Raw genomic sequence first — 56,136 nt, 5'->3', positions numbered from 1 at the left:
GGGGCGGCTTTTGGCAGTGGCAGCGCCGGCAGTCTGTTCGGTGCCTCCGGCAGCGCCAACTTCCTCTCGCGCAGCACGGCAGCGCTGGCCACGGTGTTCTTCATTGCCACCCTGGCGTTGGCCTATCTGGGCAACAGCCGTCCCGCTGGTGCGGGTAGCGTGCTCGAAGGCCCTGGTGCCAGCATTCCGGCGGTGACGGCCCCTGCTTCGGAGGCTGCGGTGCCTGTGGCGCCTGTCGAGGCCGCATCGGGTGCAGCGCAGATTCCCTCGAAATAAAAAATGCCACAATCTGGGGCGCGAGAGGCTCTCCAGGGTTTTTACCGGGTAGAATCCTGGATTGTCTGGAAAGCGAAAGCCTGAAAAGGCGCCTCATGCCATCCAGATGCATAAATCAGCCGTCGTGGTGAAATTGGTAGACACGCTATCTTGAGGGGGTAGTGGCGAAAGCTGTGCGAGTTCGAGTCTCGCCGACGGCACCAATACAAAAAACCTCTGCCCAGCCGGCCAGGCAGTGGTCGCTAGCGGGGCAGGGGAGCGATGAGCATTACCCCAGATGAACCTCGATCAGTACCTCCCCGTTCTCTTGTTCATCCTGGTCGGCGCTGCGGTTGGCGTCGTTCCGCTGGTTCTGGGGTATGTGCTTGGCCCCAATCGGCCTGATCCCGAAAAAAATTCCCCGTACGAATGCGGCTTCGAGGCTTTCGAAGATGCGCGCATGAAGTTCGATGTGCGCTACTACTTGGTGGCCATCCTCTTCATTCTGTTTGATCTGGAAATCGCCTTCCTCTTTCCTTGGGCTGTGGCCCTGCAGGATGTGGGTTTGGCGGGTTTTGCTGCCGTTGCCATCTTCCTCGCCATTCTTGTCGTGGGCTTTGCCTACGAGTGGAAAAAAGGCGCGCTGGACTGGGAATAAACGGCTCCAACAAGGACTGACACGATGATTGAAGGCGTGATGAAGGAAGGCTTCGTCACCACCAGCTACGACGCGGTGGTGAACTGGGCCAAGACCGGCTCCATCTGGCCCATGACCTTTGGTCTGGCATGCTGTGCTGTCGAGATGATGCATGCGGCCTCGGCGCGCTATGACTTGGCGCGTTTCGGTGCCGAGGTGTTCCGTGCCAGTCCGCGCCAGTCCGATCTGATGATCGTGGCTGGTACGCTGTGCAACAAGATGGCGCCTGCCTTGCGCAAGGTGTACGACCAGATGTCCGAGCCGCGCTGGGTTCTGTCCATGGGGTCGTGTGCCAATGGCGGCGGCTACTACCACTACAGCTATTCCGTTGTGCGCGGCTGTGACCGCGTGGTGCCGGTGGATGTCTACGTGCCCGGCTGCCCGCCCACGGCGGAGGCCCTGATTTACGGCATTCTGCAGTTGCAGCAGAAGATTCGTCGTACCAACACCATTGCGCGCGTCTGAGGGTCCCATGACTGCTGTTGCCATTCGCCCTGAAGAAATCCGCGACGCCGTGGCTGCTGCCCTCGGTGATAAGGTGCGCGCCCTGACGATCGCCCTCGATGAGGTCACTCTGGTCGTTTCGGCCGCCGACTATCTCCAGGCTATGCACCAGTTGCGCGATGCCCCTGGCTGCCGTTTCGAGCAACTGGTCGATTTGTGTGGTGTGGATTACTCGGCTTACCGTGACATCGGCACCGATGGCCCGCGTTTCGCTGTGGTTTCCCATCTGCTCTCGGTCAGTTTGAACCAGCGCCTGCGCGTCAAGGTGTTCTGTGCTGACGATGATCTGCCGGTGATCGATTCGGTCACTTCCGTGTGGAGCGGTGCCAATTGGTTCGAGCGTGAGGCATTCGACCTGTTCGGCATTGTTTTTGAAGGACATGACGATCTGCGCCGCATCCTGACCGACTACGGCTTCATCGGCCACCCGTTCCGCAAGGATTTCCCCGTGTCGGGCCATGTGGAAATGCGCTACGACGCCGAGCGTCGCCGCGTGGTGTACGAGCCCGTGAGCATTGAGCCGCGCGAAATCACCCCTCGCATCATCCGCGAAGACAACTACGGAGGCCTGCACTGAGGCGCCGCAAGGCTGCCTTCGTGAACCACCATGGCTGAAATCAAGAACTACACCCTGAACTTTGGTCCCCAGCACCCGGCGGCGCACGGCGTGTTGCGCCTTGTGCTGGAGCTGGACGGTGAGGTCGTGCAGCGCGCCGACCCCCACGTCGGCCTGTTGCACCGTGCCACTGAAAAGCTGGCCGAGAGCAAGACCTTCATTCAATCGCTGCCCTACATGGATCGTCTCGACTACGTGTCGATGATGTGCAATGAGCAGGCCTATTGCCTGGCCATTGAGAAGCTGTTGGGTATTGAGGTGCCACTGCGCGCGCAGTACATCCGTACCATGTTCGGGGAAATCACCCGCCTGCTCAACCACCTGATGTGGTTGGGATCGAATGGCATGGACTTGGGTGCCTCGACGGTGCTCATGTTCACGTTCCGCGAGCGCGAGTCGCTGTTCGATATGTACGAGGCGGCGTCGGGTGCCCGCATGCATGCGGCTTATTTCCGTCCTGGCGGTGTGTACCGTGATCTGCCGGACAGCATGGCGCAATTCAAGGCGAGCAAGATCCGCAATGCTAAGGCGATGGAGGAATTGAACCGCAATCGCCAGGGTTCTCTGCTCGACTACATCGAGGACTTCTGCGCGCGCTTCCCGCGTTTCGTGGATGAATACGAAACGCTGCTGACTGATAACCGTATTTGGAAACAGCGCACCGTGGGGATTGGTGTTGTTTCACCCGAGCGTGCACTGAACCTGGGCATGAGCGGCGTGATGCTGCGTGGCTCGGGGGTTGCCTGGGATCTGCGCAAGAAACAGCCTTACGATGCCTACGATCGCGTCGATTTCGACATTCCTGTGGGCAAGAACGGCGACTGCTACGACCGTTATCTGGTGCGTGTGGCAGAGATGCGGCAGTCCAATCGCATCATCAAGCAGTGCGTCGATTGGCTGCGCGCCAATCCCGGTCCCGTCATCACCGACAACCACAAGGTTGCGCCGCCGCCGCGTGAGCGCATGAAGGCCGGCATGGAGGATTTGATCCACCATTTCAAGCTGTTCTCCGAGGGCTTCCGTGTGCCGGAGGGCGAGGCTTATGCGGCCGTGGAACATCCCAAGGGGGAGTTCGGTATCTATATCGTCAGCGATGGCGCCAACAAGCCTTACCGTCTGAAGATTCGTGCGCCCGGGTTTGCCCACCTGTCTGCCTACAACGAGCTGACACGCGGCCACATGATCGCCGATGCAGTGGCCATCATCGGCACCATGGATATCGTGTTCGGAGAGATTGACCGATGATTACCGAAGCGACCAAACAGCGTTTCGCCCGTGAAGTGGCAAAGTACCCACCGGAGCAGAAACAATCTGCCGTGATGGCCTGCTTGTCCATCGTGCAGCAGGAGCAGGGCTGGGTGAGCCAGGAGAGCGAGGCGGTGATCGCCGAGGTTCTGGGTATGCCGCAGATCGCGGTGCATGAGGTCACCACCTTCTACAACATGTACAACCAGCAGCCGGTGGGCAAATTCAAGCTCAACGTCTGCACCAACCTGCCATGCCAGTTGCGCGGTGGCTATGAGGCCTTGCACCACCTGGAGGCTAAGTTGGGCATCCAGATGGGCGAGACCACACCCGATGGTCTGTTCACGCTGCAGCAATGCGAGTGCCTTGGCGCCTGCGCTGATGCGCCGGTGATGCTGGTGAATGACCGCAATATGTGCAGTTTTATGGACGGAGAGAAGCTTGACCAGCTTGTCGACGGCCTGAAGGCTGCGGAGGGCAAGGCATGACCACGGCTGCACAAATCCTGTCGCAATTCCAGGCTACGGGCGTACAGACCTGTTTCCACGACCGCCATATCAACGCGCAGATCTATGCCGATCTGAATGGCAGTAACTGGGGTATCAAGGACTACGAGGCGCGCGGTGGGTATGCAGCCCTGCGCAAGATCCTCGGTGCCGACGGCGGCGAGGGCATGACACAGGACCAGGTGATCGCCACGGTGAAGGAATCCGGTCTGCGTGGGCGCGGCGGTGCTGGTTTTCCGACGGGTTTGAAGTGGAGCTTCATGCCACGCCAGTTCCCAGGGCAGAAGCATCTGGTATGCAACTCCGACGAAGGCGAGCCGGGCACCTGCAAGGACCGCGATATCCTGATGTACAACCCCCACATCGTGATTGAGGGGATGATCATCGGCGCCTATGCCATGGGCATTTCGCTGGGTTACAACTATATCCACGGCGAGATTTTCCAGGTCTACGAACGTTTCGAGGCTGCACTTGAAGAAGCCCGTGCTGCGGGCTACTTGGGTGACAAGATTCTGGGTAGCGACTTCAGCTTCCAACTCCACGCGCACCATGGCTTCGGTGCCTACATTTGTGGGGAAGAAACGGCTTTGCTCGAATCCCTTGAAGGCAAAAAGGGCCAGCCGCGCTTCAAGCCTCCATTCCCGGCCAGCTTTGGCCTGTATGGGAAGCCCACGACGATCAATAACACCGAAACCTTTGCGGCTGTGCCGTGGATCATCCGCAACGGCGGTCAGGCTTATCTTGAATGTGGCAAGCCGAACAACGGTGGCACCAAGATCTTTTCGGTATCGGGTGATGTGGAGCGTCCAGGCAACTACGAAATCCCGCTTGGCACGCCTTTCGCCAAACTGCTTGAGCTCGCAGGTGGCGTGCGTAAGGGCCGCCAGCTCAAAGCGGTGATTCCCGGCGGGTCGTCTTCCCCCGTGCTGCCCGCGCACATCATGATGGATTGCACGATGGATTACGACTCCATCTCGAAGGCAGGGTCCATGCTCGGTTCGGGTGCTGTCATCGTGATGGACGATTCGCGCGATATGGTCGAGTCCCTGCTGCGCCTTTCCTATTTTTACCAGCATGAATCCTGTGGTCAGTGCACGCCCTGCCGCGAGGGAACGGGCTGGCTGTGGCGCGTGGTACAGCGTATTCAGCATGGACAGGGTCGTCCAGAAGACATCGAGCTGCTCGACTCCGTGGCTTTCAACATCATGGGGCGCACCATTTGTGCGTTGGGCGATGCCGCTGCTATGCCCGTGCGCGCCATGATCAAGCACTTCCGCCACGAGTTTGAGGCCAAGATTCAGGCGGCTACAAAAGCCTCCGCTGCCTGATTGCGAGAAAGCATATGGTTGAAATTGAACTGGACGGTCAGAAGGTGGAGGTTGGCGAAGGCAGCATGGTGATCCATGCGGCGGAAAAAGCCAACGTCTACATTCCCCATTTCTGTTACCACAAGAAGCTGTCGATTGCTGCCAGCTGCCGCATGTGCCTTGTTGACGTCGAGAAGGCGCCCAAGCCCATGCCGGCCTGTGCCACACCGGTGACGCAAGGCATGATCGTGCGCACCAAGACCGACAAGGCCATCAAGGCGCAGCAGTCGGTGATGGAGTTTTTGCTCATCAACCACCCGCTGGACTGCCCGATCTGCGACCAAGGCGGTGAGTGCCAGTTGCAGGATCTCGCGGTGGGTTACGGTGCATCGTCTTCCCGCTATGGTGAAGAAAAGCGCGTGGTTCCGGCCAAGGACATCGGCCCATTGATTTCCACCGAAGAGATGACGCGTTGCATCCATTGCACGCGCTGTGTGCGCTTCGGCCAAGAGATCGGTGGCGTCATGGAGCTGGGTATGGTCAATCGGGGCGAGCACTCCGAGATTACCCCGGTCAAGGGCGATACGGTCGATTCCGAGCTCTCGGGCAACATGATCGACGTGTGCCCTGTGGGCGCGTTGACGAGCAAGCCCTTCCGCTACAGTGCACGCACCTGGGAACTTTCGCGTCGCAAGTCGGTGTCTCCCCACGATTCGACGGGAGCCAACCTCATCGTTCAGGTGAAGAACCACAAAGTCATGCGCGTCGTTCCACTCGAGAACGAAGCCGTGAACGAGTGCTGGATCGCAGACCGTGATCGCTTCTCCTACGAGGCGCTGAATGGTGAAGAACGTCTGACCCGCCCCATGCTGAAGCAGGGTGGGCAGTGGCAGGAAGTTGACTGGCAGACGGCCCTGGAATACGTCGCCAACGGCTTGAAGTGCGTGCGTGACAAGCATGGCGCAGGCGCTATCGGTGCGCTGGTGAGCCCACACAGCACGCTGGAAGAGCTGTACCTGGCCAGCGCACTGGTGCGCGGTGTCGGTAGCGACAACATCGATTACCGCCTGCGCAATGCCGAGTTTCCGGCGTTTGAGGGCGTGCGCTGGCTTGGTTTGCCCATCGCAGCCTTGTCTGAGCTCCAATCGGTTCTGGTGTTGGGTTCGAACCTGCGCAAGGACCACCCGTTGTTTGCGCAGCGCGTCCGCCAGTCCGCCCGCAAGGGTGCGAAGGTGTTCGCGATCAATGCCCAGGCCTACGATTGGGCCATGCCGGCAGTGCATTCGGTAGTGGCACCCGCCGATTGGACCCAGGCGTTGGCTGACGTTGCCGCTGCTGTTGCGCAGGAGAAAGGTGTTGCAGCACCGGCCCAGGGACAACCCAATGGCGAAGCTATGGCGATCGCACGGGCGTTGCTTGCTGGGGAACGCAAGGCGGTTCTGCTGGGTAACGCTGCCGCCCACCACGCGCAGGCGTCCAGTCTGTTGGCCTTGGTTCAGTGGATCGGCCAGCAAACGGGGGCCGCATTCGGGTATCTGACAGAAGCCGCCAACACGGTTGGTGCACAGCTGGCTGGAGCGCAGCCGCGCCATGCTGGCCTCAACGCGCAGCAGATGCTTGCCGGAGGGCTGAAGGCCGCGCTGCTGTTGAATACAGAGCCGGAATTTGATTCCGCCGCTGGTGCACGCACAGCACAGGGGCTGGCAGAAGTGGACATGGTGGTCACGCTCAGTCCGTTCAAGACCAATATGGCATTCAGCGATGTGCTGCTGCCGATCGCACCTTTCACCGAAACGTCCGGTAGCTTCGTGAATGCCCAGGGTCTCATTCAGAGCTTCCACGCCGTGGTGCGGCCTCTGGGCGAAACCCGCCCTGCATGGAAGGTGCTGCGCGTGTTGGCCGATCTGATGGGTGTTCCCGGCGTGGCATTCGAGTCTTCGCAGGAAGTTTTGGCACAGGTTTCAGGCGGTTTGGGCAGCCTGTCGGCTGACCAACTAAGCAATGCCACCCAGGCGCCTATCGTCGTTGCCCGTGGCCCTGCCGAGGCACCCGTGGCTGCGAGCATTTATCAACTGGACAGCTTGGTGCGCCGTGCGCCCGCGCTGCAACTGACCGCTGACGCCCGCGAGGCACGTGAAGGGGCCGCTGCATGATCGACGCGCTGTACAACGGAGGCCTGAACCTCATTGCCCAGCCTTGGTGGATGGGCGTGGCTTGGCCCGTGCTGTGGATTTTGATCAAGATCGTTTGCATCCTCGCGCCACTCATGGGGGCCGTGGCTTATCTGACCCTTTGGGAGCGCAAGCTGCTCGGTTTCATGCAGGTGCGTGTGGGTCCGAACCGTGTCGGTCCAATGGGCTTGCTGCAACCGATTGCTGATGGCTTGAAACTCCTGACCAAGGAAATCATTGAGCCGACCGCTGCCAGCAAGGGTTTGTTTTTCCTGGGCCCTGTGATGGCCATCATGCCGGCGCTGGCTGCCTGGGTGGCTATTCCGTTCGGTCCAGATGTCGCGCTGGCAAATGTCAATGCTGGACTGTTGCTCATCATCGCCATCACTTCCATTGAAGTCTATGGCGTGATTATTGCCGGCTGGGCGTCTAACTCGAAGTACGCTTTCTTGGGCGCGCTGCGCGCGTCCGCGCAAATGGTGAGTTATGAAATCGCCATGGGCTTCTGTTTCCTGGTGGTCATCATGGTCTCAGGCAGCATGAACCTGACGGAGATTGTGCTGGCTCAAGCCAAGGGCTCAGCGTTCAACGGCATGTTCGCCGGAACGTTCGTCGCATGGAACTGGTTGCCACTGCTGCCGATTTTTGTGGTTTACCTGATTTCGAGCGTCGCGGAGACCAACCGCCACCCGTTTGACGTGGTCGAGGGTGAGGCCGAGATTGTGGCTGGCCACATGGTTGAGTATTCGGGGATGGGCTTCGCCATTTTCTTCTTGGCCGAGTACGCGGCGATGTGGCTCGTTTCCATCCTGGCCGTGTTGATGTTCCTGGGGGGGTGGTTGCCGCCGTTTGAGGCCTTGTCCTTCATCCCCGGCTGGATTTGGCTGGCGGCAAAGACTTTCCTCGTGGTTTCCATGTTTATCTGGATCCGTGCGACCTTCCCTCGCTACCGCTATGACCAGATCATGCGTCTGGGCTGGAAGATCTTCATCCCAGTCACGCTGGTGTGGCTGCTCATCGTGGGTGCTTGGCTGCACTCGCCGTGGAACATCTGGAAATAAGCGGGGAAGAAGAATGTCTGCTGCTGTTGCAACGTCCTTCTCGATCAAGGACTTCTTTAAGAGCTTCATGCTCTGGGAGCTCGCCAAGGGCATGGCCCTGACGGGACGCTACACCTTCGCGCGCAAGGTCACCGTGTATTACCCCGAGGAGAAGACGCCGCTGTCGCCGCGTTTTCGGGGGCTGCACGCGTTGCGTCGCTACGATAACGGCGAGGAGCGCTGCATTGCTTGCAAGCTCTGCGAAGCCGTGTGCCCGGCGATGGCCATCACCATCGAATCCGACGTTCGCGCCGATGGGTCGCGCCGTACCACGCGCTATGACATCGACCTGACGAAGTGCATTTTCTGCGGCTTCTGTGAAGAAAGTTGTCCCGTGGACTCGATCGTGGAAACGCAAATCTTCGAGTACCACGGCGAGAAGCGCGGTGATCTGTACTTCACCAAGGACATGCTCCTGGCTGTTGGTGACCGCTACGAACCTCAAATCGCTGCGGCCAAGGCTGCGGATGCCAAGTACCGCTGAGGCTGTGCCTGAACCACTGCGAGAAATTCATGGACGCCAAAACTGGTTTTTTCTATCTCTTCTCGGTCGTGCTGCTGTTCGCAGCCTTCCGTGTCATCACTGCGCGCAACCCGGTGCATGCGGTGCTCAACCTTATCCTGGCCTTTTCGCAAGCGGCCGGCATCTGGCTGTTGCTCAAGGCTGAGTTCCTGGGCATCACGCTGGTGCTGGTTTATTTGGGAGCGGTGATGGTGCTGTTCCTGTTCGTGGTGATGATGCTGGACATCCGCATCGATACCGTGCGCCAGGGCTTTTGGAAGCATTTCCCTCTGGCCGCTTTGATCGGCGCCATCATTGCCTTCGAAATGGCGTTGGTGCTGATGGGCGGCTTCCGCGGTATTGATGAACCCAAGGCCATGACTGCGGTGGTCGATGCAGCAGGTCAGGTTGTTCCCTATTCGAACACCAAGGTGTTGGGCAAGCTCCTCTACACGCAGTACCTGTACCCGGTCGAAATCGCGGCCGTGATTCTGCTGGTGGCCATGGTTGCAGCCATCGCACTCACGCTGCGCAAGCGCAAGGACACCAAGACTGTCGAAGCCACCATGCAGTTGCGCGCACGCGCTCAGGATCGCGTCGAACTGGTCAAGATGGCAGCCACCCGCAAGGCTGAGCCTCTGATGGCCGCCGAAGCAGAGGAGAAGAAAGCATGACGTTGACCCTGGGCCACTACCTGACGTTGGGTGCGATGCTGTTCGCCATCGCCGTCGTCGGTATCTTTCTTAACCGCAAGAACCTGATCGTCCTGCTCATGGCCATCGAGCTGATGCTGCTGGCCGTCAACATGAACTTCGTTGCCTTCTCCAGCTACCTCGGAGACATGCACGGCCAAGTGTTCGTGTTCTTCATCCTCACTGTGGCGGCTGCTGAGTCTGCCATCGGCCTGGCCATCCTGGTGCTGTTGTTCCGCAATAAGACCAGCATCAACGCCGAAGACCTCAACACCCTCAAGGGTTGAGCCCCGGTTCATCGCAAGGTTCTGAAGAAATGAGTCAAACCCTTTCTGCTTCGACACTGCTTGCGGTGCCCTTGGCACCGTTGGCAGGCTCTGCCTTGGCCGGTCTCTTCGGCACCGCATTTGGCGGCAACTGGATTGGCCGCCGCTTGGCGCACACACTCACCATTCTCGGGGTGTTCGTGGCATTCGTCCTGTCAGCGCTGACCTTGTACAGCGTGGCGGTGCATGGTGCGCGCTTCAACGAGACTATCTACACCTGGATGGTGGTTGGCGGCCTGAAGATGGAAGTCGGCTTCCTGGTGGACAGCCTGACGGCCATGATGATGGTCGTGGTGACCTTTGTGTCGTTGATGGTGCACATCTACACCATTGGCTATATGGAAGAGGATGACGGCTACAACCGCTTCTTCTCTTACATCTCGTTGTTCACGTTCTCCATGCTCATGCTGGTCATGAGCAATAACCTGCTGCAACTGTTTTTCGGTTGGGAGGCTGTGGGCTTGGTGTCGTACTTGCTCATCGGCTTCTGGTTCAACAAGCCGACAGCTATTTTTGCCAACATGAAGGCCTTCTTGGTCAACCGCGTCGGTGACTTTGGTTTCATCCTCGGCATTGGCTTGATCGCGGCTTACGCAGGTACGCTGAATTACGGCGAAATTTTCGCCAAGTCGGCTGAGCTGGGCGGTTTGGGCTTCCCCGGCACCGACTGGATGTTGATCACCGTAATCTGCATCTGTCTGTTCATCGGTGCCATGGGCAAGTCGGCACAGTTTCCGCTGCACGTGTGGCTGCCTGATTCGATGGAGGGTCCCACTCCCATCTCCGCGTTGATTCACGCCGCCACCATGGTGACGGCAGGCATCTTCATGGTCTCGCGCATGTCGCCGCTGTTCGAGTTGTCGGACACCGCGCTGAACTTCATTCTCGTGATTGGTGCCATTACAGCGCTGTTCATGGGCTTCCTGGGCATCATCCAAAACGACATCAAGCGCGTGGTGGCGTATTCCACGCTGTCGCAGCTCGGCTATATGACCGTGGCGTTGGGCGCTTCAGCCTACTCCGTTGCCGTATTCCACCTGATGACGCACGCCTTCTTCAAGGCGCTGCTGTTCCTCGGTGCGGGCTCGGTCATCATGGGCATGCACCATAACCAGGACATCCGTTGGATGGGGGGCGTACGCAAATACATGCCTATCACCTGGATCACATCGCTGCTCGGCTCTCTGGCGTTGATTGGTACACCCCTGTTCTCCGGTTTCTATTCCAAGGACAGCATCATCGAAGCCGTCCATGAGAGCCATCTCCCCGCTGCAGGCTTCGCGCACTTTGCTGTACTGGCTGGCGTATTTATCACGGCGTTCTATTCGTTCCGCATGTATTTCCTGGTCTTCCATGGCAAGGAACGCTACGACCAGAACCCTGACGCACACCACCACGCGCATGACGATCACCACCACGGTCATGGTCACGATGACAAGCCGCACGAGTCCCCCTGGGTGGTGACGGTTCCTCTGGTGCTGTTGGCCATTCCCTCGGTGGTTGTCGGCTTCCTGTTTATCCAGCCGATGCTGTTTGGGGACTTCTTCAAGGATGTGATTTTTGTCGATGCCGCCAAGCACCACGCGATGGCGGAGCTAGCCCAGGCCTTCCATGGTCCGGTGGCCATGGCACTGCACGGTTTGCAGACTGCACCTTTCTGGCTGGCCTTGGCTGGCGTGGTAGCGGCTTACTACATGTACATGGTGAATCCGGCACTTCCGGCAGCGATCAAGCGCGCGGCCCAGCCGATCTATACATTGCTGGAAAACAAGTACTACCTCGACTGGATCAACGAGAACATCATCGCCCGCAGTGCCCGTGCTTTGGGTGTGGGTCTGTGGAAGGGGGGCGACCAAGCCATCATTGACGGTGCCGTGGTGAATGGCTCATGGAAGCTGGTCGGATGGTTTGCCGGCATCGTCCGCTGGGTGCAGTCGGGCTATATCTTCCATTACGCGCTGGTCATGATTCTGGGTGTGTTCGGGCTCATGACGTACTTCGTGTGGCTCAACAAGTAGGAGCACTATAAAAATGGGTTTGTTGAGTCTTGCCATTTGGACGCCGATCGCTTTCGGCACCTTGCTTCTGTTGCTCGGGCGTGAGCAGCAGGCAGGCGCTGTGCGCTGGTTGGCGCTAATCGGAGCACTGGCCGGCCTGGCGGTCACAGTTCCTTTGTATGAAGGCTTCCAGCTCGGCACCGCTGCGATGCAGTTCGTTGAGAAGGCGCCCTGGATTGGCCGCTTCAATGTCAACTACCACCTCGGTGTGGACGGCCTGTCCTTTTGGTTCGTGCCGCTGACGGCATTCATCACGGTGATCGTGGTCATCGCCTCGTGGCAGTCGATCACGGAGCGGGTGAACCAGTACATGGGGGCCTTCCTGATTCTGTCCGGCCTGATGATCGGCGTATTCAGTGCGCTGGATGGCCTGCTGTTCTATGTATTCTTTGAGGCCACGCTGATTCCGATGTACCTGATCATCGGTATCTGGGGCGGTCCCAACAAAATCTACGCCGCGTTCAAGTTCTTCCTCTATACGCTGCTGGGCTCGCTGCTGACACTGGTCGCCATCATCTACCTGTACAACCAGGCGGGTGGCAGCTTTGACATCCTTACCTGGCACCAACTGCCGCTGTCGCGTACCGCACAGACCCTGGTGTTCTTCGCATTCTTCGCCGCCTTCGCCGTGAAGGTGCCCATGTGGCCCGTCCATACCTGGTTGCCAGACGTGCACGTTGAGGCGCCCACCGGCGGCTCGGCCGTGCTGGCCGCCATCATGCTGAAGCTGGGTGCCTACGGCTTCCTGCGTTTCTCGATGCCCATCGCGCCGGATGCCGCACGGGAATGGGCATGGCTCATCATCGCCCTGTCGCTGATCGCCGTGATCTACGTCGGCTTGGTGGCCATGGTGCAGAAGGACATGAAGAAACTGGTGGCCTACTCGTCCGTCGCGCACATGGGCTTCGTGACGCTCGGCTTCTTCGTCTTCAACGATCTTGGTGTGTCGGGCGGCATTGTGCAGATGATCGCGCACGGCTTTGTGTCGGGGGCGATGTTCCTGTCCATCGGCGTCTTGTACGACCGCGTACATTCGCGCGAAATCGCCGCTTACGGCGGCGTGGTCAACACCATGCCCAAGTTCGCTGCGTTCGCCTTGCTGTTCTTCATGGCCAATTGCGGCCTTCCCGGTACGGCGGGCTTCGTGGGCGAATGGATGGTCATCTTGGCTGCCGTGAAGTTCAATTTCTGGATTGGCCTCGGCGCTGCGACTGCACTCATCTTCGGCGCCGCCTACAGCCTCTGGATGTTCAAGCGTGTTTACCTGGGCGCTGTGGCCAACGACGACGTCAAGGCACTTAAAGACATTTGCAACCGTGAATTCCTGGTGCTGGCCTTGCTGGCCATCGCCGTGCTCTACATGGGCTTGTATCCGCGCCCCTTCACCGACGTGATGGACGCGTCCGTGGCCGAACTGCTCAAGCATGTGGCCCAGACCAAGCTCCACTGACCAGACTGAACTGAGAGATTACAGATGATTGACAACATCAGCTGGCTGGCGGTCTACCCCGAGATCGTTCTTCTGGTCATGGGCTGTGTGATTGCCCTGGTGGATTTGGGGGTGTCCAGCACCCGCCGTACCGCAACCTATGTTCTGACCTTGCTGACCATGGGCGTGGTGGCGGTGCTGGAGGGCATGTACGCCGCCAGCGGCAACACCTTCTATGGCTGGGGCAACATGGTGGTCTCCGATGCCATGGGCAACTGGCTGAAGTGTTTCGCTGCAGTGGCCATGATGGTCACGCTGGTCTATGGTCGCCCCTACGCGGCCGACCGCAGCATGCTGAAGCGCGGGGGAGAGCTGTTCACGCTGTCCATCTTCGCGTTGCTCGGCATGTTCGTCATGATCTCCGCGAACAACTTCCTGGTGATCTACCTCGGATTGGAACTGCTGACGCTGTCGAGCTATGCCCTGGTGGCACTGCGCCGTGACCACGAAGGCTCGGTCGAGGCGGCGATGAAGTATTTCGTGTTGGGCGCGATGGCCAGTGGTTTCTTGCTGTATGGCATGTCGATGCTCTACGGCGCCACGGGCTCGCTGGACATCGGTGAGGTGTTCAAGGCCATCAATGCCGGCCAAATTCGCCACCAGGTGCTGGTGTTCGGCCTGGTCTTCATCGTGGCGGGTCTCGCGTTCAAAATGGGCGCTGTGCCGTTCCACATGTGGATTCCCGACGTGTACCACGGCGCTCCGACCGCGGTGACGCTGATCATTGGCGGGGCACCCAAGCTGGCCGCGTTCGCTATTGCCATGCGCCTGCTGGTGGACGGTTTGCTGCCCCTGGCGATAGATTGGCAGCAGATGCTGGCCGTGCTCGCCATCGGCTCGCTGTTCGTGGGCAACATCATCGGTGTGATGCAGACGAACCTCAAGCGCATGTTGGCCTATTCAACCATCTCGCACATGGGCTTCATGCTGCTGGGCCTGATGTCGGGTGTTGTCAACGGCACGGTAGACGCCACGGCGGCCGAGAACGCTTACAGCTCCGCCATGTTCTACGTCGTCACCTACGTGCTGACTGCGCTGCCTGCCTTCGGTGTGATCGTTCTGCTGGCCCGCGAAGGATTTGAGAGCGAAGAGATCGCTGATTTCGCCGGATTGAACCAGCGCAGCCCCCTGTACGCAGGTGTCATGGCCGTGTGTCTGTTCTCTCTTGCTGGCATTCCGCCGCTGGTTGGTTTCTACGCCAAGCTGGCAGTTCTGCAGGCCCTGGTGGCTTCCGGCAGCGGTTTCCACATCGCGTTGGCCGTGTTCGCCGTGATCATGTCCCTCATCGGCGCGTTCTACTACCTGCGCGTGGTGAAGGTCATGTATTTCGACAAGCCGCTGACGGCCTCGCGTGTGTCTGCACCCGCTGATGTGCGCCTGACCCTGGTCGCTAACGGCGCCCTGGTCCTGGTGCTCGGCCTGCTGCCCGGCGGGCTGATGGCCCTGTGCGCCGACGCGGTTGTGCGCGCTCTGGCTTCCTGACGCGCGCTTTCGCATGTCGCAGTCAGCCTCCATCTGGCTCGTGATCCTGGCCGCTTTTGTAGCGGCCAATCTTCCTTTCGTCAGCCGGCGCTGGCTCCTGGTAGGGCCCCTGGCGCAGCCCACCAAGCCCCTTCTGGCGCGCCTCGCTGAGTTGGCGCTGCTGTATTTCTTGGTGGGTGGGCTGGCTTTGCTCCTGGAGCGGCGCGCGGGGCAGATTGCGCCCCAGGGGTGGGAGTTTTATGCCGTCACGGCAACCCTGTTTGTGACCTTTGCCTTTCCGGGGTTTGTCTTCCGCTACCTGGTACGTCGCCGCCATTGAGCGCCATGAAGGTGCTGAACCTGCATTGCGGTCAGGGCCATGTCTTCGAGGGCTGGTTCGCTGGCGAGGACGATTTCCAGGCCCAGCTAGGACAAGGCTTGCTCGAATGCCCGATGTGCGGCACCCACGAAGTGCGCAAAGCGCTTAGCGCCCCGCGGTTGAACCTTGGTGCCAGGGCGCCCGCGTCTCCCCCTTCGTCTGAGGCTGCACCCGCGTCCGCTCCGGGCGCGGCGCTGCAGGCCGCGTGGCTGCACGCTGCACGCAGGATCATGGCCGAGTCCGAGGATGTCGGCTCGCGGTTCACCGAAGAGGCGCGCCGTATGCATTACGGCGAAGCTTCGCAGCGCGCCATTCGAGGGCAAGCCAGCCTTGAGGAAACGGCCCAGTTGCTTGACGAGGGCATTGCCGTTCTGCCCTTGCCCCTTCCCGCTGCGACGAAAGAGACCCTGCAGTAAGCGCGTTTTTCACAGCTTCGGTTGCTATTCAATCGGGAGCTGCTTGCGCTTGATGCACAAAGGTTTCCTCCACTTTTCCTGCTGAATGCCTGCGCCTCTTCGGGTTGTCGCGATAGGCGTTTATACATAGGCATTTCTCCCATTTGTCGCGCCCCCAGGGCCGCATACGATGCCGTACAGCACCAAGGCTGCGCCATTCCGGCGCGCAGGTGCATCGTGCAGCATTCAAGGAAAAGCCTTCAGCGCAATGAGTGACGTCATTCTCGAAACCTCCCGCCTGACCAAGGAATTCAAGGGCTTTACCGCCGTCAGCGATGTGAACCTGAGCGTGCGCCGGGGCTCCATCCATGCGCTGATCGGGCCCAATGGCGCAGGCAAGACCACCTGTTTCAACCTGCTCACCAAGTTCCTGGAGCCCACCTCCGGCACCATCCGTTTCAACGGACAGGACATCACCCGTGAGCAGCCCGCGCAGATTGCGCGCCGCGGCGTGATCCGCTCCTTCCAGATCTCGGCGGTTTTTCCGCACTTGACGCTGATGGAGAACGTGCGCCTGGGCTTGCAGCGCAAGCTCGGTACCTCCTTCCATTTCTGGCGCAGCGAAAAGTCGCTCGACCAACTCAATGGCCGTGCCATGCAACTGCTGGCAGAAGTCGGGTTGGAGTCGTTGGCTGACGAAGTCACCGTCAATTTGCCCTACGGCCGCAAGCGTGCGCTGGAGATCGCCACCACGCTGGCGATGGAGCCTGAACTCATGCTGCTGGACGAGCCCACGCAGGGCATGGGCCATGAGGACGTGGACCGCGTGACCCAGCTTATCAAGAAGGTGTCGGCCGGCCGAACCATCCTGATGGTGGAGCACAACATGAAGGTGATCTCGACCATTGCCGACCGCATCACAGTGCTGCAGCGCGGCGCTGTGCTGGCCGAAGGCGCCTACGAAGAAGTCTCAAACAACCCGCAAGTGATGGAAGCCTACATGGGCACGACCGACGGTCAACTGCAGGGAGCGCACTGACATGGCTGCACCCGCACTCGAAATCAAAGGCCTTCAGGCCTGGTACGGCGAATCCCACGTGCTGCACGGGGTGGATCTGGTGGTGCAGCCGGGCGAGGTCGTGACCCTGTTAGGGCGCAATGGTGCCGGCCGCACCTCCACCATGCGCGCCATCATGGGCCTGACAGGGACACGCAAGGGCTCGATCCGCGTCAACGGGCAAGAAACCATCGGCTTGCCTACACACCGCATCGCCCACTTGGGCGTGGGTTACTGCCCTGAGGAGCGCGGTATCTTTTCCAGCCTGTCGTGCGAGGAAAACCTGCTCCTGCCGCCGCAGCTCAAGACGGGCCATGCCGGTATGACGCTGGAGCAGATCTACGCCATGTTCCCCAACCTTGCTGAGCGCAAGAACAGCCAGGGCACACGCCTGTCTGGCGGCGAGCAGCAGATGCTGGCGGTGGCGCGCATTCTGCGTACAGGCGCCAAGCTGCTGCTGCTTGACGAGATCTCCGAAGGCCTGGCGCCGGTCATCGTGCAGGCACTGGCGCGCATGATCACCACGCTGCGCCAGCAGGGCTACACCGTGGTCATGGTGGAGCAGAACTTCCGCTTCGCCGCACCGCTGGCAGATCGCTTCTACGTCATGGAGCATGGCCGCATGGTGGAGCACTTCAGTGCCGCCGAGCTGCAGGCCAAGATGCCGGTACTCAACGAATTGCTGGGCGTCTGACAGGACGGCCCTTTTTTCCCAACGACAAGGAGACAGCTATGCATCCCACCCTCAAAACCCTGGCCGCCCTGATGGGCGCAGCGGGCCTGGCCATGTCGGCCGCTCACGCGCAGGACAAGGTCAAGATCGGCCTGATCACCGACATGTCGAGCTTGTACGCCGACGTGGAAGGCAAGAACGGCGCTGTTGCCATTCAGATGGCCATCGACGACTTCGGCGGCAAGGTGCTGGGCAAGCCCATCGAGCTGCTCTCGGCTGACCACCAGAACAAGGCCGACATCGCCGCCAGCAAGGCGCGCGAGTGGATCGACACCCAGGGCCTGACCATGCTGTTCGGCGGTACCAACTCCGGCACAGCCCTGGCCATGGCCAAGATTGCCGAAGAGAAGAAGCGCGTGTATTTCAACAGCGGCGCGGGCTCCTCGGCACTGACGAACGAGCAGTGCACACCCTATACCGTGCACTACGCCTACGACACCGTGGCGCTGGCCAAGGGCACCGGCGGTGCTGTGGTCAAGCAGGGTGGCAAGGACTGGTTCTTCCTCACGGCCGACTACGCCTTCGGCCAGGCGCTGCAGGATGACACCACCAAGGTTGTGAACGCATCGGGCGGCAAGGTGCTGGGCAGCGTCAAGCATCCGCTGAATGCCTCCGACTTCTCCTCCTTCTTGCTGCAGGCGCAGAACTCTAAGGCGCAGATTCTCGGACTGGCGAATGCGGGCGGCGACACCATCAACGCCATCAAGGCAGCCAAGGAATTTGGCATCAACAAGAGCATGAAGATGGCCGGTCTGCTGGTGTTTCTGACCGACATCCACAGCCTGGGACTGCGCAACACAGAAGGCCTGCTGCTCACCACCAGCTGGGACTGGAACCTGAACGACCAGACGCGTGAGTTCGGCAAGAAGTTCTTCGCCAAGACCAAGCGCATGCCCACCGACATCCATGCGGCTGACTACTCGGCCACCATGAACTATCTCAAGGCCGTGCAGGCCGCGGGCACCACCGACGCGGACAAGGTGATGGCGAAGCTCAAATCCACACCGATCAACGACTTTTACGCCAAGGGCCAGATCCGTCCTGATGGCCGCTTCGTGCACGACATGTACCTGATGCAGGTGAAGGCCCCGTCCGAGTCCAAGGAGCCCTGGGACTACTACAAGGTTGTCGCCAGGCTGCCCGGTGAAGAGGTGTTCACCACCAAGGCCGAGAGCAAGTGCGCGCTGTGGAAATGAGCCTCTGCCAACCAACCACCAGGAAACATGACATGAAGCAAGCAAAATTCACCGTGCTGGCGCTGCTGCTCGGCTCTGCCGGCCTGCTGGCCGGGGCAGCGCATGCGCAGGACAAAGTCAGGATCGGCTACATCTCCGACATGTCGAGCTTGTACGCTGACCTCGAAGGCAAGGGCGGTGCCACCGCCATTCAGATGGCCATCGATGACTTCGGCGGCAAGGTGCTGGGCAAGCCCATCGAGCTGCTCACCGTGGACCACCAGAACAAGGCCGACATCGCCGCCAGCAAGGCGCGCGAGTGGATCGACACGCAGAACCTGACGATGATCTTCAGCGGCACCAACTCCGGCGTCGCCCTGGCGCTGGCCAAGGTTGCCGAGGAGAAGAAGCGCGTGATGATCAACAACGGCGCGGGCAGCTCCGCCCTGACCAACGAGGCGTGCACCCCGTACACCGTGCACTACGCCTACGACACCGTCGCGCTGTCCAAGGGGGCAGCCGGCGCCATCGTCGATGGCGGTGGCAAAAACTGGTTCTTCCTCACCGCCGACTATGCTTTTGGCCACGCCATGGAGGGGGACGCCTCCACGGTTGTGAAGGCCAAGGGCGGCACGGTGGCGAGCACGGTGCGCCACCCGCTGAATGCCTCGGACTTCTCCTCCTTCCTGCTGCAGGCGCAGAACTCCAAGGCCCAGGTGCTGGCGCTGGCCAATGCGGGCGGTGACACCATCAACGCCATCAAGGCGGCCAAGGAGTTCGGCATCGACAAGACGATGAAGATCGCTCCGCTGCTGGTGTTCTACAGCGACATCCACAGCCTGGGCCTGAAGAACACCGCCGGCATGCAGTTCGTCACCAGCTGGTACTGGGACATGGACGCTGCCTCGCGCAAGTTCGCCGACGCCTACATGAAGAAGACCCAGCGCCGCCCGACCGAGATCCAGGCAGCCGACTACTCGGCCACCATGAACTACCTCAAGGCCGTGCAGGCTGCCGGCACCACCGACGCCGACAAGGTCATGGAAACCTGGCGCGGCATGAAGATGGACGACTTCTTCGCCAAGGGCCAGATCCGCGCTGACGGCAGCTACATCCACGACATGTACCTGGTCCAGGTCAAGGAGCCCAAGGAGTCCAAGGGCACCTGGGACTACTACAAGATCGTGAAGAAGCTGTCCGGCGAGGACGTCTTCACCGCGAAGGCGGAAAGCAAGTGCGCGCTGTGGAAGTGACGCGCTGCTGACCCAACCGATCCCCACCCCTTTATTGCGTCTCCTGCACCCATGGAAATCTTCGGTGTATCCATGCCAGCCATGATGAGCCAGCTCCTGCTGGGGCTGGTCAATGGCTCGTTCTATGCCATCCTCAGCCTCGGGCTGGCGGTGATCTTCGGCCTGCTCAACGTGATCAACTTCGCCCACGGCGCATTGTTCATGCTCGGGGCCCTGCTGACCTGGATGGGCATGAGCTATCTGGGCATTAACTACTGGGTCATGCTGGTGGCCGCACCCTTGGTGGTGGGGGCCTTCGGGGTGGTGATCGAGCGCCTGCTGCTGCGCTGGATCTACAAGCTCGACCACCTCTACGGCCTGCTGCTGACCCTGGGTCTGACGCTGCTGATCGAGGGCGTGTTCCGCTCCATCTACGGCGTCTCCGGCCTGGGTTACGACACGCCTGAGCTGCTCGAAGGCGCGACTAACCTCGGCTTCATGATCCTGCCCAACTACCGCGCCTGGGTTGTCGTCGCATCGCTTGCCGTGTGCGTGGCCACCTGGTACGTGATCGAGAAGACCAAGCTCGGCGCCTACCTGCGTGCCGGTACCGAGAACCCGCGTCTGGTTGAGGCTTTTGGTGTCAACGTGCCAGTGATGATCACGCTCACCTACGCCTTCGGCGCCGCGCTGGCGGCCTTCGCTGGCGTGCTCGCAGCGCCGGTGTACCAGGTTACGCCGCTGATGGGGCAGAACCTCATCATCGTGGTGTTTGCCGTGGTGGTGATTGGTGGCATGGGCTCCATCATGGGATCCATCCTCACCGGCCTCGGTTTGGGTGTGGTCGAAGGCTTTACCAAGGTCTTCTACCCCGAGGCATCGTCCACCGTGGTGTTCGTCATCATGGCCATCGTCCTCCTGATCCGCCCCGCAGGCCTGTTCGGCAAAGAGAAGTGAGCAAGGGGCCCAACGCATGAACTCGAAAAAATTCGCTCCTATCGGCTATGGCCTGCTGCTGCTGGGCCTGATCGCGGCGCCGCTGCTGGGCGCCTACCCGGTGTTCGTGATGAAGCTGCTGTGCTTCGCACTGTTCGCCTCGGCCTTCAACCTGCTGCTTGGCTATACCGGCCTGCTGTCCTTTGGCCACGCGGCCTTCCTGGGTGGCGCGGCCTACGTGACGGGCCATGCGGTCAAGGTCTGGGGCACCACGCCCGAGCTGGGCCTGCTCGCCGGCCTGCTCACGGGTGCTTTGCTCGGCCTCGTGATGGGCTGGTTCACCATCCGGCGCCAGGGCATTTACGCCACCATGATCACGCTGGCGCTGGCACAGATGCTGTTCTTTGCGGCGCTACAGGCCAAGTTCACCGGCGGTGAAGACGGCTTGCAGGGCGTGCCGCGCGGCAAGCTGTTTGGCCTCATCGACCTGTCCAGCGACATGGCCATGTACTACGTGTGCTTGATCGTGGTGGTGCTCGCCTTCCTGGTCATCGTGCGCACCATCCACTCGCCGTTCGGCCAGGTGCTCAAGGGCATCAAGGAAAACGAGCCGCGCGCCACGTCGCTGGGCTACGACACCAACCGCTTCAAGCTGCTGGCGTTCGTGATCTCTGCGGGCATCGCTGGCCTGGCCGGTTCGCTCAAGACCCTGGTGCTGGGCTTCGCCACGCTGTCCGATGTGCATTGGAGCGCCTCTGGCCACGTCGTGCTGATGACGCTGGTGGGCGGTCTGGGCACGCTCAGTGGTCCGCTCGTCGGCTCTGCCGTGGTGGTGCTGCTGGAGAACAAGATCGGCGATCTGGGCACGCTGCTGGCGCAGTGGACCACCATCGACTGGTTCAACACGCTGGGCGAATCTGTGACCATCGTCACCGGCCTGATCTTCGTGGTCTGCGTGCTGGCCTTCCGCCGCGGCATCATGGGCGAGTTGATCGCCTGGATCGAGCGCCGCCGCGCGGGGTGAAAGACGCGCTCCTTTTTTGATAGCTGCCAGCGCTTGACAGCTGGCATATTCCGGTAGATTTATTTCGGGAAATGGCTTCTAGAAAGCGCTACAAGCTATCAAGTAGATAGCAAAAGAACGGGGCCCTACGGCCCCGTTTCCATTGGCGTGCACGCTGTGCGCGCCCAGAGGGGGAATCGTCCTGCGGGGGCTTGAAGTTTTGCCGCGCGCTCGCATACTGGAAAACAAGGCCAGCGCATGGTGCGCGGGGCCTGTTTCCCACCTTTTTGCAAGGAGCTTGATCATGAACTCTCTGGTGACCCGCGGCAGCTTGTTCGATGACTTCTTCAAGGACTTCGCACCCGGTTTCTACGTGCGTCCGCTGCATGGCGACGGCCTGCCCGCGCCCTCGCAAATCAAGGTGGACGTGAAGGAAACCGAGGGCGGTTTTACCGTGCAGGCCGAGGTACCCGGCGTGCCGAAGGAAGATATCCACGTCGCGATCGATGGCAGTGTGGTCACGTTGCGTGCCGAGGTGCGCCAGCTCGACCAGAAGACCGAGGGCGAGAAGGTGCTGCGCTCGGAGCGCTTCTACGGCGCGGTGTCGCGCAGCTTCCAGCTGCCCGCCGATATTGACGCCGCCCAGTCCAAGGCGCGGTACGACAACGGCATCCTCACGCTCACGCTGCCCAAGCGGGTGAACGACACCTCGCGGCGTCTGAGCATCGAGTGAGCGTTCTCAGGTGCCCGGCAGCAGCGCCAGCGCGCCCTGCAGCAATTGCGCCAGGGCGTCTGGCGCATCGCAGGCGATGGCGCGGCGCTGCGGCATGCTCCGCAGCCAAGTGATCTGGCGCTTGGCCAGTTGGCGCGTGGCGGCGATGCCGCGTTCGCGCAGGCCGTGCATATCTAGCGGTCGGCCGCTGGCAGCCTGGGCATCAAGCGCCTCCCAGACCTGGCGGTAGCCCACGCAACGCATGCTGGGCAGGTCGGCGTGCAGGTCACCGCGCGCATGCAGGGTCTGCACCTCCTGCACCAAGCCCGCCTGCACCATGGCATCAAAGCGCTGGGCGATGCGCGTGTGCAGCCAGGTGCGGTCTTGTGGCTCTAAGGAAAAAAGGGCTGTAACGCTTTCTGGTCCTGCGCTGGTAGCTTCTTTTTTAGGAGTATGAAAGCTGGACAAGGGGCGCCCCGACACATGCCACACCTCAAGTGCACGCTGGATGCGCTGGCTGTCGCCGGGTGCCAGGCGTGCCGCCGTCGCCGGATCCACGCGCGCCAGTTCAGCGTGCAGGGCGGGCCAGCCCTCAAGCGCAGCCTGCGCATTGATGCGCGCACGCACCGCGGCATCTGCGGGCGGCATGTCGTCGATGCCATCGAACAGCGCCTTGAAGTACAGCATGGTGCCGCCCACCAGCAGCGGCAGTGCGCCACGCGCGCGGATTTCGGCGATGAGCCGCGACGCGTCCTGTACGAACTCCGCTGCGCTGTAGGCCTGCTGGGGGTCGCGGATGTCGATCAGATGGTGCGGTACGCTGGCCTGCTCACTGGCGCTGGGCTTGGCGGTACCGATGTCCATGCCACGGTATACCAGGGCCGAATCGACGCTGATGATCTCCGCACGTATGCCGCGCCGCTGCAGCACCGCCGCCAGGGCCAGGGCGCCCGCCGTTTTGCCGCAGGCGGTTGGGCCAGCGATGGCGATGCAGGGCAGGGCGGGGGAAGGTGCGGGCGCGGACATAGGCGTGCGAGCGTAACAAAGAATGCCGGGGCCGGAAAAAACAAAGCCCCGGGCCGTGGCACGGGGCTGTCCGAACGTAAAAACGTTCTAAGGTGCGGCCGGCCGCCGCAGCGGGCCGGGCCTGCGCTGCGTCAGATCACGCCCTGGGCGATCATTGCGTCGGCCACCTTCACGAAGCCGGCGATGTTGGCGCCGTCAATGTAGCTCACGCTGCCGTCGGCACGCTTGCCGTACTGCAGGCAGGCGGCGTGGATGCCTTGCATGATCTGCAGCAGGCGTGCGTCCACTTCGTCGCGCGTCCACGACAGGCGCATGGCGTTCTGGCTCATTTCCAGGCCCGAGGTGGCCACGCCACCGGCGTTGCTGGCTTTGCCGGGTGCGTAGAGCACGCCAGCGGCTTCAAATGCCTTGGCAGCCTCGATGGTCGAGGGCATGTTCGCGCCTTCGGCCACGCACAGCACGCCATTGGCGATCAGCACCTTGGCATCGTTCTCGTCCAGTTCGTTCTGCGTGGCGCAGGGCAGTGCCACGTCCACCTTGATGTGCCACGGCGTCTTGCCGGCGATGAACTCGGCGCCCACCTTCTCGGCGTATTCGTTCACGCGGCCATAGCGGTGGTTCTTTACGTCCATCAGGATGGCCAGCTTCTCGGGCGTGAAGCCGTCCTTGTCGTAGACCGTGCCCGACGAGTCGGACACCGTGACCACCTTGGCGCCGAGTTGCATGGCCTTTTCCACGGCGTACTGCGCCACGTTGCCCGAACCGGACACGGACACCGTCTTGCCCTGGAACGACTGGCCGCGCGTCTTGAGCATTTCGTCGGCGAAATACACCGTGCCGTAGCCCGTGGCCTCGGGGCGGATCAGCGAGCCGCCGAAGCTCAGGCCCTTGCCAGTGAACACGCTGGAAGCGTTGTTGGCCAGCTTCTTGTACATGCCGGCCATGTAGCCGACCTCGCGGCCACCCACGCCGATGTCGCCGGCGGGCACGTCGGTGTCCGGGCCCACGTGGCGGAACAGCTCAGTCACGAAGGCCTGGCAGAAGCGCATGACTTCGGCCGGGCTCTTGCCCTTGGGGTCGAAGTCCGAACCGCCCTTGCCGCCGCCCATGGGCAGCGTGGTCAGCGCGTTCTTGAAGGTTTGCTCGAACGCCAGGAACTTGAGCACCGACTGGTTCACCGAGGGGTGGAAGCGGATGCCGCCCTTGTAGGGGCCGATGGCCATGCTGTGCTGGATGCGGAAACCGCGGTTTACATGCACGGTGCCGTGGTCATCCTGCCAGCTCACGCGGAACTGGATGGCACGCTCGGGCTCGACCAGGCGCTCCAGCAGTCCGTGCTCTGCGTACTTGGGGTGCTTTTCAATGAAGGGCCACAGGCTTTCCATGACCTCGGTCACGGCTTGCAGGAACTCGGGCTGGCCGGGGTTGCGCTGGGCAACATGTTCAAGGAATTGGCCTACGGACGCGTACTTCATAAAAAAGGCTTTCGATGAGGAAAAGTTATGTGGCAGTGCAGCAATGAATTATGCCAAAAACGTATGTACTCATGCATAACCGTCGCACCGTTTTGGTGAGCAATGCGGCGCAAATGCCACGTTGTGGTGCTGTGCGCACCAAAAAGGAGGCTTTTCGGGTGGGGTGGGGCGGCATGGCAGACGTTTGTGGTGCGTTTTTTTGCCCAGCTGTTTTGGCTGCCCGGGGGCGGTGTGCCTTCATTTCCTGTTCATGTCTGCTGCCTAGACTGGCTGTGTTTGTTTGCCAACGTGGCGAACCGGGTTCTTCACCATGCAGCCTTCCTACCCTCTCACCGCGCGCCGCGACTGGCGCGCGCTTTCTTGCTTTTTCCTTGCCACCTTGGCCATGGCCGCCGAGGGCGCTCCACTCATTGCCTGGACCCCTGCACAGGCCGAGGCCGCAGGTGTGCGTACGCTCACACTTGCCGCAGCGCCTGTGCAGCCAAGCGCAGGCCTGGTGCTCCAGGGGCAGGTGGAACTGCCGCCTCAGGCCACGGAGTTGCTCAGTGCGCCGTTGGCTGGCGTGGTGCAGCAGGTGTTTGTGGCGCCAGGCGAGCGCGTGAAGGCGGGCCAGAGCGTAGCCCGCTTGCTCAGTCCCGAGTTGCTTGCCTGGCAGCGCGAGCTGGCGCAGGCGCAGTCCCAGGCGCGGCTTACGGCGAGCAAGCTGGCACGTGATACGCAGTTGCACGCCGAAGGCATCATTCCCGCGCAGCGGTTGCAAGACAGCCGGGCGCAGGATGAGCAGGCCCAGTTGGCCGTGCAGGAACGCCGGCAAGCGCTGCAGTCCATCGGGCAGGCAGGTGGCGGCTTGCAGCCGCAGGTGTTGCTGCGCGCCACGGCTCCGGCCACGGTGCTGGAGGTCAGCGCCGTGCCCGGGCAGCGCCTGGATGCCGGAATGCCCGTGGTGAAGCTGGCGCGTTCCGGGCGCCTGGCCATCGTGCTGCAGGCCACGCCCGAACAAGCCCGCAGCCTGCGCGTAGGCGATGCCCTGGCACTGCAAGGCTGCCAGGCGCCCGCAAAGCTGGCGGCCATCGTGCCGCAGGTACTGGGTGCCAACCAGGCAGTTCAGGTGCGTGCCGACTTCACGGCAGCCGAGGACTGCTTGCGCCTGCAGCAGGTCGTCCAGGCCACCGTGCTGCCCACGCCGGGTGGGGCAAACGGCGCACACACAGGCCCCAGCGTGCCCGTGCAAGCCGTGGTGCGCCAGGATGGCAAGGCCTATGTGTTTGTGCGCAGTGCGCAGGGCTTCGTACCCACACCGGTGGTGCTGGACGGCGCCGCCCAAGGGGCTGGGCAGCAGGCCATGCAGCCTGTGCGCTCCGGGTTGAAGGTGGGCGATGAAGTGGCCGTGGGTGGCATTGCCGCCCTCAAGGGCGCTTGGCTCGGCCTGGGCCAGGAAGGCACGGCACCGTGATGTTGCAACGTCTGATTGCCTTTGCCCTGGCGCAACGCCTGCTGATCGCGGTGCTGTCGCTGGGCCTGGTGGGCGCGGGCTGGCTGGCAATGCGTGACCTGCCCATTGACGCTTTCCCGGACGTCTCGACCACCCAGGTGAAGATCATCCTCAAGGCCCCGGGCATGACGCCTTCGGAGGTCGAGGCGCGCATCGTCGCCCCCATCGAGCAGGAACTGCTGGGTATTCCACACCAGTCGATGCTGCGCTCGCAGTCCAAATACGCCATTGCCGACATCACGCTGGACTTTGCCGACGGCACCGACATCTACTGGGCACGCCAGCAGGTCAGCGAGCGCCTGGCCGGTGTCATGGGCGATCTGCCCCAGGGCATCAGCGGGGGGTTGGCGCCCATCACCACCCCGTTGGGTGAGATGTTCATGTTCACCGTTGAGGGCGATGCGTCGCTGGCCGAAAGGCGCAAGCTGCTCGATTTCGTCATCCGGCCACGCCTGCGCGGCATCCCCGGGGTGGCCGACGTGAACACCCTGGGTGGACTGGTTCAGACTTTCGAGGTGGCACCCGACATGGCCCGGCTGGCGGCGCGGCGCGTGTCGCTGCAGCAGCTGCAAGACGCGCTGGCCGCCAACAACCGCAACGACGGCGCCGGGCGCTTGTCCAGTGGCGAAGAGTCGCTGCTGGTGCGCAGCGACGGCAGCATCACCAGCCTGGACGATCTGCGCGCCGTTGTCGTGCGCTCGCAGGATGGGCAGGCCACAGCAGCGCCCGTACGCGTGGGGGATGTGGCCGAGGTTCGCCTGGGCGCACTGACACGCTACGGCAGCGTCACGCAGAACGGCCAGGGCGAGGCCGTGCAGGGGCTGGTGCTGGGACTGCGCGGTGCCAATGCGCGCCAGCTGGTGCACGACGTGCAGGCGCGCCTGCAGGAGATCGAGGCCAGCCTGCCAGAAGGCATGAAGATCGTGCCGTTCTACAACCGTGGCAGCCTGGTCGAGCGCGCCGTGGGTACGGTCAGCAAGGCGCTTGCCGAAGCCATTGCCCTGGTGCTCGTCTTGCTGCTGCTGTTCCTGGGCAACCTGCGCGCGGCGCTGGTGGTGGCGCTCATTCTGCCGCTGTCGGCGCTCGCCACGTTCGTGCTCATGCGCCAGTGGGGGCTGTCTGCCAACCTCATGTCGCTGGGCGGCCTGGCCATTGCCATCGGCATGCTGGTCGATGCGGCCGTGGTGGTGGTCGAAAACATCGAAGCGCGTCCGGTAGAGCCGGGTACGCCGCGCCTGCACGCGCTGTACCGGGCCACGCAGGAGGTGGCCACCCCCGTGGGCGCCGGCGTCGCCATCATCATGATCGTGTTCCTGCCGCTGCTCACACTGCAGGGCCTGGAAGGCAAGCTGTTTGGCCCGGTGGCGCTGACCATCGTGTTTGCGCTGGGGGCATCGCTGCTGTTGTCGCTCACGGTGATTCCGGTGCTCGCCTCGTGGCTGCTGCGCCCGCATGCACCCGGCCACCATGCCAGCCCGTGGCTGGTGCGCAAGCTCGAGGCGGGCTATGCCCCGCTGCTCGATACCGCGCTACGCCACCCGCGCGTGGTGGGTGCCGGGGCGGTGCTGGCGCTCGCGGGGGCCTTGGCGCTGTTTCCGTTCATCGGCAAGTCGTTCATGCCGTCGCTGGACGAGGGCGACATCATCATGCAGGTGGAAAAGCTCCCCTCCATCAACCTGGAGCAGTCCGCCGCGACGGACCAGGCGCTGCAGCGCCGCATCCTGGCGCAGGTGCCCGAGGTCGAGCGCATCGTGGCCCGCGTGGGCTCGGACGAGTTGGGCCTTGACCCCATGGGCCTGAACGAGACCGACAGCTTCCTGGTGCTCAAGCCGCGCGCCGAATGGCGCTTCAAGACCAAGGAAGAGCTCATCGACGCCATCCGCGCCGCTGCCGAGGCGGTGCCCGGCGTGAACCTGAGCTTCACCCAGCCGATCGAGATGCGCACCTCCGAAATGCTCTCGGGCGTGCGCGGCGACTTGGCCGTGAAGGTCTTTGGGCCCCAGGCGCAAGAGCTTTCGCGCCTGGCCGAGGAAGTCGTTCAGGTGCTGCAGAGCCTGCCAGGCAGTGAGGACGTGCTCACCACCAAGAACGACGGCGTGCAGTACCTGCGCGTGGCCCTCGACCGCCAGGCCCTCGGCCGCCTCGGGTTGTCGGTGGAGCAAGTGCAAAACGACTTGCGCACGCTGGTCGAAGGCCAGCGCGCGGGCGTGGTCATGCAGGACGCGCGGCGTGTGCCTCTGGTGGTGCGCGGTAGCGATGACCTGCGCATGTCGCCGGAACGCTTTGCCGCGCTGCGCCTGCCCGTGCCGGGCGGCGACGCGGTGGCGCTGTCGCAGCTGGCGCGGCTGGAAGTGGCCGACGGGCCGGTGAAGATCGAACGCGAGCAGTCCTCGCGCATGGCCGTGGTGCGCGCCAACGTGCGTGGCCGCGACCTGGTGGGCTTCGTGGCCGAGGCCCAGGCCGCAGTGGCCCAGAAGGTCAAGCTGCCACCGGGCTACAGCCTGGCCTGGGGCGGCCAGTTCGAGAACCAGCAGCGCGCTGCCGCGCGCCTGGGCATGGTGGTGCCGGTGGCGCTGGCCCTCATCGTCGGCTTGCTGTTTGCCACCCTGGGCAGCCTGCGCCAGGCGTTGCTGGTGTTCGCCAACATTCCGCTGGCCCTGGTGGGCGGCATCGTGGCCCTGGCACTCACGGGGGAATACCTGTCGGTGCCGGCGTCGGTCGGCTTCATTGCGCTCATGGGGATTGCCGTGCTCAACGGGCTGGTGCTCGTTACCTGCTTCAACCAGCTGGCCGCACGTGGCATGCCGATGGCCGAAGTGGTGCGCCAAGGTGCGCTGCGCCGCCTGCGTCCGGTGCTGATGACGGCCAGCATCACCGCGCTGGGGCTGATTCCGCTGCTACTGGCCACGGGGCCCGGCTCGGAAATTCAGCGCCCGCTGGCCATCGTGGTGATTGGGGGGCTGGTCAGCTCCACCTTCCTCACGCTGGTGCTGCTGCCGCTGCTGTACCGCCGCTTTGGTCTTTCCTCTCCTTCCACGCGCGCCGCAGGCGCCGTCTCGCCATGACTGCCGATACCGCATTGACCACCCCCGACTGCCTGCTCACCCTGGCAGTTCCTGCTGCCCTCGAAGAAGACGTGCTGGATCTGCTGCGCACGCTGCCGCACATGGCCCCGGGCTTCACCCTGGTGCCGGCGCAGGGCATGGGAGCGCATATCCATCTGGCCTCGTCCATGGAGCAGGTGCAGGGCCGCGCACGGCGCGTGCTGGTGCAGCTGGCCATCGTCCAGACCCAGGTGGAGCCACTCATTGATGCACTGCGCAAGGCCCTGCCAACCCCGCAGATTGCCTACTGGGCCGCCCCCTTGCTGGCCTTTGGCCGCCTTGGGAGCCTGTCATGAGAGGCGCCACTGTCCGTTGCCTCACGGTGCTGGCCTGCGCCGTTTCGTTGGCCTGCGGCGCGCGCGCCCAGGAAGTGCCCGGGGCGGTACTGCCGCCGCCCGCCACCGTGCAGGAAGTCCTTGTGCAACTGCCCCAGGTGCGCGCTGCCGGTGCCGGCCTGGCACTGGCGCAAGCGCGCGGCGAACGCCTGCGCGCGGGTCCGCACGATTGGGTGGCCAAGGCAGGTGCCAACCAGCGCCGCGAGCAGGGCGGCACGCGCTACGCGGAAACCGAGCTGGGCCTGGAAACAGCCATGCGCTGGCCCGGCAAGGTGGAGGCCGACCGCCAACTGGGCGCGGCCGTTGAGCAGGTGGCCGTGCTTGCCCAGGCCGACGCCTGGCATGAGGCCGCGCGCACCCTGCTGGCGGACTGGTTCGAGGCCCTGCGCGCCGCGCGCACGGACCAACTGCTGCAGGCCCAGGAGGCGCTGATGGCGCGCACCCTGGCCGCCACGCAGCGCCGGGTGGATCTGGGCGAGGCCGCCACGCTCGAATTGCTCGCCACCCAGGCAGAGCATGCCCGCGTGAAGGCCCAGGCTGCGCGCGCCGCTGCCCAGGCCATGCTCGTTCGCCAGAGCCTGCTGCGCCGCTACCCGGGCTTGCCGGACCCGGCCAGCCTGCTGCCGCCGGCCGATGCCCCCTGGCCTGCCGAGGTGCCAGAGGGTGGTACAGACGGCCAGGACCCTGCCGCCGCCTGGGTCGCGCGCATTCTTGAGGACAACCACGAACTGGAGCTGGCCGAGGCGCAGGCCGGGCAAACACGCCTGCAAGCCGAACGCATGCGGCTGGAGCGGACCCCTGACCCCACGGTGGGCGTGCGCGCCACGCGCGAGCGCGGTGGGCAAGAGCATGTGCTGGGGGTCTACGTCTCGCTGCCCCTGGGCAGTGCAGGGCGCCGTGCCGACGCGCAGGCTGCCTTGGCGCAGGCCGACGTGGCGCAGCAGGAACTGGCGCGCACACGCCAGCGCGTCGAGGCCGAGGCGTGGCGCGTGGTTGGCGAAGCGGCACAGGCGCGCACCACGCTGGCCCAGCAGCGCCAGGCCCTGGCCTACAGTGAGAAAAGCGCGGCGCTGCAGGCGCGTGCCTACGCACTGGGGGAGAGTGGTTTGGGCGACTGGCTGCTGGCCCAGCGCGGTGCCCTCGATGCCCGCCTGGCGGCGGAGACGGCTGCCCTGGAGGCCCAGCAGGCGCAAGCCCGGGTGTTGCTGGATGCGCACCGCATATGGACGCCCCCGGGCCACGGCACGCCGGATGCCGAGCATTGATGGTTGCTATTGAAAAGAGAGCTGCTAGCGCTTTTCAGGTAAGCCCTGGAAGCCTAAAAGACCTCAAATTCCAGGCGCGGTGGGCTGCTCCGCCGCGCGCAGCAGCAACGCAGCGCGCAGCCCGTGGGGCTGGCCGGGCGGGGGCGACTGCAGGGCCAGCGCGCCGCCCTGGCGCTGCACGATGGTCGATACGATCGACAGGCCCAGCCCGTAGCCGGGCACATGCGCCGGTGCGCTGCAGGCCGGCGGCGCGTGGCCGTTGCGCTGGTGGCGCTGCAGTAGCGCGTGCGCGCGCTCGGGCGAAAGCCCCGGGCCCTCGTCGCTGACGCTGCAGGTGGCAGGCGCCTCCACCGCGATCGTCACCGGCCCGCTGGGGGCGTAGCGCACGGCGTTTTCCACCAGGTTGCGCAGTGCGATGGCCAGCGCGTCGAAATCGCCGCGCACCCATACGTCCTCGCTTTCGGGCAGCACCAGGTGCAGGCGCTGCAGCAGCGCGGGGTCGGACCAGAACTCCTGCGCGACCACGGCGGCCAGCTTGCCAAGGTTCACGCGCTCCTGTGCCAGGGCCGCGCCCGACTCGGCACGCGAGAGCTGCAGCAGCTTTTCACTGCGCCGGCCCAGTTGGTCGAGCGAGTCCAGCGCCTCGGCCACGCGCTGGCGTGCGGGGCCGTCGCTCACCTGGGCCAGCGCGGTCTGCAGGCGCAGGCGCACGGTGGCCAGAGGGGTGCGCAGCTCGTGGGCGGCGTTGGCGGCCAGGGCGCGTTCGGTGTCCAGCGCGCCTTCCAGGCGCTGCAGCAGGTGGTTGGCGCTACCGACGATGGTTTGCAGCTCGGCGGGCAGGGGCTGCGCCGGCGCCAGCGGGGCCAGGTGCCTGCCATCGCGCTGCTGCAGTTCGCGAGCGATCTGTCCGGCGGGCGCGAGCACCCGGCGGGTGACGGTGCGAATCAGCCAGCCCAGTAGCGGCAACACCACCAGCAGCGGCACCAGCAAGCCCAGCAGCGTGCGTGTGCGCGTGGCCTGGCGGTGCGCCAGCGGGTCGCCCGCGTGGATGTACATGGGCAGGCTGGGGTGGGCCAGGGTGTAGATGCGCAGGCCTGCATATTCGCGAAAGCCGGTGCTCAGGGGCACCGGCAAAGGGTAGCGTGGCGCGTCGGCCGAGCGCAGCAGCAGCTCGTTGTCGGTGTTCACCACCTGGTACAGCAACACGTCGTGCTTGGCGCCGTGCAGCTTGCTGTGAGGCACCTCCAGCCGGAACAGCGTGCCGTCGCGTTCGGAGGGCTTCTCGTGGTTGCGTGCATCGTGTGCCGCCAGGTCGAGCAGGCGTTCCGCGCTCTCGACCAGCCCGGCGTCAAGCTGCTCGGCCAGCTCATGCTGCACATACCAGGCCACGCCCAAACTGATGGCCACCCACACCAGTGCCACCCAGGGCAGCAGGGCACGGGTGAGCGACCAGGAAAGGCTGCGCTGCTTCATGTGCCAGTGGCGGCGGTGTTGAGCTTGTAGCCCAGGCCGCGCAAGGTTTGGATGCGCTCGCGCCCAATCTTGCGGCGCAGGTTGCTGATGAACACCTCCAGCGTGTTGCTGCTGGCGTCGGCGTCCAGGCCGTACAGGGCGTCGAGCAGGCTCTCGCGCGGGTGAATGCGGTCGGGCCGCTGCGCCAGCACGCGCAGCACGGCCCATTCCTTGGCGGTCAGCTCCACCGCCTGTCCGTCGAGCTGCACGGCCATGCGGCCCAGGTCGATCGACAGGCCGGGCAGCTGCAGCAGGGCGCTGGCGGCGCCGCTGCGCCGGCGCTCCACGGCGCGCAGGCGCGCCAGCAACTCGTCCGGGTCGTAGGGCTTGACGAGGTAGTCGTCGGCCCCGGCGTCCAGGCCCTGGATGCGGTCGGTGATCTGGTCGCGCGCGGTGAGCACGATCACGGCGGCTTCGGGCAGGCGTGCACGCAGCAGCGGCAGCAGCGCCAGGCCTTCGCCGTCGGGCAGTTGCCAGTCCAGCAGCACGGCGCCCCAGTGGGCCAGCGGCAGCAGGGCGCGCGCGGCCTGCAGGCTGGCGGCGCGCTCGCACACGAAGCCCTTGGCGCCGAGGAATTCGGCCAGGGCGCTGGCCAGGGGGAGGTCGTCTTCGACCAGCAGGATGCGCATCGCAGGCCCTCAGCGCCCGCGCAGGAAAAGCGCGTCCAGCTCTTTCATCGTGAGCTGGCGCCAGGTCGGGCGGCCGTGGTTGCACTGGTCGCTGCGGTCGGTGGTCTCCATCTGGCGCAGCAGGGCGTTCATTTCGTCCAGCGTGAGCTTGCGGTTGGCGCGCACGGCGCCGTGGCAGGCCATGGTGGCCAGGATTTCATTGTGTGCGCGCTGCACCACGGTGGTGGCATCGTGCGCGGCCAGTTCGGCCAGCACGCTGCGCGCCAGCTCCACCGCGTCGCCTTGCGCCAAGCTGGTGGGCACGGCGCGCACGGCCAGGGTCTTGGGGGAGAAAGGCACAACCTCCAGGCCCAGCGTGGCCAGCACCTCGGCGCATTCTTCCGCCGTCGCTACTTCCTGCGCCGTGGCGGCGAAGGTGGCGGGGATCAGCAGGGGCTGGCTGGCGATGCGCGCGCCGCCCTCTGCCTGGGCCTTGAGGCGTTCGTAGACGATGCGCTCGTGCGCGGCGTGCATGTCCACGACGACCATGCCCTGCGCGTTCTCGGCCAGGATGTAGACCCCGTGAATCTGCGCCACCGCCCGGCCCAGCGGCCACGCCGGGGCTTCGGCGGCGGGCGGCGCTGGCGCGGCCGCCGCGGGTGACGCCCAGGCGATGGCGGGCGCGGCCGTGGGCGGCTCGGCGAGGGGGCTCGGCTGCGTGGGCTGTGCCGGCTGCCACAGCGCCTGCAGGTCGCTCACTTTGTGGCCGGGGCGCTCGTCGAATTTGATAGCTGCTTGCGCTTGCCAGTATTGGGCTAGCGGCTGTTTTGGCTGCAAATCCTCTGTGCCGGCAGGGGTCTGCGCGGGTGCGCTAGCCGGGGCGGCGGCTGCCAGCGCCGCCGCGCGCGGGGCGGCCAACGCGTTCTCCACGGCGTGGCGCACGGCCTGGTGCACCTCGCGGCTGTCGCGAAAGCGCACCTCGATCTTTGTCGGGTGCACGTTCACGTCCACGCGTGCCGGGTCGATCTCCACGTACAGCGCATAGACGGGCTGCTTCTGGCCGTGCAGCACGTCCTCGTAGGCGCTGCGCGCCGCGTGCGTGAGCACCTTGTCGCGCACGAAGCGGCCGTTCACGTAGCAGTACTGGTGGTCGGCACGGGCGCGCGCGGCATCGGGCAGACCGGCGCGGCCTGTCACGGTGACGGGGCCCGCGCGGTGCAGTACGGCCATGGATTGGTTGACGAAGTCCTCGCCCAGCACGTCGGCCAGGCGGCGTGCCAGCGCATCCTGCACGCTGCCTTCCCCGGGCCGGGCCTGGCTGGGCACGAAAGTGGCGCGCCACTGCTCCACCAGCTTGCCTTCGTGCCAGATGGCGAAGCCCACGTCGGGCCGTGCCAGCGCGTGGCGGCGCACGGCCTCGACACAGTGCGCGAGTTCGGTGGCGTCGCTCTTGAGGAACTTGCGCCGTGCCGGGGTGGAGAAGAACAGCTCTTTCACCTCCACCGTGGTGCCGTGGCTGCGCGCGGCGGGGCGGATCTCGCCGCTGCGCGCATCGAGCAGGAAGGCGCTGGCCTGCGCCTGCGGGCGCGACAGCAGCGCCGTTTCCGACACCGAGGCGATGGCTGCCAGCGCCTCGCCGCGAAAGCCCATGGTGGCCACGGTCTCCAGGTCGTGCAGGTTGGTGATTTTGCTGGTGGCATGGCGGCGCAGGGCGACGGGCAGCTCGTCCTGCGGGATGCCGCAGCCGTCATCCTCCACGCTGATGAGGCGCACGCCGCCCGCAAGCAGCCGCACGGTAATGGCCGTGGCGCCAGAGTCCAGCGCGTTGTCCACCAGCTCGCGCACCACCGATGCGGGGCGCTCGACCACTTCGCCTGCGGCGATCTGGCTGATCAGCTCGTCGGGCAGGTCGCGGATGGGGCGGCGGGGGAGCGGGGCGGGCGCGGCGGTAGCAGGGAGGGGGGGGCTTGCATTCACCCGGGGAATTTTAGGAGCTGCGGATAATGCGCGCTTTGCCCTTGGGCGCACCCCGCTTTTTTCATGGAACTCGTCAGCTTTCTCATCGACTTCATCCTGCATGTGGACAAGTACCTCGAGGCCTTTGTCGCCAACTACGGCGCCTGGGTGTACGCGCTGCTGTTCCTGATCGTTTTTGTGGAGACGGGCGTGGTGGTCATGCCCTTTCTGCCGGGCGACTCGCTGCTGTTCATCGTGGGCGCACTCAGCGGCGCGGGGTTGCTGAATTTCCCGCTGGCCTGCGCCATCCTGCTGGTGGCGGCCATTCTGGGCGATCAGTGCAACTACACCATCGGGCGCTATTTCGGGCCGAAGGTGTTCCAGTGGGAGGACTCGCGCTGGTTCAACAAGCGGGCGTTTGACCAGGCGCATGGGTTCTACGAACGCTATGGCGGCATCACCATCGTTCTGGCGCGTTTCATGCCATTCATTCGCACCTTCGCCCCCTTTGTGGCGGGCGTGGCGGCCATGGGGCGGGGCAAATTCTCGGCCTATAACGTGGGCGGCGCACTGGTGTGGGTGCTGGGCATTTGTACCGCGGGCTATTTCTTCGGCAACCTGCCCTGGGTGCGCCAACATCTGGAGAAGATCATCTGGGGCCTGATTCTGGTGCCGGGGCTGATCGCCATCTTTGGCGCCTGGCGCGCCGGGCGTAAAACGGCGTAACCATTTCGCCCCGCCAGAAACAATATCGCCCGCGCGTGGCGGGCGAAAAACAGGGGCGCCGGGGGGTTAGCGGCGCTTGGATTTGGTCAATTCGTTGCCGATAACCGCGCCCGCTGCGGCACCGCCCACGGTACCCAGTGGGCCGCCGAACAGCACATGGCCCGCGACGCCGCCCGCCACGGCACCTGCAGCGGTACCCAGCTGGTTGTGGGTCGGTGCGCTGGCGCAGCCGCCCAAGGCGAATGCGGATGCCATCGTGGTCACGGCAAGCAGGTAACGGGTCTTCAGCACGGGGGACTCCTTTTGTGGGTTCAACATGCCTTCAATGTAGGGCGGTCGCTGGAAGTGGCTGTTACAAGCCGTGTCGTACCTGAGCAGGCGCGCACCGCGGCAAACGTTGACCAACGCCCCCTGGAGTGAACGCCAGCGCAGCCGCGTGCGGACCACGGCGAACCAGCCCGGGTTGAGCCTGGGGCAGAACCGTCAAACCGTGCGGCTACGTGCCAGCGGCGGGTTCTTGGCGAAGTAGCGCTGTATGCCGCGCATCAGTGCGTCGGCCAGTTGCACCTGGTAGGCCGCCGAGCGCAGCTTGGCCTCTTCCTCGGGGTTGCTGATGAAGGCGGTCTCCACCAGCACGCTCGGGATGTCGGGCGCCTTCAGCACGGCGAAGCCGGCCTGCTCCACGCGCGGCTTGTGCAGGCGGGCCATGCCACCGATCTCGCCCAGCAGCACGCTGCCGAGCTTCAGGCTGTCGTTGATCTGCGCGGTGGTGCTCATGTCGAGCAGGGCGCGCTGCACGTGCTGGTCCTGGCTCTTGACGTTCAGGCCCCCCACGAGGTCGGCCTGGTTTTCCTTGTTGGCCAGCCAGCGCGCCGCCGTGCTGGAGGCGCCGCTTTGGCTCAGTGCGAACACGCTGGCGCCGCGCGCGCTGGGGGTGGTGAACGCGTCAGCATGGATGGAGACGAACAGGTCGGCCTGCACGCGCCGGGCTTTTTCCACGCGCGTGCCCAGGGGCACGAAATAGTCGCCGTCGCGCGTGAGGTAAGCGCGCATGGGGTTGCCGCCGACGCTGGAGGCGTTGATGCGCTCGCGCAGCAGGTGTGCCACTTTCAGCACCACGTCCTTTTCGCGCGTGCCGCCGGGGCCGATGGCGCCGGGGTCTTCGCCCCCGTGGCCCGGGTCGAGGGCCACGATGATGAGGCGGTCGGTTTGCCGCCCCACGGCGGGAGCGCGCGGCGCTGCGCTGGGGGGCGGCGGTGCGGCAGCGGCCGAGGGCGCGGGAGCTGGCGCGGGTGGCTTGGCGGGCTCCGGGCGCTGGCCATGCTGTGCGATCAAATCGCCCAGTGGATCCGTGGGCTGGGGCGATGCCGCTTCGCTGTGCGGTGCGGAGGCCGCAGGGGCGTCGTTCAAATGCTCGGCGATCAGGGCCTCGAGCGGATCGACCGATTTCGCCGGGTACAGGTCGAACACCAGGCGGTGCTGGTACGCGGCCACGGGCGTGAGGGTGAACACCTGGGGCACTGCCGCCTGTTTCAGGTCAATCACCAGGCGCACCACGCCCGGGGCGTTCTGGCCCACGCGGATGCCCGCGATGTTCGGGTCGTCGGCACGCACCTTGGCCACCAGTTCGCGCAGCGCAGGGTTCAGGTCAATGCCTTCAATGTCCACGGCCAGGCGTGGCGGCTGGGGCACAAAGAACTGCTTGGCCGCGAGCTTGGTGTCGGACTCGATGGTGACGCGCGAATATTCGGGGGCCGGCCACACGCGCACGGCGACGATGGTGGCGCCGCGCGCGATCTGCTGCACGCCCAGCAGCAGCACCAGGCTGCCCCCGCGAAGCAGCGCGCGGCGGGTTGGGTTGGCGGGGCGTTGGGCGGGCTTCATGGCTGCAACCCTTCCAGCAGGGCTTGGCCCGGCGCGGTGAACGCTTTCAACGTGACATGCCTTTGCATTTCGTCGATTGCTTCCAGATAGATAGCTAGATCCGCAGGTGGGGCAAGCCCCGCTGCCTTTTCCGGCCATTCTGCCAGCTTGAGGCCGGGTGCGGCGAAGATATCGCGCAAGCCGGCATCCTCCCATTCCCGCGGATCGTCAAAGCGGTAGAAGTCAAAGTGCCAGATGGCCAGCCCGCCCGCCTCGTGCGGCTCCACCACCGCATACGTGGGGCTTTTGATTCGGCCCTGCACACCCAGCGCCCGCAGCAGGTGGCGCACCAGCGTGGTCTTGCCTGCGCCCAGGTCACCGTGCAGCGTGATGTAGGCGTTGGCCAGTTGTGGCCGCGTGGCCAGCCTGCGGGCCCAGGCCGCGGTATCGTCCTCGCTGTGCCAGGTGGCATCGGCCATGGCCAGGGGGGGAGCGCTTTCTACAATCGGGCGATGGTGCAGGACGGAAGTCAATGGATTCCTCGGATTCAGGAGTGGGCGCGCGAGCTGGGATTTTCCCAAATCGGCGTCACGGGTGTGGACTTGTCTTCAGCAGAGCCTGGATTGATGCAATGGCTGGCCCAAGGGTTCCATGGCGATATGCACTACATGGCGGCCCACGGCCTTAAGCGCGCCCGGCCGGCCGAGCTGGTGCCTGGCACGGTGAGCGTCATTACGGCGCGCATGGACTATCTGCCACGCAGCACCCCCGAGGGCTGGCAGGCCGTTGAATGGGAGCGCCTGCGGCGCCCGGGTGAGGCCATTGTCTCGGTCTACGCCCGGGGGCGCGATTACCACAAGGTGCTGCGCGCACGCCTGCAAAAGCTCGCCGACCGCATTGCCGAGGCCGCTGGGCCTTTTGGCCACCGCGTCTTTACCGACTCCGCCCCGGTGCTAGAGGCCGAGCTGGCGCGGCGCAGCGGACAGGGCTGGCGCGGCAAGCACACGCTGGTGCTCTCGCGCGAGGCCGGGTCCATGTTCTTCCTGGGCGAGATCTACGTGGACATGGCGCTGGCACCCACGGCGCCGGTTACGGCGCATTGCGGCAGTTGCCAGGCGTGCATGGACGCGTGCCCCACGCAGGCCATCGTGGCGCCATATCGCGTCGATGCGCGCCGCTGCATCTCCTACCTGACCATCGAGCACGCGGGCGATATCCCGCTGGCGTTGCGCCCCCGCATGGGCAACCGCATTTATGGCTGCGATGACTGCCAGCTTGCCTGCCCGTGGAACAAGTTCGCCCAGCCCAGCCCATTGCCCGACTTCGACGCGCGCGCCGGGCTGACGGGGCAGCAGCTCGTGCACTTATTCGCTTGGGATGAGGCGACCTTCCTGCGCCAGACGGAGGGCGGCCCGATCCGCCGCATCGGCCACGAGCGCTGGCTGCGCAACATCGCCGTGGCGCTGGGCAACGCGCTGCGCGCCACGGGCGACCCGGCGGTGCGTGATGCGCTGCGAAGGCGCACCCAGGACCCCAGCGCGCTGGTGCGCGAGCATGTCGCCTGGGCCCTGGCGCAGGAGACAGCCTGAGGGCGGCGCCTGTCAGAGGCCGATACGGCTTGGGTGTTGCGTGCGTGGGCCGCATCCTGGCGCCTCTGGCGCTGCTGTCGTAGGCAGGCGCAGAGCCCACGCCACGGGTTCCGTGGCAGGGTTGCCGTGAGCCTGCACGCACGCTTTGGCAGCGGTTTGCGATACTCGAGCGTGTTTGCCATTTTTGGTAAGGGTAAGTCGCCACTGCAGGTCGTTGTCAACGCCGGCTGGGCACAAGGGGGAGGCGCGGTCTGGCATGTAGCTTGGTCGTGTGTCATCGTTTAAACGAGGCAGCGAGTGCACGCTTCGCTGGCTGTTGGTAGGCGGGGGGGAAGCTATGTGGCGCACGTTCCGGTCATTGTTTGGACGCTGGACCCAGGCAACCATCGCAGTGGTGCTGGGCGTGCTGTGCGTCTGGCTGGCGCTGGCGGGGTACTGGGTCGTTCTGCTGGACAGCCACGAGGCGCAGCGCCGCTACGCCGCGCAGCAGACTTGGCTGCGTGTGGGGCAAATGGCCCAGGCCATCTCGGTGCAGGTGCAGACGCTGCTTTCCGGGCTCGACTACACATCGCGCCAGTTGGCGGGCGAGTATGCCGATGGGCGCGGCGGCAATTTTCAGCGCGCGGTGCAATCGTCGCTGGACGCTTATCCCCAGGGCACGTTGGTGCAGATCGCCGTGGCCGATGCCGAGGGCCAGGTGGTGTTTTCCAGCCTGGAGCGCCACGGCAAGCCGCTGGCGCGGGTTTCGATCCGTGACCGCGAGCATTTCCAGGTCCATGCGCGCCAGCAGGTGCAGGGCCTGTTCGTTGGCCGGCCCGTGCGCGGGCGCGTGTCGCAGGAGTGGACCATCCAGCTCAGCCGGGGGCTGTACCGCGACGGTCGGTTCGTCGGCGTTCTGGTGCTGTCCGTTTCCCCGGATTACATCGGGCGCTACTTCCACACGCTGTTCGATCGCACCGACGATGTGGTACTGCTGGTGCGTGAGGATGGTGCCTATCTGGCGCGCTCGCAAGCGCAGGACGCGGTGCTGGGCCAGTCCCTTCCGCCGGAACGGCTGCAACTGTTCATGCCCGGCCTCAAGCAGGGGACCTACGAGGTGGTGGCCGCAGTGGATGGGACAGACCGGCTGTATGCCTGGCGCCGGGTCGAGGGGTATCCCGCCATTGTGAGTACCGGGCTGGAGCGCGACACGGCATTTGCCTCGGCGGAGGAAGCCATTGCCCGCAGCGTGGAGCGCAACGCTGTGGGCTCGGCCTGCATCGTCCTGGGGTCGTTGGTGATGGTCTGGCTTGCGCTGCAGCGCCAGCGCAGCGATTGGCTGCGCGTGCAGCAGGAGCGCCGCTTTGGGCGCCTGGCGCAGGAGGTGCCCGGGGGGCTGTTTCAGGTGCGTATGGCCTCTGGCGGCCGGCTCACCGTGCCCTATGCCAGCCCCGGATTTTTTGCCGTGCATGGCGTGCCTGCGAAGGCGTTGGCCGGGTTCGAGGTGGACTTCGTGCACCACGTACACCCCGAAGACCAGCCGCGTGTGCTGGACGCCGTGCAGGCGAGCGTGCGTGCAGGCCAGGCCTGGGAGCAGAAGTACCGCATTTGTACGCCCGAGGGCGAAGTGCGCTGGCTGCATGGCCAGGCCCGGCCGCAGCAGGAGGAGGACGGAACCCTGGTGTGGCACGGCTACATCCACGACATCACCCAGGACCAGGCCATGCAGGAGGCCACGCGCCTGAGCGAAGAGCGGCTGCGCCTGACGGTGGGGGCCGTGGGCGACGGGCTATGGCAGTGGCACTGGCCCTCGGCCAGCGTGGAGTGGGATGCGCGCTGCTACCAGATGCTCGGCTTTGCACCGCGGGCGTTCACGCTCACTTTCGACACGTTCATGGGCCGCGTGCACCCGGCAGACAGGGCGCGCGTCCAGGCGCAGTTGCAGCGCCATGTCGAGGACGGGGCCGATTTCCGGGTGGAGATGCGCCTGGCGACGGCCGATGGCGGCTGGCTGTGGGTCGAGTTGCGTGGGGAGGTCACGCAGCGCACGCCGCAGGGCACGCCGTTGCGCATGTTGGGCACGCATACCGACATCCAGCAGCGTGTGGAGCAGTCCCGCTTGATCAAGGTCTTGTTTGACCGCAGCGGTGCCTTGATCGTCATGGCCAACGCGCGACGCGAGATTCTGTACGCCAACGAGAGCGCCGCGCAGGTGTTCGGTATCGAGGCTGGGGTACAGACGCAGGCGCGCTCGTTCCGCGACGTCCACACCAGCGACGAGAGCTTCGCGCGCTTCGGCAGTTTCTACGAAACGCTCAAGCAGTGCGGCACGGCGCGTACCGAGTGGCCCTTGCGCACGCGCGAGGACGAGGCGCACTGGTTCGATATGCTGGGCTCGCCGCTGGACCCCGAGGACCCCGCCAGCGACGTCGTCTGGACCCTGATGGACACCGATGCGCGCCACCGCGCCGAGGCGGCCCTGGGTGAGGCGCAGCACCGGCTTGAGGCGCTCCTGGAGCATTTCCCGGCCGGCATCCTGGTGACCGACGCGGCTGGCGGGCAGGTGCTGGCCGTCAATCGCATGCTGGTGGCGGTGTTGGGGCTGGAGGGCCCGCCCGCATCCCTGGTGGGCAGGCCCGTCGCCGCACTGACTGACCGCCTGGCGCCGCTGACGGATGCGGCTGGTGGCGGCGCCTGGGGGGCGCGCAGCGAATCCGCAGTGGGCAAGCGGCTGCAGTCGCTGCCCGATGGCCGCTGCCTGGAGGTCGAGAAAATCACCCTGCGCGACGGCGCACACCACCTCGGCGAGTGCTGGGTGCTGCACGACGTGACCGAGCGCAGGCAGCGCGAGTCGCTGCTGGAGAGCATGGCGCTGACCGACGGGCTGACGGGCGTGCCCAATCGCCGCGCCTTCATGGCGCGGCTGGACGAAGAGATTGGCCGCCTGCGCGCAGGCACTGTGGCGTCCTCGGCCCTGCTCATGCTGGATATCGACCACTTCAAGCGCGTCAACGACACCTACGGACATTCCGCTGGCGATGCCGTTCTGAAGCATCTGGCTGCGGTCATCACCCAGGCGCTGCGCAAGGGCGACATGGTGGGGCGGCTCGGGGGCGAGGAGTTTGCCGTGCTGCTGTCCGATGCCGATGGCGCGGCTGGCTACCGGCGCGCCGAAAGCCTGCGCGAGGCGGTGGCCGCGTGCGCGGTGCCGGTGGACACGGCCGGGTACATCCGCTGCACCATCAGCCTCGGGGTGTGCGCGATGCAGTGTGGCGACGCCTCGGCGCAGGACTGCCTGGCGCGGGCTGACGCCGCCCTGTACGCTTCGAAGCGCAATGGGCGCAACCAGTCCACTGTGTGGTCGCAGGACCATTCAGAGGCCACTTCAGCCTGATTTTTTGATAGCTGCTAGCGCTTTACCAGCAAGGGCTAGAGCCGTTTTTTGGCTTGAAACCTGGCAGGCTAGCGCGGCAGCCCCAGCGCGAACGGCAAACTGGCCAAAGCCAGTAGCGTGGAGAGTGTGACCAGGCCCGCCACATACGGGCCGTTGTAGCCCATGCGCGCCGCGAGCACGTAGCAGCTCGACGCGGTGGGCAGCGCCGAGAAGGCCAGTAGCACGGTGGTCTGCGTGGCGTCGAGCCCCAGCATGTGCGCCACGGCCCAGGCCAGCAGTGGCAGCAGCAGGTGGCGTATGCCCAGCAGCAGCACCGACAGCAGGCGGGTGTGCTGCAGGTGGCCCCACTGCATGCCTGCGCCGGCGGCCATCAGGCCCAGCACCAGGGCGGCGTTGCCGATGCGTGAGACGGTCGGCGCCATCCAGCCAGGAATGTGCAGGCCCGCCAGGTTGGCGGCCAGGCCAGAGACCGTGGCGATGATGAGCGGGTTGCGCAGCAGTTCGCGCAGGAAATGGTGCTCGCCCTGGCGCGCCATGGGCCAGACGGCAGCCACGTTGAGCAGCGGCACGCACACACCGATGAGCACGGCGATCATCTGCAGCCCCTGGCTGCCTGCCACCCGCTCGGCCAGCGCCAACCCCATGAAGGAGTTGAAGCGGAACGCCACCTGCGCTGCGCCGGCATGCGTGCGCGCGGGCATGTGCTGCCCGATGCCGGGCAGGTGGGGCAGTGCGTAGGCCAGGGCGATGCCCCCCAGGCACAGCAGCAGTCCGGCGGCCATCAGGCCCGAGGCCTCGTGCACGTTGATGGGGTTCCTGACGATGGACTGGAACAGCAGCACCGGGAACAGCAGGTAGTACACCAGCCCCTCGACGGGTTGCCAGACCGCGCGGTTGAGTGCCGTGAAGCGGCAGATGAGGTAGCCGCCGAGAATCAGGGAGAAATCCGGGAAAAGCAGTTGCGCATAGTTCACCGGGCGAGCGTAGCGCAAGAACGCGGGGCCTACCTCACTGGTACCTGCGCGGGATGTGGTCTGTCCATGTTTTTTCCCTCACCAGGCTGCCGTTTTGACGCAAGGTTTTGGTGAACGTAACGTGGAAATAGCCAGTATCCGATGCAATGCGCGCTGTGGTGGCAAGGTCTATTTCATTGCCCGCGATGTTGAATACGTTTGTGCGTTCGCCATGGTATTGGGCGTTGGCAGGGGTGGCGTCATTCACGCTCCAGCGGTACGACTCACGCGATTGGTATTTGTTTTCGCGAATGACCCAGGTAATGTCACTGGCCGTCGTGAATGTCGAATCGCCAGTTTTTTCATCACGAACGCTGTTGAAAGCCGGATTGTGCTTTTCCAGCTCCCTGCCAAAAGGCGCGACATCGCTGGGCTCTGGCGGGGGCAGCGTGCAGGCCGTATCGGTGGCGTTGGCCACAGGGACTTTTGGTAATTCGAGCCATGTGTTTTCGCCCAGCAAAAGATGCGTGGTGCCTGGCGTGGGGCTGGGCCAGATCATGGGAAATTGCGCATTGGCAACGGCCAGGCGGATGCGGTGGCCCGGCTGGAAGCGCCAGGTGGTGAAATGGATCGACGTGGCCAGCGTGGTGGGCTCTCCTGGTACCAGCGCTGCGGGCGCAAGGCGTGAGAAGCGCTGGGAAGGATTGATGGCCGCACCACTGACCAGCGACACCTTGCCATCCGGGGCAACGTCCTCCAGGCGCACCGTCCATTGGTAGAAGGGGGCATCCGCCGCCACGCGCAAGCGCACTTGCGGCATGCCCATGATGTCGATGGCCTCGGTCAACGGGGCCGAGTCGTAGACCAGGCTGTGGGCATCGTCCGCTGCCATGTCGCCCGTTTGCTCGCCCCACCAGCCGCCTGCAGCCATCCCGGCGCCAGCACGGTAGCGCAGGCTGTCGGTGCTCTCCTGCGGTGAAGGGGTGTCGCCGAGTTTTTGCACGGCGTGCGGATAAAGGCGCAGGGTGCTGCTGCCGTCCAACGGCCACTGCCTGTGGCAGCGCCAAAAGCCAGGAACGGTGGTCCTGTCGGTGGCGGGCGCGTGTCCGGTGCGCATGAAGGTCGTCCAGCGCGGCTCATTCAAGATGCCATTTTCGACGCCTTTGAGCCAATAATCCCACCAACGCAGCGCCTTTTGCCGCCATTCGTAATTGGGGCCGGGCACGCCGTATTCTGGCCATGCATGGTTCCATGGCCCAATTTCGGCAATCACGGGCGCCTTCGCGGTATGGCTGACTTCCATGACGAAATCGCGGTAGCCATCGAGCAAACCACCGATCAAATAGGCAGGAACCTCCAGGGGTTCTTTGAATTTGACCGATTCCTTGCGCCAGAACTCACCATCCTGTTGCTGGCGCAGCCAGGTGAATAGCCAAGGTTCCTTGTCGAATCTGTTATTGAAGTAGTTTTCGTCAATGCGGTAGTCCGGGCTTTGCGGCATGGCATTGTCGGTGTCGATTTGGTGCGCATAGGAATCTATGTGCAATGCACCGTCAATGTAGTGCACGTCGTTGTAGAAAAGATCCGTCGAACCATGCGCCGCGATGATGGCCTTGAGTGCCGGCGGTTTCCTGTGCGCCGTCATCAGCGAATTGAAGGCGCTCCATGAAAGGCCGTACATGCCCACCTTGCCATTGGACCAGCTCTTTTGGGATAGCTGTGCGATCAGTTCCTCGGCATCGGAAATCTCTGCTTCGGAATATTCGCTGACGGGAATGCTCCCTTCACTTGCGCCTGTGCCGCGAACGTCCACCCGGGCAACGACATAACCACGCTTGGCAAAGTAGGCGCCATATTCGTAGTCTCCCAGCGCAAAAAAATCATCCTTGCGATAGGGCAGCATCTCCATGATCACCGGGAAAGTCTCGCCAGGCGCTTTGGCGGAAGGGCGATAGTATGTGACAGCCAGACGCACGCCATCTTTCATTTCAAGCGTGCCGTTTTCCATTGAAAAATCGTAATGCCGGGCCTCTTCGGGTGCTTTGGTATCGCCGGAACAGCCGATCAAACCGCATGCCAGCAAGAAGCAGGCCGTCAGTTTTTTCATGGCGGTTGCACTCCATCCCATCGCTTTTCTCCAGATATTTTCTCGTTGCTTGAAAGTGTGAATTTCGACCGAGGGAGGAGCCGCAGCCACGTGGCGGCAGCTTTCACACGCAATAACGTTTCATCATCGCCGTGGCCGTGGTTCCTGGCAAGCCGGTGGCAGGGGGAATCCCGGGTTATTCAGTAGGGTGTATGGGGGGGCGCTGCGGATTTTCTCTGGCCAGCAGCGGGATTTTCTTGAAAATCTCACCGCTGATGCATGGTGAATAAGAGTTGCCTGTCGGCTGGTCTGGGCCAGGCCAGGCAGGGCAGAATGCCGGTTTTGATCTGCGTCGGGCAGGCCGCCAGGATGGGTCTGGCGGGCCGGACCCGTGCCGTATGCACCCCACCCGCACCGAATCCTGTCCGCCTGTGCTGCCTGCAGCGCCTTCAGCGCCTGTAGCGCCGGACGCTAGCGATGCCAGCATCGATGCCTTCGCCGACGCGCTGTGGCTTGAAGAAGGACTGTCGCGCAATACCTTGCAGGCCTACCGTAGCGATCTGCGCGCCTTCGCGCGCTGGCTGGCACCGCAGGGGCGGGGGCTGCTGGAGGCCGGCGAGGCAGACCTGAGCGCCTATTTCGCACACCGCCATGGCCAAACCCGTGCCACCACCGCCAACCGGCGACTCACGGTGTTCAAGCGCTTTTTCCGCTGGGCACTGCGTGAACAGCGCATGGTGCAGGATCCCACGGTGCGCCTGCAGGCTGCGCGCCAGCCGCTGCGTGTGCCCAAGACGCTGTCGCAGACCCAGGTCGAGGCGCTGCTGGCTGCGCCCGATGTGGGGCAGCCGCTGGGCCTGCGCGACCGCACCATGCTGGAGCTGATGTATGCCAGCGGCCTGCGCGTGAGCGAGCTGGTCACGCTCAAGACGTTTCACCTCAGCATGGCCGAAGGCGTGCTGCGCGTCCTGGGCAAGGGGGGCAAAGAGCGCCTGGTGCCGTTCGGCGAGGAGGCGCGCGCGTGGCTGCAGCGTTACCTGGCCGAGGCGCGTGGCGCCATCCTCGGCGGGCAGCAGAGCGACGACCTGTTCGTGACGCAGCGTGGCGCGGGCATGACGCGCGTGATGTTCTGGGTCATCGTGAAAAAGCACGCGCAACTGGCGGGCATCACCGTGCCGCTGTCTCCGCACACGCTGCGCCACGCCTTCGCCACACACTTGCTGAACCATGGTGCCGACCTGCGCGTGGTGCAGCTGCTGTTGGGGCATGCCGATATTTCCACCACCACCATCTACACCCACGTGGCGCGCGAGCGGCTCAAGGCGCTGCATGCCCAGCACCATCCACGGGGGTGAGCTGGAGTCGGTGCCGAATCGGCCTCTAGCACGCGTCCATAAAGCGCAAGCAGCTATCTATTTAGTAGCGTAGGCATGCGCTGCCATGGCAGCGGCGCAGGCTTATTCGTCGGCGTTCAAGCTCTCGGCCCAGATCAGCGCGTTCATGTGCGCCATGTTGATCTGGTGGTTCGACAGGTGCAGGGCGTCTGCGGTGCGGGCGAACGCCGCATCGTCGCCACTTTCGCAAGCGCGGGTCAGTTCCAGGAAGGGGGCGAAGACGCCCTTGTTGTGCAGCAGCGCCTCGATCACCGACTCGGGCAGGGCCACCGATTCGAGCGCGCGCTCCATGGGCACGCCGAGCATGGTGTCGAGCATGGAGAACACGCCAACGACGAAGGCGTTGTCGCATTCCTCGGGCGGCAGCAGCTCCGCCGCGAGCAGCTCCATCAGGCGCCCGCGCACCACGGCGGTCTGGCCGACAGCGGGCGGCGAGCCATCCTTGCGCGAGGTGGTGAGCAGCAGCGCGGCCCAGCGGAACAGCTTCTTCAGCCCCAGGATCATTACTGCGTGGCGGAACGAGGTGATCTCGCACGACAGTCCGAAGCCCGATGAGTTGATGAACCGCAGCAGGTTGAAGGACAGCGTCGGGTCCTTCTTCAGCAGATTTTCGATTTCTGCCGTGGTGGCCTGTTTGCGCACCAGGTTGATGAGCTGAATGATGGTGGCCTGCGAGGGCCGGATGGTTTGCGCTTTGACGATGGACGGCTTGGCGAACCAGTAGCCCTGGAACAGCTTGACGCCGAGCTGGGACATGCGCTCGTGCTGCTCGGCCGTTTCGACTTTCTCGGCCACGATCTGTGCCTTGGGCGCGTGCAGGCGCACATGCTTGACGAGGGGGGCGCACAGCTCGGGGCGGAAGGCCGCCATGTCCAGCTTGATGAAGGTGGCGTGCTGCAGCCAGCTCACGTACGGAGGCATCAGCGCGCGCTGGTCGAACGCCAGGCGAAAGCCGCGCTGGCGCAGGGCCTCGAAGGTGGGCAGGCGGCTGGCGATGTCCTCGGCCGTGGCCTTGTCGTGCAGCGTGGGCACTTCCAGCACGACTTTGTCGGGGTGAATCAGCTCCAGGTGGCCGCCGGCCAGGCTGTCGTGCGTGCAGTTGATGAAAACCAACTTGCGCCCGACCAGGGTCTCGGTGTCGGCGTAGGACAGGGCGTTGAACAGCAGCGCTGCATCGCTGGCGGCGGTGTGCGCATCGTGGGCCGTGGAGCGGTCGAACAGCTCGTAGCCGAACACGGCACGGCGTTCGTCAACGATGGCTTGGCGCCCAATGATGGCGATGTTTCCCTGCTCTTCTGCGCTCTCGGTGGGCATCGTGTCTGCGGTGTCTGGATTACTCGACATGGGCGCTATCTGATGGGTGGCAAAGCTGCTCGGATTTTAGGTCGGCGGCCTGTGCGGCTGCAGACACCTTGGTTAACGATTGTGCCCGGTGTGCGGTGTGCGCCGCAGGCACTCAAGTTTCGGTAACGTGGTCGGCCCAGGCCAGTGCCTGCAAGTGGGCCATGTTGATCTGCTGGCTGCTGAGCTGCAGCGAGGCTGCGGCGCGGTCGAACAGCGCGTCGTTGCTGCTTTCGCAGGCTTGCGCCAGCGTCAGCAGCTCGCCGAGTGGGCCGGTATGGTGCAGCAGCGCAGCGGCCACCGGCTCGGGTACCGACAGCAGGCCGAGCGCCGACTCAATGGGCATGCCCAGCATGACGTCGAGCAGGGAGAAGATGCCCGTCACGAAGGCCTGGTCGGCCTCCTCGGGCGACATGCATTCGGCAGCCAGCAGCTCCATCAGGCGCCCGCGCACCACGGCGGTCTGGCCCACCGAGGAGGGCACGCCGCCGGTGCGCGAGGCGGTAAGCAGCAGCGCGGCCCAGCGGAACAGCTTCTTCAATCCCATGAGCATCACGGCCTGGCGGAACGAGGTGATCTCGCGCGTCATGCCAAAGCCCGCCGAATTGATCAGGCGCATGAGGTTGAAGGCCAGGCCCGCGTCCTTTTTCAGCACTTCTTCAATGGCGTCGGTGCTGGCCTGCTGTCGCACCAGGTTGATCAGCTGCACGATGCTGGCCTGGCCAGGCGACAGCAGCTTGGCCTGTACCAGCGCCGGGCGCGCGAACCAGTAGCCCTGGAACAGCTGCACGCCCATGGTGGAGACCATGTCGTACTGCTGCGCCGTCTCCACCTTTTCGGCGATGAGTTCGGCGCGGGAGTGGCGGCCTGCGTAGCTGATGAGCACGGCCACCTGGTCTGGCGCCAGCACGGAGAGATCAAGCTTGATGTAGTCGGCCAGCGGCAGCCAGGCGGCGTAGGCCGATTCGAGCACCGTGTGGTTGAACGCCAGGTGGAAGCCGCGCTCGCGCAGTCCGGTCAGGATGGGCAGGCGCGCCGCCACCTCGTCCTTGGCGGCGTGGCCCAGTGGCGGAATCTCCAGCACCACTTTGTCGGGGTCGAGCAGTTCAAGGTGGCCGCCGGCCAGGCTCTCGTGCGTGCAGTTAACGAAGATGAGCTTCTTGCCCACCAGTTCCTCGGTGCCCGCGTGCGACAGCGCGGTGAACACCAGGATCACGTCGGAGGCGGCCGTGTGGCCCGACACGCTGCGCGAGCGGTTGAACAGCTCGTAGCCGATCACCACATGCTGCCCGTTCACGATGGCTTGGCGGGCGATCATGGAAATGGCGGATTGCGCACTGCCTGCGGCAGCGGTGGGGGCGGGAGCTTGGGACATGGAGGGCGAACGGATTTCAGGGCCAGTGGCGATGATCGATTGTAGGAAGGAACCGGCCGCGCACACAGGCGCCTCAGGGTTGGGTTTTGTTACATCTGTGTCAGCCAGCGCAGCTCGGTTTCGCTGAAACCGGCGGCCAAGCGCGCGCTGTCGTTCAGCGGTGGCTTGGGGCGTGGCGCTTCGTAGCGCTGCGCCAGTACGGGGTAGTGTGCCTCGGGCTCAAGCCCTTCGCGGGCGCACAACCATCGGTACCAGTGGTTGCCGATGGCGACATGGCCGATTTCCTCGCGCAGGATGGTGTCCAGGATGCCCACCGCCGCCAGTGCGTCGGGCGTACCCACCTGGCGCAGCTTGGCCTGGATCTGCGGCGTGGCGTCCAGGCCGCGTGCTTCCAGCGTGCGCGGCACCAGCGCCATGCGTGCCACGATGTCGTGCGCCGTCTTCTCGCACATGGCCCACAGGCCCTGGTGGGCGGGAAAGTCGCCGTAGTCCCAGCCCATGCCCTGCAGGTGGGTGCGCAGCAGGCGAAAGTGCCGGGCCTCCTCGGCGGCCACCTGCAACCAGTCGAGGTAAAACGCACGCGGCATGTCGTCGAAGCGCCACACGGCATCAAGTGCCAGGTTCATGGCGTTGAATTCGATGTGCGCGATGGCGTGGACCAGGATGGCCCGGCCTTCGAGCGTAGCGGGGGAGCGGCGGGCCACGGCAGTGTGGTGGCGCAGTTCCGGACGCGGCGGGTGACCTGGCAATAAGCGCCCGTCAGCAGGCGGGGCCGGTGCGTTTGTTGCTATTGAAATGGTAGCTGCTTGCGCATGCAGGGAAAGCGCTACGGCAGCTTTTTCTTCAGGGTCTGGCAGGCACAAGGCCTGCAATGCACATTGGCGAAGCTCCATCCCTACAATTGTAGGTTTTGCAAGAAGAACGACGGAAAACACCAAGGAGACAAGGCGGCGATGGCGATTTATGAACTCGATGGCGTGGCACCGCAGGTGCACGCGACGGCCTGGGTGGCCGACAGCGCCCAGGTCATGGGCAGTGTGACGCTGGGCGAGGACGCCAGTGTGTGGTTTGGCACCGTGGTGCGCGGCGATACCGACAGCATCACCATCGGCGCGGGCAGCAATGTGCAGGATGCGAGCGTGCTGCACGCTGACTTTGGCAAGCCGCTGGTGATTGGCGAGCGCGTCACCGTGGGCCACCAGGTCATGCTGCATGGCTGCACCATTGGCGACGAGTCGCTCATTGGCATTGGCGCCGTCGTGCTCAATGGCGCGCGCATCGGCAAGAACTGCCTGGTGGGTGCGGGCGCGCTGGTGACCGAGGGCAAGGAGTTCCCTGACGGGTCGATGATCCTGGGCAGCCCGGCCAAGGCGGTGCGCCAGCTCACGCCTGAGCAAATCGAGGGGCTGCGCCTGAGCGCGCAGCACTATGTGGACAACGCGCGACGCTTTCGGGCCGGGTTGCGCAAACTGGATTGATGTGGAATTGGATGTCTGAACTGCACAAGTTTTTGTTCGATGGCATGCCCGTGCGCGGTGCCATCGTGCGTCTGACCGACGCCTGGGCCGAGGTCCAGCGCCGGCGCGCCAGCAACAGCGAAACCGGCGCTTACGCGCCGCCCGTGCGCGAGCTTTTGGGCGAGATGCTGGCCGCTGGGGTGCTGATGCAGTCCAACATCAAGTTCAACGGCGCCCTGGTCATGCAGGTGCATGGCGATGGGCCGGTCAAGCTGGCGGTGGCCGAGGTGCAGTCCGACCTGGGCCTGCGCGCCACCGCGTCGGTGCAGGGCGAGGTGCCGGCCCAGGCGCGCCTGGCCGAGATGGTGAATGCGGGTGGCGCCGGGCGCTGTGCCATCACGCTCGACCCCAAAGAGCGCCAGCCTGGCCAGCAGCCCTACCAGGGTGTGGTGCCGCTGCAGGGGGTGGAGGGCGACAAGTTCCAGAGCCTGTCGCAGGCGCTCACCTTCTACATGCTCCAATCTGAGCAGCTCGACACGACTTTGGTGCTGGCCGCCAACGACCAGGTGGCGGCGGGGCTCATGGTTCAGCGCATGCCGCAGCAGGGGGAAGCCAATCTGGCCGGTGCCTCGGGCCCTGGTGCGGGCGGCGACCAGAACGGCCACAACGAGGACTACAACCGCATCGCCCATCTGGCGGCCAGCCTCACGCGCGACGAGTTGCTCACCCTGGACGTGGACACGATCCTGCGCCGTTTGTTCTGGGAGGAAAAGCTGCTGCATTTCGTGCCCCAGCAGGGCACAGCCGGGCCCCGCTTCGCCTGCACCTGCTCGCGCGAGCGCGTGCGCAACATGCTGCGCAGCCTGGGCACCGAGGAGGTCGAGGGCATTCTGGCCGAGCGTGAGACGGTCGAGGTGGGGTGTGAGTTCTGTGGCCAGCAGTACCACTTCGACGCGGTGGACGCAGCGCAGATCTTCACCGGCCCGGCCGAGCTCGCGCCAGGTGCGAAGACGGTGCAATAGCGCGGCGTAGCCACCAGGCAAGATTCGCGAGAAATTTCAGCCAAATTGGCCTCTAGCGCTTGGCTGGCAAGCGCTGGCAGCTATCAATCGAGGAGCGCTGTTGGGCCTTGCCCCGCGCTGGGCTGGAAATTGCTGTTGCCCGATTGCGCTGGCGCGCTCCGGCGGTGCAGGTAGGCCGCCGAGCGTAGCCAGGGGGCCCGCGCTGCGGGGGGCACTGGTTTTGTCACATCCTGGCAACAGACGGGCCTGCCCTGCGCCATGGTCTTATAAGGACGGGTTGCCTCCGGTCTCTTGCGGGGCAGCGACAATAGCCCCTTTACCGTTCCCATAAGGAATATCTTCATGCGTAAAACACTTTTTGCCCTGGCCATCACAACCTTGGCCGGCGCTGCCTTCGCCGCTGACCTGCGCGTGGGCCTGAACCCCGCCTACGAGCCCTTTGAGTCCAAGACCGCCACGGGCGAGATCGTGGGCTTCGACGTGGATATTGCCAACGCGCTGTGCGCGCAAATCCAGCGCAAGTGCGTGTTCGTCGAGTCGGAGTGGGACAGCATCATCCCCGGCCTGCAGGCCAAGAAGTACGACGTGATCATCAGCTCCATGTCGATCACCCCCGAGCGCGCGCGCGTGGTGGACTTCACCAACCGCTATTACAAAACCCCCAGCGCCATCGTGGTGAAGAAGGGCACCAAGTACGACGGTCCGGCCTCGCTCAAGGGCATGAAGATTGGCGTGCTCAAGGGCAGCACGCAAGAGAAGTGGGCCCTGGGCGAACTCAAGCCCGCAGGCGTGAACGTGGTGCCCTACCAGTCGCAGAACCAGGTCTATCTGGACATCAAGGCCGGCCGCCTCGACGGTACCGTGGCCGACAAGGTGGAGGTGCACGGTGGCTTCCTGCGCAAGCCCGAAGGCCAGGACTTTGGCTACGTGGGCGCTGACCAGTACGACCCGAAATACTACGGTGAAGGCATTGGCATTGCGCTGCGCAAGGGCCAGGGCGACCTGAAGAAGCAGCTCAACGACGCCATCGCCACCATCCGCGCGAACGGCACCTACGCCAACATCGCCAAGAAGTACTTCGACTTCGATCCGTATGGTCAGTAACCCCCCGAGCGGCTGCGCCGCTCCCCCCTTTCTCTCGGCTTTCGCCGGTAAGGGGGGCGCCGCCAGCGCGGCGGGGCGGCCCTTGCGCGGCGTCTGCTGGCTTGGGCCGCGCCAGTCGTGCGGGCTGCGGGCTATGCCATGGATGAATGGTTTTTTAATTAATGCGTGACTACTATCTCGCCATCCTGAATGGCTCGCTGCTGACGGTGGCGGTGTCGCTGGCGTCGCTCGCGGTGGCCACGCTCATCGGCCTGCTGGGTGCGGCGGCCAAGCTCTCGGGCCGCCGCCCGCTGGTGTGGCTGGCCTCCAGCTACACCACGGTGGTGCGCGGCATTCCCGAGCTGCTGATGATGCTGCTGATCTTCTACGGTGGCGCCATCGGCCTGAACAACCTGCTCGAAGCCTTCGGCTACGAGGAGGGCGTCGATCTCGACCCCTTCATCGCCGGAGTGCTGACCATCGGCTTCATCTACGGCGCTTACATGACCGAGACCTTTCGCGGTGCCATCCTGGCCATCCCGAAGGGCCAGATGGAGGCCGCCTGGGCTTTCGGCATGGGGCGGGCGCAGACCTTCGTGCGCATCACGCTGCCGCAGATGGTGCGCTACGCGCTGCCCAGCTTTACCAACAACTGGCTGGTGCTCATCAAGGCCACGGCGCTGGTGAGCCTGATCGGCCTGCACGACATGACGTACCTGGCCAAGCAGTCCAGCGCCGCTGTGCGCGAGCCCTTTGCCTTCTTCCTGTTCACCGCCGCGCTCTATCTGGTCTATACATCGCTGTCGCTGTGGGCGCTGCGGCGCCTGAGTGAACGCTACAGCCTGGGCGCTGACAAGGTGCAGCTGCTATGAACTGGAGTGTGATATTCGAGCCCGACACGCTGGCGTTGTACGGGCAGGGTCTGGTGGTCACGCTGCAGCTCACGCTCTACAGCCTGGGGCTGGGTGCGGTGCTGGCACTGGCCTGCGCGCTGGCGCTGGTGAGTCCGCGCGTTTGGCTGCGCTGGCCGGCGCAGACCTTCACCTACTTCATGCGCGGCACGCCGCTGCTCATTCAGGTGTACCTGATCTACTACGGCGTGGCCCAGCTCGAATGGGTGCAGGCGCGCTGGGATGCCGTGTGGCCCTGGACGCAGTTCAAGGAGCCGTTCTTCTGCACGCTGCTGTCGTTCAGCCTGAATACGGCGGCCTACACCGCCGAGACGCTGGCCGGCTCGATCCGCGAAACCAACAAGGGCGAGGTCGAGGCGGCGCGCGCCATGGGTATGGGCCACGGCATGCTGATGCGCCGCATCGTGCTGCCCAGTGCCATCCGCCGCATGCTGCCGGCCTATGGCAACGAGGTGGTGATGATGCTGCACAGCTCCAGCCTGGCCAGCACCGTACCGGCGCTGCTCGATCTGACCGGCGCAGCCAGCCGCGTCTATGCCGACTTCTTCCTGCCGTTCGAGGCCTACCTTTTCGCCGCGGCGATTTACCTGTGCATCACCTTCGCGCTGATCGGTGCCTCCAAGCTGCTGGAGCGCCGCTTCCTGGGCTACCTGGCGCCGCGCAAACACTGACATTCCATGCACCGCAATTCCCCCGTCAAACTCCAGGTGGATGACATCCACAAGCGCTACGGCGCCAACGAGGTCCTCAAAGGCGTCTCGCTGACCGCGCACGCGGGCGACGTTATCAGCATCATCGGCAGCTCGGGCTCGGGCAAGAGCACGTTGCTGCGCTGCATCAACCTGCTGGAACGCCCGCAGCAGGGGCGCATCCTGGTGGCTGGCGAGGAGCTGGCCCTGCGCCCGGGCCGCGATGGCGCACTCGAAGCGGCCGACCACAAGCAGCTGCAGCGCCTGCGCACGCGCCTGGCCATGGTGTTCCAGCATTTCAACCTGTGGGCGCACATGACGGTGCTGCACAACATCACCGAAGTGCCGGTGCATGTGCTCGGTCTGTCGCGCGACGAGGCGGTGGAGCGTGCGCGCAAGTACCTGCGCCTGGTGGGCCTGGAAGGGCGCGAGGACACCTACCCCAACCACATGAGCGGCGGCCAGCAGCAGCGCGTGGCCATTGCCCGCGCGCTGGCCGTGGAGCCCGAGGTGATGTTGTTCGATGAACCGACCAGCGCACTCGACCCCGAGCTGGTGGGCGAAGTGCTGCGCGTGATGCAGGTGCTGGCCCAGGAGGGCCGCACCATGCTGGTGGTGACGCACGAGATGGGCTTTGCACGCGAGGTATCCAACCACGTCATCTTCCTGCACCAGGGGCTGATTGAGGAGCAGGGCGATCCGCGCGCCATCATGGCCAACCCGCGCAGCGAACGGCTGGCGCGCTTTCTGTCGGGCAATCTGAAGTAGATTTGCTATTGAAATATGAGCTGCTAGGGAAGGTCTGCAAAACCCAGTCCGCCTGCGTGTCCGAGCTGACTGAGGCACGTTGAGTTTCGCGATGCGGATCGAAGCGACGATGGCAGCTCGATTCGCCGGCAAATTCCGGCGTTATGAGCCAGCGGCACGCCCATTTGACGCCCTGCGGACGCA

At 64.4% G+C, this 56,136-nt stretch carries 51 protein-coding genes and 1 tRNA gene (1 of these 52 only partly in view); 39 read left to right on the top strand and 13 right to left on the bottom strand.

Annotated features, from left to right (window positions below; genetic code table 11):
* The 25 genes from secG to BN2503_RS01050 form a co-directional block, all read left to right on the top strand.
* A protein-coding gene (secG, locus tag BN2503_RS01170; RefSeq protein WP_054254815.1) for a preprotein translocase subunit SecG crosses the window boundary here: on the top strand, positions 1-276 show its 3' portion. The gene continues 99 nt to the left of window position 1, outside the view; the window shows 276 of its 375 coding nt (coding positions 100-375); its start codon lies off the left edge, out of view; its stop codon occupies positions 274-276.
* A 118-nt stretch (positions 277-394) separates the two neighbouring features.
* Positions 395-479, top strand: a tRNA-Leu gene (locus BN2503_RS01165).
* A 74-nt stretch (positions 480-553) separates the two neighbouring features.
* Entirely contained in the window at positions 554-913 is a 360-nt protein-coding gene (locus BN2503_RS01160) for an NADH-quinone oxidoreductase subunit A (RefSeq protein ID WP_054254814.1), read from the top strand.
* Between the two features lie 24 nt (positions 914-937).
* Positions 938-1,417, top strand: a complete 480-nt coding sequence (locus BN2503_RS01155; RefSeq protein WP_054254813.1) for a NuoB/complex I 20 kDa subunit family protein — start codon at positions 938-940, stop codon at positions 1,415-1,417.
* A 7-nt stretch (positions 1,418-1,424) separates the two neighbouring features.
* Positions 1,425-2,033, top strand: coding sequence for an NADH-quinone oxidoreductase subunit C (locus BN2503_RS01150; RefSeq protein ID WP_054254812.1), 609 nt, complete (start codon positions 1,425-1,427; stop codon positions 2,031-2,033).
* Between the two features lie 30 nt (positions 2,034-2,063).
* Entirely contained in the window at positions 2,064-3,317 is a 1,254-nt protein-coding gene (locus tag BN2503_RS01145) for an NADH-quinone oxidoreductase subunit D (protein WP_054254811.1), read from the top strand.
* Positions 3,314-3,805: an NADH-quinone oxidoreductase subunit NuoE gene (gene nuoE, locus BN2503_RS01140; protein WP_054254810.1), complete on the top strand. Its 492-nt coding sequence runs from the start codon at positions 3,314-3,316 to the stop codon at positions 3,803-3,805. Before BN2503_RS01145 ends, nuoE begins: the two co-directional genes overlap by 4 nt.
* Positions 3,802-5,151 (top strand): NADH-quinone oxidoreductase subunit NuoF, encoded by a 1,350-nt coding sequence (gene nuoF, locus BN2503_RS01135; protein WP_054254809.1) that lies wholly within the window; start codon positions 3,802-3,804, stop codon positions 5,149-5,151. Before nuoE ends, nuoF begins: the two co-directional genes overlap by 4 nt.
* Positions 5,152-5,165: 14 nt before the next feature.
* Positions 5,166-7,283: an NADH-quinone oxidoreductase subunit NuoG gene (nuoG, locus tag BN2503_RS01130; RefSeq protein WP_054254808.1), complete on the top strand. Its 2,118-nt coding sequence runs from the start codon at positions 5,166-5,168 to the stop codon at positions 7,281-7,283.
* On the top strand, positions 7,280-8,362 hold the full coding sequence (nuoH, locus tag BN2503_RS01125; RefSeq protein ID WP_054254807.1) for an NADH-quinone oxidoreductase subunit NuoH: 1,083 nt from the start codon (positions 7,280-7,282) through the stop codon (positions 8,360-8,362). The genes nuoG and nuoH overlap by 4 nt, the downstream gene beginning before the upstream one ends.
* A 13-nt stretch (positions 8,363-8,375) precedes the next feature.
* Entirely contained in the window at positions 8,376-8,885 is a 510-nt protein-coding gene (gene nuoI, locus BN2503_RS01120; RefSeq protein WP_054254806.1) for an NADH-quinone oxidoreductase subunit NuoI, read from the top strand.
* 29 nt (positions 8,886-8,914) lie between these two features.
* Positions 8,915-9,577, top strand: coding sequence for an NADH-quinone oxidoreductase subunit J (locus tag BN2503_RS01115; protein WP_054254805.1), 663 nt, complete (start codon positions 8,915-8,917; stop codon positions 9,575-9,577).
* Positions 9,574-9,882: an NADH-quinone oxidoreductase subunit NuoK gene (gene nuoK / locus BN2503_RS01110; protein ID WP_054254804.1), complete on the top strand. Its 309-nt coding sequence runs from the start codon at positions 9,574-9,576 to the stop codon at positions 9,880-9,882. The genes BN2503_RS01115 and nuoK overlap by 4 nt, the downstream gene beginning before the upstream one ends.
* A gap of 29 nt (positions 9,883-9,911) precedes the next feature.
* Positions 9,912-11,939 (top strand): NADH-quinone oxidoreductase subunit L, encoded by a 2,028-nt coding sequence (gene nuoL / locus BN2503_RS01105; protein WP_074930071.1) that lies wholly within the window; start codon positions 9,912-9,914, stop codon positions 11,937-11,939.
* A gap of 13 nt (positions 11,940-11,952) precedes the next feature.
* Positions 11,953-13,428, top strand: coding sequence for an NADH-quinone oxidoreductase subunit M (locus BN2503_RS01100; RefSeq protein WP_054254802.1), 1,476 nt, complete (start codon positions 11,953-11,955; stop codon positions 13,426-13,428).
* Positions 13,429-13,452: 24 nt separating this feature from the next.
* Positions 13,453-14,949 carry an NADH-quinone oxidoreductase subunit NuoN gene (gene nuoN / locus BN2503_RS01095; protein ID WP_054254801.1) on the top strand — a complete coding sequence of 499 codons (1,497 nt, stop codon included), beginning with the start codon at positions 13,453-13,455 and terminating at the stop codon, positions 14,947-14,949.
* Between the two features lie 13 nt (positions 14,950-14,962).
* Complete coding sequence (locus BN2503_RS01090; protein WP_054254800.1) at positions 14,963-15,268, top strand: DUF2818 family protein; 306 nt, start codon at positions 14,963-14,965, stop codon at positions 15,266-15,268.
* Between the two features lie 5 nt (positions 15,269-15,273).
* A complete protein-coding gene (locus tag BN2503_RS01085) occupies positions 15,274-15,723 on the top strand; it encodes a DUF1178 family protein (protein ID WP_054254799.1) in 450 nt (149 codons plus the stop codon).
* Between the two features lie 247 nt (positions 15,724-15,970).
* Entirely contained in the window at positions 15,971-16,741 is a 771-nt protein-coding gene (locus BN2503_RS01080) for an ABC transporter ATP-binding protein (RefSeq protein WP_054254798.1), read from the top strand.
* Position 16,742: 1 nt separating this feature from the next.
* Entirely contained in the window at positions 16,743-17,453 is a 711-nt protein-coding gene (locus BN2503_RS01075) for an ABC transporter ATP-binding protein (RefSeq protein ID WP_054254797.1), read from the top strand.
* A 38-nt stretch (positions 17,454-17,491) separates the two neighbouring features.
* Complete coding sequence (locus tag BN2503_RS01070; RefSeq protein ID WP_054254796.1) at positions 17,492-18,688, top strand: ABC transporter substrate-binding protein; 1,197 nt, start codon at positions 17,492-17,494, stop codon at positions 18,686-18,688.
* 32 nt (positions 18,689-18,720) lie between these two features.
* Complete coding sequence (locus BN2503_RS01065) at positions 18,721-19,920, top strand: ABC transporter substrate-binding protein (protein ID WP_054254795.1); 1,200 nt, start codon at positions 18,721-18,723, stop codon at positions 19,918-19,920.
* Positions 19,921-19,971: 51 nt separating this feature from the next.
* Positions 19,972-20,856 (top strand): branched-chain amino acid ABC transporter permease, encoded by an 885-nt coding sequence (locus tag BN2503_RS01060; RefSeq protein ID WP_054254794.1) that lies wholly within the window; start codon positions 19,972-19,974, stop codon positions 20,854-20,856.
* A 16-nt stretch (positions 20,857-20,872) separates the two neighbouring features.
* A complete protein-coding gene (locus tag BN2503_RS01055; RefSeq protein ID WP_054254793.1) occupies positions 20,873-21,859 on the top strand; it encodes a branched-chain amino acid ABC transporter permease in 987 nt (328 codons plus the stop codon).
* 283 nt (positions 21,860-22,142) lie between these two features.
* The gene (locus tag BN2503_RS01050; RefSeq protein ID WP_054254792.1) at positions 22,143-22,571 is read left to right on the top strand and encodes an Hsp20/alpha crystallin family protein; all 429 of its coding nucleotides are present in this window, start codon (positions 22,143-22,145) and stop codon (positions 22,569-22,571) included.
* 6 nt (positions 22,572-22,577) lie between these two features.
* On the opposite strand, the gene miaA is transcribed toward BN2503_RS01050, so the two are convergent.
* Together miaA and gdhA are read right to left on the bottom strand one after the other, a co-directional pair.
* The gene (miaA, locus tag BN2503_RS01045; protein ID WP_054254791.1) at positions 22,578-23,576 is read right to left on the bottom strand and encodes a tRNA (adenosine(37)-N6)-dimethylallyltransferase MiaA; all 999 of its coding nucleotides are present in this window, start codon (positions 23,574-23,576) and stop codon (positions 22,578-22,580) included.
* 131 nt (positions 23,577-23,707) lie between these two features.
* Positions 23,708-25,051: an NADP-specific glutamate dehydrogenase gene (gene gdhA, locus BN2503_RS01040; protein WP_054254790.1), complete on the bottom strand. Its 1,344-nt coding sequence runs from the start codon at positions 25,049-25,051 to the stop codon at positions 23,708-23,710.
* Positions 25,052-25,361: 310 nt separating this feature from the next.
* Between gdhA and BN2503_RS01035 the strand changes: the two genes are divergently transcribed.
* From BN2503_RS01035 to BN2503_RS01020, 4 genes are read left to right on the top strand one after another with little or no spacing between them, the layout of a single operon-like run.
* Positions 25,362-26,504, top strand: a complete 1,143-nt coding sequence (locus BN2503_RS01035) for an efflux RND transporter periplasmic adaptor subunit (protein ID WP_233494973.1) — start codon at positions 25,362-25,364, stop codon at positions 26,502-26,504.
* Positions 26,504-29,608: an efflux RND transporter permease subunit gene (locus BN2503_RS01030; protein ID WP_054254789.1), complete on the top strand. Its 3,105-nt coding sequence runs from the start codon at positions 26,504-26,506 to the stop codon at positions 29,606-29,608. Before BN2503_RS01035 ends, BN2503_RS01030 begins: the two co-directional genes overlap by 1 nt.
* Entirely contained in the window at positions 29,605-29,943 is a 339-nt protein-coding gene (locus BN2503_RS01025; RefSeq protein ID WP_054254788.1) for a DUF3240 family protein, read from the top strand. The genes BN2503_RS01030 and BN2503_RS01025 overlap by 4 nt, the downstream gene beginning before the upstream one ends.
* Entirely contained in the window at positions 29,940-31,247 is a 1,308-nt protein-coding gene (locus BN2503_RS01020; RefSeq protein ID WP_082366457.1) for a TolC family protein, read from the top strand. The genes BN2503_RS01025 and BN2503_RS01020 overlap by 4 nt, the downstream gene beginning before the upstream one ends.
* A 63-nt stretch (positions 31,248-31,310) precedes the next feature.
* On the opposite strand, the gene BN2503_RS01015 is transcribed toward BN2503_RS01020, so the two are convergent.
* The 3 genes from BN2503_RS01015 to mutL are packed head-to-tail and all read right to left on the bottom strand — an operon-like array spanning position 31,311 to position 35,344.
* Positions 31,311-32,720 (bottom strand): sensor histidine kinase, encoded by a 1,410-nt coding sequence (locus BN2503_RS01015; protein ID WP_054254786.1) that lies wholly within the window; start codon positions 32,718-32,720, stop codon positions 31,311-31,313.
* Positions 32,717-33,388, bottom strand: coding sequence for a response regulator (locus BN2503_RS01010; RefSeq protein ID WP_054254785.1), 672 nt, complete (start codon positions 33,386-33,388; stop codon positions 32,717-32,719). Before BN2503_RS01010 ends, BN2503_RS01015 begins: the two co-directional genes overlap by 4 nt.
* 9 nt (positions 33,389-33,397) lie before the next feature.
* Positions 33,398-35,344, bottom strand: coding sequence for a DNA mismatch repair endonuclease MutL (gene mutL / locus BN2503_RS01005; protein WP_054254784.1), 1,947 nt, complete (start codon positions 35,342-35,344; stop codon positions 33,398-33,400).
* A 63-nt stretch (positions 35,345-35,407) separates the two neighbouring features.
* On the opposite strand from mutL, the gene BN2503_RS01000 reads away from it, so the two are divergent.
* Positions 35,408-36,049, top strand: coding sequence for a DedA family protein (locus tag BN2503_RS01000; protein ID WP_015913060.1), 642 nt, complete (start codon positions 35,408-35,410; stop codon positions 36,047-36,049).
* Between the two features lie 66 nt (positions 36,050-36,115).
* On the opposite strand, the gene BN2503_RS00995 is transcribed toward BN2503_RS01000, so the two are convergent.
* From BN2503_RS00995 to tsaE, 3 genes are all read right to left on the bottom strand, one after another.
* Entirely contained in the window at positions 36,116-36,367 is a 252-nt protein-coding gene (locus BN2503_RS00995) for a glycine zipper 2TM domain-containing protein (RefSeq protein ID WP_015913061.1), read from the bottom strand.
* A 165-nt stretch (positions 36,368-36,532) separates the two neighbouring features.
* The gene (locus tag BN2503_RS00990; protein ID WP_054254783.1) at positions 36,533-37,933 is read right to left on the bottom strand and encodes an N-acetylmuramoyl-L-alanine amidase; all 1,401 of its coding nucleotides are present in this window, start codon (positions 37,931-37,933) and stop codon (positions 36,533-36,535) included.
* The gene (gene tsaE, locus BN2503_RS00985) at positions 37,930-38,445 is read right to left on the bottom strand and encodes a tRNA (adenosine(37)-N6)-threonylcarbamoyltransferase complex ATPase subunit type 1 TsaE (protein ID WP_054254782.1); all 516 of its coding nucleotides are present in this window, start codon (positions 38,443-38,445) and stop codon (positions 37,930-37,932) included. The genes BN2503_RS00990 and tsaE overlap by 4 nt, the downstream gene beginning before the upstream one ends.
* Between tsaE and queG the strand changes: the two genes are divergently transcribed.
* Together queG and BN2503_RS00975 are read left to right on the top strand one after the other, a co-directional pair.
* Positions 38,425-39,501, top strand: a complete 1,077-nt coding sequence (gene queG / locus BN2503_RS00980) for a tRNA epoxyqueuosine(34) reductase QueG (RefSeq protein WP_175537915.1) — start codon at positions 38,425-38,427, stop codon at positions 39,499-39,501. The two genes, tsaE and queG, sit on opposite strands and share 21 nt — an antisense overlap.
* A gap of 337 nt (positions 39,502-39,838) precedes the next feature.
* Positions 39,839-42,874 carry a diguanylate cyclase gene (locus BN2503_RS00975; protein WP_054254781.1) on the top strand — a complete coding sequence of 1,012 codons (3,036 nt, stop codon included), beginning with the start codon at positions 39,839-39,841 and terminating at the stop codon, positions 42,872-42,874.
* Positions 42,875-42,942: 68 nt separating this feature from the next.
* Here the strand turns inward: BN2503_RS00975 and BN2503_RS00970 are convergent, their stop codons facing one another.
* Positions 42,943-43,848, bottom strand: a complete 906-nt coding sequence (locus BN2503_RS00970; RefSeq protein WP_054254780.1) for an AEC family transporter — start codon at positions 43,846-43,848, stop codon at positions 42,943-42,945.
* Between the two features lie 34 nt (positions 43,849-43,882).
* Positions 43,883-45,934 carry a CocE/NonD family hydrolase gene (locus tag BN2503_RS00965; RefSeq protein ID WP_233494972.1) on the bottom strand — a complete coding sequence of 684 codons (2,052 nt, stop codon included), beginning with the start codon at positions 45,932-45,934 and terminating at the stop codon, positions 43,883-43,885.
* 377 nt (positions 45,935-46,311) lie between these two features.
* Here BN2503_RS00965 and xerD point away from each other — a divergent pair, with 377 nt between their 5' ends.
* The gene (gene xerD / locus BN2503_RS00960; RefSeq protein WP_054254778.1) at positions 46,312-47,268 is read left to right on the top strand and encodes a site-specific tyrosine recombinase XerD; all 957 of its coding nucleotides are present in this window, start codon (positions 46,312-46,314) and stop codon (positions 47,266-47,268) included.
* A 102-nt stretch (positions 47,269-47,370) separates the two neighbouring features.
* Here xerD and BN2503_RS00955 read toward each other — a convergent pair whose 3' ends face one another.
* The 3 genes from BN2503_RS00955 to BN2503_RS00945 all read right to left on the bottom strand — a co-directional run bounded on the left by BN2503_RS00955 (position 47,371) and on the right by BN2503_RS00945 (position 50,916).
* Positions 47,371-48,651: an EAL and HDOD domain-containing protein gene (locus BN2503_RS00955; RefSeq protein ID WP_054254777.1), complete on the bottom strand. Its 1,281-nt coding sequence runs from the start codon at positions 48,649-48,651 to the stop codon at positions 47,371-47,373.
* Positions 48,652-48,763: 112 nt separating this feature from the next.
* A complete protein-coding gene (locus BN2503_RS00950) occupies positions 48,764-50,023 on the bottom strand; it encodes an EAL and HDOD domain-containing protein (protein WP_054254776.1) in 1,260 nt (419 codons plus the stop codon).
* A gap of 89 nt (positions 50,024-50,112) precedes the next feature.
* The gene (locus BN2503_RS00945; RefSeq protein ID WP_054254775.1) at positions 50,113-50,916 is read right to left on the bottom strand and encodes a ferritin-like domain-containing protein; all 804 of its coding nucleotides are present in this window, start codon (positions 50,914-50,916) and stop codon (positions 50,113-50,115) included.
* 60 nt (positions 50,917-50,976) lie between these two features.
* Here BN2503_RS00945 and BN2503_RS00940 point away from each other — a divergent pair, with 60 nt between their 5' ends.
* From BN2503_RS00940 to BN2503_RS00915, 6 genes are all read left to right on the top strand, one after another.
* Complete coding sequence (locus BN2503_RS00940; RefSeq protein WP_054254774.1) at positions 50,977-51,501, top strand: gamma carbonic anhydrase family protein; 525 nt, start codon at positions 50,977-50,979, stop codon at positions 51,499-51,501.
* Positions 51,502-51,512: 11 nt separating this feature from the next.
* Positions 51,513-52,502 (top strand): Hsp33 family molecular chaperone HslO, encoded by a 990-nt coding sequence (gene hslO, locus BN2503_RS00935; RefSeq protein ID WP_054254892.1) that lies wholly within the window; start codon positions 51,513-51,515, stop codon positions 52,500-52,502.
* Positions 52,503-52,844: 342 nt separating this feature from the next.
* Positions 52,845-53,606 carry a lysine/arginine/ornithine ABC transporter substrate-binding protein gene (locus BN2503_RS00930; RefSeq protein WP_054254773.1) on the top strand — a complete coding sequence of 254 codons (762 nt, stop codon included), beginning with the start codon at positions 52,845-52,847 and terminating at the stop codon, positions 53,604-53,606.
* A gap of 161 nt (positions 53,607-53,767) precedes the next feature.
* On the top strand, positions 53,768-54,457 hold the full coding sequence (locus BN2503_RS00925) for an ABC transporter permease (RefSeq protein ID WP_054254772.1): 690 nt from the start codon (positions 53,768-53,770) through the stop codon (positions 54,455-54,457).
* On the top strand, positions 54,454-55,167 hold the full coding sequence (locus BN2503_RS00920) for an ABC transporter permease (protein WP_054254771.1): 714 nt from the start codon (positions 54,454-54,456) through the stop codon (positions 55,165-55,167). The genes BN2503_RS00925 and BN2503_RS00920 overlap by 4 nt, the downstream gene beginning before the upstream one ends.
* Positions 55,168-55,173: 6 nt before the next feature.
* Entirely contained in the window at positions 55,174-55,953 is a 780-nt protein-coding gene (locus BN2503_RS00915) for an ABC transporter ATP-binding protein (protein ID WP_054254770.1), read from the top strand.
* Positions 55,954-56,136 lie beyond the last annotated feature (183 nt).

The sequence above is a fragment of the Paenacidovorax caeni genome (genome assembly GCF_001298675.1).
GTDB classification, from domain to species: Bacteria; Pseudomonadota; Gammaproteobacteria; order Burkholderiales; family Burkholderiaceae_C; genus Paenacidovorax; species Paenacidovorax caeni.
This window is presented reverse-complemented; position numbering and strand designations above follow the sequence as displayed.

What these genes read in the sequence shown, in the direction of transcription:
- BN2503_RS01055 (WP_054254793.1), top strand. Translation starts at nt 20,873, where the DNA reads ATGAACTCGAAAAAATTCGCTCCTATCGGCTATGGCCTGCTGCTGCTG.
- BN2503_RS01070 (WP_054254796.1), top strand. Translation starts at nt 17,492, where the DNA reads ATGCATCCCACCCTCAAAACCCTGGCCGCCCTGATGGGCGCAGCGGGC.
- BN2503_RS01000 (WP_015913060.1), top strand. Translation starts at nt 35,408, where the DNA reads ATGGAACTCGTCAGCTTTCTCATCGACTTCATCCTGCATGTGGACAAG.
- BN2503_RS01155 (WP_054254813.1), top strand. Translation starts at nt 938, where the DNA reads ATGATTGAAGGCGTGATGAAGGAAGGCTTCGTCACCACCAGCTACGAC.
- BN2503_RS01020 (WP_082366457.1), top strand. Translation starts at nt 29,940, where the DNA reads ATGAGAGGCGCCACTGTCCGTTGCCTCACGGTGCTGGCCTGCGCCGTT.
- BN2503_RS00975 (WP_054254781.1), top strand. Translation starts at nt 39,839, where the DNA reads ATGTGGCGCACGTTCCGGTCATTGTTTGGACGCTGGACCCAGGCAACC.
- BN2503_RS01085 (WP_054254799.1), top strand. Translation starts at nt 15,274, where the DNA reads ATGAAGGTGCTGAACCTGCATTGCGGTCAGGGCCATGTCTTCGAGGGC.
- BN2503_RS01035 (WP_233494973.1), top strand. Translation starts at nt 25,362, where the DNA reads ATGCAGCCTTCCTACCCTCTCACCGCGCGCCGCGACTGGCGCGCGCTT.
- nuoE (WP_054254810.1), top strand. Translation starts at nt 3,314, where the DNA reads ATGATTACCGAAGCGACCAAACAGCGTTTCGCCCGTGAAGTGGCAAAG.
- nuoF (WP_054254809.1), top strand. Translation starts at nt 3,802, where the DNA reads ATGACCACGGCTGCACAAATCCTGTCGCAATTCCAGGCTACGGGCGTA.
- BN2503_RS00995 (WP_015913061.1), bottom strand. Translation starts at nt 36,367, where the DNA reads ATGTTGAACCCACAAAAGGAGTCCCCCGTGCTGAAGACCCGTTACCTG.
- BN2503_RS00965 (WP_233494972.1), bottom strand. Translation starts at nt 45,934, where the DNA reads ATGAAAAAACTGACGGCCTGCTTCTTGCTGGCATGCGGTTTGATCGGC.
- nuoK (WP_054254804.1), top strand. Translation starts at nt 9,574, where the DNA reads ATGACGTTGACCCTGGGCCACTACCTGACGTTGGGTGCGATGCTGTTC.
- nuoG (WP_054254808.1), top strand. Translation starts at nt 5,166, where the DNA reads ATGGTTGAAATTGAACTGGACGGTCAGAAGGTGGAGGTTGGCGAAGGC.
- BN2503_RS00930 (WP_054254773.1), top strand. Translation starts at nt 52,845, where the DNA reads ATGCGTAAAACACTTTTTGCCCTGGCCATCACAACCTTGGCCGGCGCT.
- nuoH (WP_054254807.1), top strand. Translation starts at nt 7,280, where the DNA reads ATGATCGACGCGCTGTACAACGGAGGCCTGAACCTCATTGCCCAGCCT.
- BN2503_RS00950 (WP_054254776.1), bottom strand. Translation starts at nt 50,023, where the DNA reads ATGTCCCAAGCTCCCGCCCCCACCGCTGCCGCAGGCAGTGCGCAATCC.
- BN2503_RS01100 (WP_054254802.1), top strand. Translation starts at nt 11,953, where the DNA reads ATGGGTTTGTTGAGTCTTGCCATTTGGACGCCGATCGCTTTCGGCACC.
- nuoL (WP_074930071.1), top strand. Translation starts at nt 9,912, where the DNA reads ATGAGTCAAACCCTTTCTGCTTCGACACTGCTTGCGGTGCCCTTGGCA.
- BN2503_RS00990 (WP_054254783.1), bottom strand. Translation starts at nt 37,933, where the DNA reads ATGAAGCCCGCCCAACGCCCCGCCAACCCAACCCGCCGCGCGCTGCTT.
- BN2503_RS01015 (WP_054254786.1), bottom strand. Translation starts at nt 32,720, where the DNA reads ATGAAGCAGCGCAGCCTTTCCTGGTCGCTCACCCGTGCCCTGCTGCCC.
- hslO (WP_054254892.1), top strand. Translation starts at nt 51,513, where the DNA reads ATGTCTGAACTGCACAAGTTTTTGTTCGATGGCATGCCCGTGCGCGGT.
- gdhA (WP_054254790.1), bottom strand. Translation starts at nt 25,051, where the DNA reads ATGAAGTACGCGTCCGTAGGCCAATTCCTTGAACATGTTGCCCAGCGC.
- BN2503_RS01115 (WP_054254805.1), top strand. Translation starts at nt 8,915, where the DNA reads ATGGACGCCAAAACTGGTTTTTTCTATCTCTTCTCGGTCGTGCTGCTG.
- BN2503_RS00915 (WP_054254770.1), top strand. Translation starts at nt 55,174, where the DNA reads ATGCACCGCAATTCCCCCGTCAAACTCCAGGTGGATGACATCCACAAG.
- BN2503_RS01050 (WP_054254792.1), top strand. Translation starts at nt 22,143, where the DNA reads ATGAACTCTCTGGTGACCCGCGGCAGCTTGTTCGATGACTTCTTCAAG.
- BN2503_RS00925 (WP_054254772.1), top strand. Translation starts at nt 53,768, where the DNA reads ATGCGTGACTACTATCTCGCCATCCTGAATGGCTCGCTGCTGACGGTG.
- BN2503_RS01080 (WP_054254798.1), top strand. Translation starts at nt 15,971, where the DNA reads ATGAGTGACGTCATTCTCGAAACCTCCCGCCTGACCAAGGAATTCAAG.
- BN2503_RS00920 (WP_054254771.1), top strand. Translation starts at nt 54,454, where the DNA reads ATGAACTGGAGTGTGATATTCGAGCCCGACACGCTGGCGTTGTACGGG.
- xerD (WP_054254778.1), top strand. Translation starts at nt 46,312, where the DNA reads ATGCACCCCACCCGCACCGAATCCTGTCCGCCTGTGCTGCCTGCAGCG.
- BN2503_RS01010 (WP_054254785.1), bottom strand. Translation starts at nt 33,388, where the DNA reads ATGCGCATCCTGCTGGTCGAAGACGACCTCCCCCTGGCCAGCGCCCTG.
- BN2503_RS01065 (WP_054254795.1), top strand. Translation starts at nt 18,721, where the DNA reads ATGAAGCAAGCAAAATTCACCGTGCTGGCGCTGCTGCTCGGCTCTGCC.
- miaA (WP_054254791.1), bottom strand. Translation starts at nt 23,576, where the DNA reads ATGTCCGCGCCCGCACCTTCCCCCGCCCTGCCCTGCATCGCCATCGCT.
- BN2503_RS01160 (WP_054254814.1), top strand. Translation starts at nt 554, where the DNA reads ATGAACCTCGATCAGTACCTCCCCGTTCTCTTGTTCATCCTGGTCGGC.
- BN2503_RS01075 (WP_054254797.1), top strand. Translation starts at nt 16,743, where the DNA reads ATGGCTGCACCCGCACTCGAAATCAAAGGCCTTCAGGCCTGGTACGGC.
- BN2503_RS01060 (WP_054254794.1), top strand. Translation starts at nt 19,972, where the DNA reads ATGGAAATCTTCGGTGTATCCATGCCAGCCATGATGAGCCAGCTCCTG.
- BN2503_RS00940 (WP_054254774.1), top strand. Translation starts at nt 50,977, where the DNA reads ATGGCGATTTATGAACTCGATGGCGTGGCACCGCAGGTGCACGCGACG.
- BN2503_RS01090 (WP_054254800.1), top strand. Translation starts at nt 14,963, where the DNA reads ATGTCGCAGTCAGCCTCCATCTGGCTCGTGATCCTGGCCGCTTTTGTA.
- BN2503_RS01030 (WP_054254789.1), top strand. Translation starts at nt 26,504, where the DNA reads ATGTTGCAACGTCTGATTGCCTTTGCCCTGGCGCAACGCCTGCTGATC.
- queG (WP_175537915.1), top strand. Translation starts at nt 38,425, where the DNA reads ATGGTGCAGGACGGAAGTCAATGGATTCCTCGGATTCAGGAGTGGGCG.
- nuoN (WP_054254801.1), top strand. Translation starts at nt 13,453, where the DNA reads ATGATTGACAACATCAGCTGGCTGGCGGTCTACCCCGAGATCGTTCTT.
- BN2503_RS00945 (WP_054254775.1), bottom strand. Translation starts at nt 50,916, where the DNA reads ATGGAGCTTCGCCAATGTGCATTGCAGGCCTTGTGCCTGCCAGACCCT.
- nuoI (WP_054254806.1), top strand. Translation starts at nt 8,376, where the DNA reads ATGTCTGCTGCTGTTGCAACGTCCTTCTCGATCAAGGACTTCTTTAAG.
- BN2503_RS00955 (WP_054254777.1), bottom strand. Translation starts at nt 48,651, where the DNA reads ATGTCGAGTAATCCAGACACCGCAGACACGATGCCCACCGAGAGCGCA.
- BN2503_RS01025 (WP_054254788.1), top strand. Translation starts at nt 29,605, where the DNA reads ATGACTGCCGATACCGCATTGACCACCCCCGACTGCCTGCTCACCCTG.
- BN2503_RS01145 (WP_054254811.1), top strand. Translation starts at nt 2,064, where the DNA reads ATGGCTGAAATCAAGAACTACACCCTGAACTTTGGTCCCCAGCACCCG.
- BN2503_RS01150 (WP_054254812.1), top strand. Translation starts at nt 1,425, where the DNA reads ATGACTGCTGTTGCCATTCGCCCTGAAGAAATCCGCGACGCCGTGGCT.